The sequence below is a fragment of the Variovorax ginsengisoli genome (genome assembly GCF_030486595.1).
Lineage (GTDB): Bacteria > Pseudomonadota > Gammaproteobacteria > Burkholderiales > Burkholderiaceae_C > Variovorax > Variovorax ginsengisoli_B.
On sequence record NZ_JAUJZH010000014.1, the window covers coordinates 110,902 to 165,735 of the forward strand.

Here is a 54,834-nt window from a genome sequence, read left to right on the forward strand (position 1 = left end):
GGTCAAGGACCTGTTCGACGTTGCCGGGCAGCCCACGCCGGCCGGGTCGGTGGTGCTGGCCCATTCGCCGGCCGCCCGCGCCGACGCGGTCGCCGTGGCGCGCCTGCGGGCCGCCGGCGGCGCCCTGCTGGGCCGCACCAACATGACCGAGTTCGCCTTCTCGGGCGTCGGCATCAACCCGCACCACGGCACGCCAGCCAACGTCTGCGATCCCGCCACCCCGCGGATCCCTGGCGGCTCCTCGTCCGGCGCCGCGATCTCGGTGGCCAGCGGCGCGGCCTTCGTCGGGCTCGGTTCCGATACCGGGGGCTCGATCCGGATCCCGGCGGCGCTCAACGGCATCGTCGGCTTCAAGAGCACCGCCCGGCTGGTGCCGACGCAGGGCGCCCTGCCCCTGTCGACCACGCTCGACACCGTCTGCGCCATGACGCGCTCGGTGCGGGATGCGGTCACGGCGCACGAAATCCTCGCAGCACGCCGCGTGACGCCGGGCGCCGCGCCGCTGGCCGCCTACCGCCTGGCCGTGTCACGTTCCCTGTTCCAGGACGGCCTCGACCCCGTGGTCGCCAAGGCCTTCGAACGAAGCCTGGGCCGCCTCGCCACGGCCGGCGCTCGAATCGAGGAGATCGACCTTCCGGCGCTGGCCGACCTGCCGGCGATCAATGCCACCGGCGGCTTCTCGCCCGCCGAGGGCTACGCCTGGCACCGCCTGCTGCTGGAGCGCAGCGGCGCCGGCTACGACCCGCGCGTGGCGCGGCGGATCCTGCAGGGCGCGACGATGAAGGCCTACGAGTACCTCGACCTGGTCCGGGCCCGGCACGAATGGATCGGCCGCATGGAGCGCGCTCTCTCGCCTTTTGACGCCGTGCTGTCGCCCACCGTGCCGGTCACGGCGCCGCCGATCGCCGAGGTCGCGCCCGGCGAGGCGCGCGATGACGCGTTCTTCCGCCTGAACGCCTTGCTGCTGCGCAACCCCTCGGTGGTCAACATGCTCGACGGCTGCGCCATTTCGCTGCCTTGCCAGGCCGCGGACGAGTTGCCGGTGGGCCTGATGCTGTGGCATGCGGCCCTGCACGACGACGCCGTGCTCGCCGTCGCCCGGCAGGTCGAGCGGGCGCTATAAAGTCGGCAGGGTCGGCGTGGCTTCTGGAGGAAGCGCCGACCCACAATTTCACCGCCAAAGAAACGAATGAAAATCGCGATCGTGGGAGCCGGGATCATCGGCGTCACCACAGCATGGGAGCTGGCCTCGGACGGCCACGAGGTGGCCGTCTTCGAGCGCCGCGGCGCCGCCGCCGAGGAATCGAGCTTCGCCAACGCGGGCGTGGTGGCGCCCGGCTATGTCACCCCCTGGGCCGGCCCGGGCATGCGCGGCAAGGTGCTGCGCTCGCTGCTGTCCACGCATGGCGCGATCAAACTGCGCTGGCCCCTGTCGTCCCGGGACCTCGGCTTCATGGCGCGCTGGCAGCGCGCCTGCAAGCTCGAGACCTACCTGGCCAACCGCTCGCGGATGCAGCGCCTGGCCTTCTACAGCCGCAACCGCCTGCACGCGATCACCGAGGCCTGCGAACTCGAGTACGAGCGCAGCGACGGCTACATGGTGCTGCTGCGTTCCAAGCGCGAGAAAAAACTGGTGCAGGCCGGACTCGACGTGCTGCGGGCCGCGGGCACCAGCTTCCGCGAGCTCGACGCCGACGAGGCCCGCAAGATCGAGCCGGCGCTCAGCACGGACACGGCGCTGGCCGGCGCGATCCACCTGCCGGACGACGAAGTCGCCAACTGCCGGCAGTTCGCCCTGCTGCTCAAGTGGGAGGCCGAGGCGCTCGGCGCCCAGTTCCATTTCAATTGCGACCTGGCGCCGATGAACCGGTCGGCCCCGACCTCGCTGTCGCTGGCGGCGGGTTCCGAGGCGCATCGCTTCGACGCCGTGGTGGTCTGCGCCGGGGTCGACTCGGCCGCGCTGCTGAAGCCGCTGGGCTTGCGCATCCCGCTGGCGCCGGTGTACGGCCATTCGGTCAGTGCCCAGATCCGCGAGCCGCTCAACGCGCCGCGCAGCGCCGTGATGGACGAGCGCTACAAGGTGGCGATCTCGCGGCTCGGACTGCGCGTGCGGGTGGCCGGGAGCGCCGAGCTCGGCGGTTCCGGGACCAAGCTGAATCCGGCCTCGCTCCAGACGCTCTACAAGGTACTGCAGGACTGGTTCCCGGGCGCGGTGACGCTGCGCTCCGGCGTCCAGCAGTGGAAAGGCGCACGCCCGATGCTGCCGGACGGCCCGCCGATCCTCGGCGCCAGCGGCGTGCCCGGCGTCTGGCTCAACCTCGGCCATGGCTCGAGCGGCTGGGCGCTGTCCTGCGGCAGTGCGCGGGTGCTGGCCGACCTCATCGCCGGCCAGGATCCCGGCATCGACCTCGAAGGGCTCGGCATCGAGCGCCTGCTGCAACACTGAGGCGCCCCATGCACCGCATCACCTCCGCCAGCGCCGGCTACCTGTTCGACATCGCGGCCACGCGGCGGATCGAGCAGGCGGCCGCGGCCGCCCTGCCGCCCCACACGCTGATGCAGCGCGCCGGCCTGGCGGTGGCGCGCCTCGCCATGGCCATCGCGCCGCAGGCACGCACGATCTGGATCGCCTGCGGCCCCGGCAACAACGGCGGCGATGGCTTCGAGGCCGCGGCGCAACTGCGCGCGCGCGGCTTCGCGCCGGTCGTCAGCTGCATCGGCGACGACGCGCGGCGGCCGGCCGATGCCCGCGCGTCGCTGCAGCGCGCGCGCGACGCCGGTGTTGTCTTTGCCGACACGCCCCCGGCGCACTGCGAGCTGGTGATCGACGCCCTGCTGGGCATCGGCGCTGCCCGGGCGCCCGATGGCCGGATGCTCGAATGGCTGCAGCGCATGCACGCCGGCCCCGTGCCGGTGCTGTGCGTGGACACGCCCTCGGGCCTGGACACCGACTCCGGCGTCCTGTCGTTCGAATTTCCGCCCCCGGCGCCAGCGTCGATGTCACCTCGTCGACTCTGCCTGAGCCTGTTGACCTTGAAGCCCGGCCTCTTCACCGCGCAAGGGCGCGATGCCGCTGGCGAGGTCTGGTTCGACGACCTGGGGCTGCCCCCGGGTGCCGAAGCGCCGGTGGCGCGGCTGCCCGGGGCGACGCAGGCCACCGTCCGGCGGCAGTCCTCTCACAAGGGCAGCTACGGCGATGTCGCGATCGTCGGCGGTGCGCCCGGCATGGCCGGGGCCGCCCTGCTGGCGGCCACGGCCGCGCTCTCGGCCGGCGCCGGGCGGGTCTTCGTCGCCCCCCTGGACGGCAGCATCGCGCAGATCGACCTGCTGCGGCCCGAGCTGATGTTCCGCCGCCCCGAAGCGCTGGACCTGGGTCCGATGACGGTGGTCTGCGGCTGCGGCGGCGGCAGCCCGGTCGCCGCCGTGCTGCCGCGCGTGCTCGCCGAGGCGGGCACGCTGGTGCTCGATGCGGACGCCCTCAACGCCGTGGCCGGCGACGCCGGCCTGCAGGCGCAGCTGCTGGCCCGGCAACAGGCCGGCCGGGCGACGGTCATGACCCCGCATCCGCTCGAGGCGGCGCGCCTGCTCGGCACGAGCACCGCGAAGGTCCAGGCCGACCGCCTCGGCGCGGCCTCGCAGCTGGCGGCGCGCTTCGGCGCGGTGGTGGTACTGAAAGGCTCCGGCACGGTCGTCGCCGCAGCCGGCGAACTGCCGGTGATCAATCACAGCGGCAACGCGCGGCTCGCCACGGCCGGCACCGGCGACGTGCTGGCGGGCATGGTCGGCGCCCGGCTGGCGGCCGGCCGGCCGGCGCAGGCCGCGGCCTGCGAAGCCGTCTGGACGCACGGCGATCTGGCCGACCGCTGGCCCGCCGGCATCCCGCTCACCGCCGGGGCGCTGGCGGCCGGTGGCCTGCCCTCGCGCTAGCCTCGCCCGACGAAGGGCATCTTGGTCGCCATGATGGTGTGAAACAACACGTTGGCTTCCAGCGGCAGGTTGGCCATGTAGAGCACCGATTGCCCGACGATGGCGACATCGATCACGGGCTCGATCGCGATCTCGCCGCTGGCTTGCGGCACGCCCTTGGTCATCCGGGCGGCCAGTTCGGTCATCGCGTTGCCGACGTCGACCTGTCCGACCGCGATGTCGTACTTGCGACCGTCCAGCGAAGCGGTCTTGGTCAGCCCCTTCACGGCGTGCTTGGTCGCCGTGTAGGCGATCGAGTTGGGCCGCGGCGTGGTGGCCGAGATCGAGCCGTTGTTGATGATGCGGCCGCCGCGCGGCGTCTGCGTCTTCATGGTGCGGAAGGCCTGCTGGATGCAGAAGAACATGCCTGTCAGGTTGATGTCGACCACGCCCTGCCACTGCTCGGGCGTCCAGTCCTCGAACGGCCCCGGCGGGTTGCCGACGCCGGCGTTGTTGAACAGCAGGTCGACGCGCCCGAAGCGTTCGACGGCCGCGTCGAACAGTGCCTTGACCGACGCCGCATCGGCGACGTCGGTGGGCACCGCCAGGGCCCTGTCACCGGCGCCCGATTCCTTGGCGACCTGCTCCAGCGGCTCCGGCCGGCGGCCGGCCAGCACCACGCTCCAGCCATCGGCCAGCAAGGCCAGCGCAGCCGCCCGGCCGATGCCGCTGCCGGCGCCCGTGACGACCGCGATGCGGCTTGTCTTGTCTCCACTCATTCCTGTGCTCCTTGCTTCAGCGGCGCGGCTTGCGCCCCTTCATCTTGTTGGCCGCCTTCTTGACGGCGGTTCTGAATGCCTGCATCGCGGATTGTGGCGCCGCCGCAGCGACGTGTTCCACCCGCTCGGACCGATCGCCGCGCTCCGCGCGTTCAATGCGCTCGGAGGGTGCCTCGGCCTTGCTGCGCGAGCGCTTGGTCGAGGCCTTGGCCGGCACGCCGCCGGTGGACGCGCCCTTGTCCTTCATGGCGCGCGCGGTCAGCTCCTCGCCTTCGCGCACCAGGCGGAAATCGATCTTGCGGCCGTCGAGGTCGACCCGGCTCACCTGCACCCGGACCCGGGTGCCGATCGCATAGCGGATTCCGGTGCGCTCGCCGCGCAGTTCCTGGCGGTGCTCGTCGAACTTGAAGTACTCGCCGCCGAGTTCGGTGATGTGGACCAGGCCCTCGACGTACATGGCATCGAGCGTGACGAAGATGCCGAAGGTGGTCGCGGCCGTGACGACGCCGCCGTACTCCTCGCCCAGGTGCTCGCGCATGTACTTGCACTTGAGCCAGGCCTCGACGTCGCGGCTGGCCTCGTCGGCGCGCCGTTCGTTGGCGCTGCAGTGCAGGCCCGCGGCCTCCCAGGCCAGCGTCTCCTTGGTCGGTGCGACGATCGCCTTCTGCGGCTTGCTGGTCGGCGCCTTGACGCGCGAGGCCAGCCGCTTCGCCAGCTTGGCATGCGCCTCGCCCGGCGTCGGCAGCATCGGCAGCTGGTACTTGGTCTTGCCGAGGATCGCCTTGATCACGCGATGCACCAGCAGGTCGGGATAGCGGCGGATCGGGCTCGTGAAGTGCGTGTAGGCCTCGTAGGCCAGGCCGAAGTGGCCGCTGTTAATCGGCGTGTAGATGGCCTGCTGCATCGAGCGCAGCAGCATCGTGTGGATCTGCTGCGAATCGGGCCGGTCCTTGGTCGCCTCGGCGATCGCCTGGAACTCGCCCGGCTTCGGGTCGTCGGTGATCGACAGGCCCACGCCCATGGCCTTCAGGTAGCCGCGCAGGATTTCCTTCTTCTCGGGCGTCGGGCCCTCGTGCACACGGTAGAGGCCCGGATGCTTGCCCTCGGCGATGAAGTCGGCGCTGCAGACGTTGGCCGCCAGCATCGCTTCCTCGATCAGGCGGTGTGCCTCGTTGCGGGTGCGCGGCACGATCTTCTCGATGCGGCCGGCGTCGTCGCAGATGATCTGCGTCTCGGTGGTCTCGAAGTCGACCGCTCCGCGCTTGGAGCGCTGGTTCAGCAGGGCCCGGTAGACGTCGTGCAGGTTCAGCAGGTCCTTGACGCGGTCCTTGCGCTTAAGCGCCTCGGGACCTCGGGTGTTGCCGAGGATCGCCGCCACCTCGGTGTAGGTGAAGCGCGCATGGCTCCACATCACGGCCGGGTAGAACTGGTAGGCATAGATCTCGCCGTCGGCCGCCACGAGCATGTCGCACACCATGCAAAGACGCTCGACTTCGGGGTTGAGCGAGCACAGGCCGTTGGACAGCTTCTCGGGCAGCATCGGAATCACGCGGCGCGGGAAGTAGACGCTGGTCGCGCGGTCGTAGGCATCGATGTCGATCGCCGATCCGGTCTGCACATAGGCGCTGACGTCGGCGATCGCGACCAGCAGGCGCCAGCCCTTGCCGCGGCCGACCTTGGCCGGCTCGCAATACACGGCATCGTCGAAGTCGCGCGCGTCCTCGCCGTCGATGGTGACCAGCGGCACGTCGGTGAGATCGATGCGGCCGCTCTTGTCGGCCGGGCGCACCTTGTCGGGAATCGCCTTCGCTTCGGCCAGGCAGGCCTCGGAGAACTCATGCGGCACGCCGTACTTGCGCACCGCGATCTCGATTTCCATGCCCGGGTCGTCGATCTCGCCGAGCACTTCCTTGACTCTGCCGACCGGCTGGCCGAACAGCGCGGGCGGCTCGGTGAGCTGCACCACGACCACTTGACCGACCTTCGCGGTGCCGGTCGCGCCCTTCGGAATCAGGACGTCCTGACCGTAGCGCTTGTCTTCTGGCGCGACCAGCCAGACGCCGCCTTCGTGCAACAGGCGCCCGATGATCGGCTGCTCGGGCCGTTCGATGATTTCGACCACGCGCCCCTCGGGACGGCCGCGCCGGTCCTGACGCACGATCCGCGCCTTGACGCGGTCCTTGTGCAGCACCGCGCGCATTTCGTTGGGGGGCAGATAGATGTCGGCATCGCCGTCATCGCGTTGAACGAAACCGTGCCCGTCGCGATGTCCTTGGACGGTTCCTTCAATTTCATCCAGCAAGGCGCCGGAATGGCCAATATTTTTGATATGATCTCCTTCGTTCCTGAAATTCAAAACCTGCTGCAAGGATTCATTCCAAGCAGCATGTGGGCCCAGATGGCGGAATTGGTAGACGCACTAGTTTCAGGTACTAGCGAGTAACATCGTGGAGGTTCGAGTCCTCTTCTGGGCACCATAGCGATAGCACAAGAACCCCGGCCAGTCTTCGACTTGCCGGGGTTTTTTGTTTCCAGCGCGCGCACGGCCGACAAACAGCCAGCCACGCTCGCACCACCACGTCCGACGCCGCCCTTCGACGCCCGCAAGCCTTCGCTCCACGCCATGGTGCGCGCGCCGCACGACATGGCGGTGGCCAAGGACACGGATTCAAGCAAGTGGAACGGGCTTCGTCTCATGAAGTGATGCAAGGCGCCTCTCGCGCGCAAGAGGCATTCCGACATTCTGACGCACGATATCAATGAATGGATCGCGCGCAGCCTGAACATCCGGGTTCGCGCAACGGTGAACCTGGTGCTCGACCTGATGCGCAGCGTTCAACCATGCGGTCAAGGATCGGAAGTGGATGGAAGTGGGCTCCGGCCGTGAGGCCCGGAGCGCGGGCGGGCTCGCAAGAGGCCGCTGCGTACGACACAGTAGACGCGCGGTTTTCGCATCTCCATCGGCCGTGACGCCGACCTGCACCTTAACACGTCGACTGCCCGCGTAGGCGCGCGCCCATGCCCGACTCAAAACAGCGACGACTGCGGCGGCGGCTCCGGAGCCGCTCGCGCCGCCCTTGGCTTCGCCTGCGCCGGCGGCAGAGCTTCGGCGACCATCGCCAGTCGCTCGGCCGGGAACTGGTTCATGAAATCCATCGAGCGCTGCGCCGGTGCGTCGAGCCAGGCCTCGTACTGGGCCTCCGGCAGGATCACCACCATGCGCTTGTCCTGGGCGTGCAGCAGCCGCGCCGGATCGGGCCGGTGCATCTTGTTGAACATCGGGTGCGTGTCGGCATTGATCGTCAGCATCGTGAAGCTGTCGGCCCACTTTCCCGTGGCCGGGTCTTTCCATGGCGCCCAGAGGCCGGCGACGCCCAGGGTTTCGTCGTTGGCGGCCGTGAAGCGGGTCGGGACATGGGTCCCGCTGCGCCAGTCGGGCTCGTAGATCGCCTCGCAGGGCACGATGCAATGCCTCGCCTGGGCCCAGGCGTGCTTGAAGCTGGCGAGCTGGTCGACGGTCTCGACGCGGGCGTTGTAGGTGCGCACGCCGTATTTCACGTCTTTCGCGAAGCCCGGGAGCAAGCCGAAATGGCCTTCGACGATCTCCATGGCCGGCACCGCGTCGTCGCCCGAATCGCGCTCGCGCGGCCGGCGGATGAAGGGCGCCAGCTGGGTCGGGTAGATGTGCAGGCCGCCGGGCGGCGGCTCCCAACCCGGCGGCAGTCGGATGCCGAAGTGCTTCTCGATCTGCTTGCGGCGCTTCTCTGCTTGGTAGTGGCTGCACATGTCCGAAATGTACCGCCCGACGCCCGCGGTCCGGCGCTACCAGAGTCGCCACCAGGGCCGCACCCGCGAGCACGGCACGGCGTCCAGCCCGGCCGCCACGGTGGACGGCGCGCCGAAGCGCCGCTGGAGTTCCTTTTCCATCCGGTGCGCGACCGCGCCGGCGCGCGGCTCGCCCTGCAGCGACCGCCGCCGCCACGCGAAGGCCAACGCAGCCAGTTGATCGTCACTGAGCTTGTCCATGAGGAATTCTCCCATCGGGCTCAGCGCTCGCCCATACGCCGTTCGGCGATCTCGGGCCGGCGCGGCGGGTGCGCGACAGGCGCGAGCCACGCCACGGCGGCCTCCGCTGGCGCCATGGCGCGCAGGCGCGGGTCGCGCCACAGATCGGCCGCCACCTCGTCGAGCTGATCGGGGTCCACGGTGCGCCATTGGCGCTGCAGCTGGTGGGCACAGACTGCAATCCAGTCATCTCGTTCCATGCGCCCAGAATAACAAAGTACTGTTTTTTTATCCAGTCTTTGACGCCGCATCGCCTCGGGCAGAATTCCCGGGATGCCCCAACTCAAGATCACCGTCGTCAACCTCACAGGCCAACCCCAGCTGGTGCATGTCTTCGACACGCTCAACGGCGGCACGCGTCCGGTCGAGGGCAACCCGTTCGAACTGGCGAACGGCGAGCGTTCGACGGTCTTCGGCGTCAACTCGGACTCGCGCGGCCGCGGAATCCTGGCCTATCGCAGCCGCAGCGGCATCGTGCGCAGCGGCATCGATGTGACGGACGGCGCCGGCGTCGAGATCCGCTGAGCCATGGCCGCCGCCCCGGGTCGGGTGCAGAATCGGCAGGCTCTTCGTTCAACCCTTTTCTGTCAGGCAGTCCCGCCATGCGCTTGAAAACCGGCCTCCTGGCCATCACGCTCCTCCTTGCGGCCAATGCTTCGTTCGCCCAGGCGGCAGAACCCGCCGACGCCGCCAGTTGCAAGGCCGAGGAAGCCAGCCTCGACCAGGACATCGCGCAGGCGCGCGCCCGCGGACAGATGCTTCGGCGCCGCCAGCTCAGCGACGCCCTGGTCGCCTTGCAGGCTCACTGCGAAGCGATGATGGCGGCCAAGGATCCGGCGACGCAGATCAAGCGCCAGGAGCAGGAAGTCCAGCAGCTGCGCCTCGAGCTCGAACGCGCCGAAGCGCAGCTACGCAAGCTCAAGGCGGCTCAGAAGTCCTGAGCGCCCTCGGCGCACATTCGGTCAGATGGGCAGCGCGATCAGGTCGTGGCCCTCGGCGCCGACGATCCGCGCCCGGGTGAATTCGCCCACCTTGAGCGTCTTGCTGATCTTCTCGGGCGGCAGCAGCCGGACGATGCCGTCGATCTCTGGCGCATCGGCGTAGCTGCGGCCGACGCCGCCCTTGCGCCCCAGGGCCGGCGCCGAGTCGACCAGCACCTGCATGGTGGCGCCGATTCGCTGCAGCAGCTTGGCGATCGAGGCCGCTTCGGCGACCTCCATGAAGCGCGCCCGGCGCGCCTCGCGCTCGGCTTCGGGCAGCATGCCCGGGATCTCGTTGGCGGCCGCACCCTGGACCGGGCTGTAGGCGAAGCAGCCTGCACGGTCGATGCCGGCCTCGCGAATGAAGTCGAGCAGGTGCTCGAATTCGGCCTCGGTCTCGCCTGGGAAGCCGGCGATGAAGGTGCTGCGGATGACCAGCTCGGGGCAGACCTCGCGCCAGCGCGCGATGCGTTCGAGGTTCTTCTCGCCGCTGGCCGGCCGCTTCATGCGCTTGAGCACGTCCGGATGGCTGTGCTGCAGCGGCACGTCGAGGTAGGGCAGCACCTGGCCGCTGGCCATCAGCGGGATGACCTCGTCGACGCTCGGGTAGGGGTAGACGTAGTGCAGGCGCACCCAGGCGCCATAGGGCTCGGCGATCTCGCCCAGCGTGCGCACCAGTTCGAGCATCCGCGTCTTGACCGGCTTGCCGTCCCAGAACCCGGTGCGGTACTTGACGTCGACCCCGTAGGCCGAGGTGTCCTGGCTGATCACCAGCAGTTCGCGCACGCCGCCCTCGAACAGAGCCTTGGCCTCGGACAGGACGTCGCCGACGGGCCGCGACACCAGGTCGCCGCGCATCGACGGGATGATGCAGAAGGTGCAGCGGTGGTTGCAGCCTTCACTGATCTTCAGGTAGGCATAGTGGCGCGGCGTGAGCTTGAGGCCGGCGATGCCGAAAGCCTGCGGCACCAGGTCGATGAAGGGGTCGTGCGGCTTGGGCAGGTTGGCGTGCACCGCGTCCATCACCTCCTGGGTGGCATGGGGGCCGGTCACGGCCAGCACGCTGGGGTGCATCTGGCGCACCAGGTTGCCGCCCTGCTCCCCGGTCTTGGCGCCCAGGCAGCCGGTGACGATGACGCGGCCGTTCTCGGCCAGCGCCTCGCCGATGGTGTCGAGGCTTTCCTTGACCGCGTCGTCGATGAAGCCGCAGGTGTTGACGATGACGAGGTCGGCGCCCTCGAAGGTCTTGGAGGTCTGGTAGCCCTCGGCACTCAGTTGGGTCAGGATCAGTTCGGAATCGGTCAGGGCCTTGGGGCAACCCAGGCTCACGAAGCCGACTTTGGGGGCCGCTGGCGCGGCTGTACGTTCAGGGGAGGCAACTTCGCTCATATCCCCCTATTGTCCCAGCTATCGGGCGCCGCAGCGCGATCAAGGGCGTTTCAGGCCGAAAGCGCCCAGCACCTGCTCGGTGTTCTTCTGCATCTGCTCCTGCATCTGGAGGAAGACGTTCTTGGACTGCTCGACGTAATTCCCCATCAGGCCCTGGAGCATCGGGGACTGAACCGCCATGAACTTGGTCCACATCTCGGGGCTCAGGCTTTCCGCCTTCTCGCTCAGCTGCGCCTGGACCTCGGACATCGCCTGGATGTTCTTCTCGAGGTAGGGACCCATGTAGCTCTGCATCGCCTGACCGTAGAAGCGGATGATGCTGGCCAGCACCTGCTCGGTGAACATCGGCGCCCCGCCGGCCTCTTCCTCGAGGATGACCTGCAACAGGATGCTGCGCGTGAGGTCGTCGCCGCTCTTGGCGTCGCGGACCACGAACGAGGCGTTGTTCATGACCAACTGCTTGACCTCTGCGAGCGTGATGTAGCTGGAGGTTTCTGTGTCGTAGAGCCTTCGGTTCGGATACTTCTTGATCACCCGCTGGGCCGGCTTGGCGCCGGACTTCTTGCTCTGCACTAGGAACTCCTTCTGGTTGGGCGCCACGGCGCGCGAGCCATTCTAGGGAGCGGCTTTGCCGCCTCGCGCCTAGGTTTACCCTGACCGGAAAATCCCGGAGGCCGCCCGGGGGCGCCCGGTTCGGCTAGTCCAGCGTGGTGGCGTATTCCGCGCCGCAGACCTTGCAGCCGCCGGACTCCGGGCGGTCGTCGGTGGCCTCGCGGTAGTGCAGCGGGCTCTTGATGCCGTGGAACACCCAGCAGCGCGGGCAGTGCTCCTGCCCGGCCAGCGGAAGAAAGGCTCGCGCCCGCTGCTCGGCACGTTCGCGCGTGACGGGCACGCCCTGGCGGACGGTGCGCGCCACGTCTTCGGCGGCCATGGTGCCCGCCCGCCCGTTGGCCCGGTCGTTCAGTCCATACACCACCCGCGCGAATTCGAGCGGCGCCTGGCGCACCAGTGCCGCGATGCGGAGTTCTTCGAGTGTGGAGTCAGTCTCGGCCGCGGGGGTGTTCATCGGTGCCCTGGATCAGATGCTGTAGGAGGTGACGGGAGTCCAAGGTACCACAACTGAAGTCGGCGTTGCCAGTTGCCGAATGCCATAGGCCCCTTCTCCAAACGGTGTCCGGGCCATGACATTTCCCTCTCCGGACAATTCCCTTCGGTGTTGAGGGCATATCGCACATACGCCTGTGCGCTTTCTCTCCAGAATCGCCGCTCCCCGACCAAGGCCGAATGGCGCACGAGAATGAAATACAAGACGCTGGAAGAATTCCTGCACTGCGCCCAGGCGCGCAATCCCGACCAGCCTGAATACCTGCAGGCCATCGCCGAAGTGATGAAGAGCCTGTGGCCCTACATCGAGAAGCACCCCGGCTACGCCGAGCACGGCCTGCTCGACCGGCTGGTCGAGCCGGAGCGGATCATCATCTTCCGGGTGTCCTGGGTCGACGACCGCGGCGACGTCCAGGTACAGCGCGGCTATCGCGTGCAGCACAGCTCGGCGATCGGCCCCTACAAGGGCGGGCTGCGCTTCCATCCCTCGGTCAATCTTTCGATCCTGAAATTCCTGGCCTTCGAGCAGACCCTGAAGAATGCGCTCACCACCTTGCCGATGGGCGGTGGCAAGGGCGGCTCCGACTTCGATCCCAAAGGCAAGAGCCCCGGCGAGATCATGCGTTTCTGCCAGGCCTTCGTGACCGAGTTGTTCCGCCACATCGGGTCCGACCGGGACGTTCCGGCCGGCGACATCGGCGTTGGCGCACGTGAGATCGGATTCATGGCCGGCATGATGAAGAAGCTCAGCAACGGCGCCGACTGCGTCTTCACCGGCAAGGGCCTGAGCTTCGGCGGATCGCTCATGCGTCCCGAAGCCACGGGCTACGGCACGGTCTACTTCGCCGAGGAAATGCTGCGCCAGAAGGGCCTCGGTCTGGAAGGCCTGCGCGTGGGCGTGTCCGGTTCGGGCAACGTGGCGCAGTTCGCGGTCGAGAAGGCGATGGCGCTGGGCGCCAAGGTGGTCACGGTGTCCGATTCGAGCGGCACCGTCTTCGACGAAGCCGGCTTCACGCCGGCCAAGCTGGCCCAGTTGATGGAGGTGAAGAACCGGCACTACGGACGCGTCGGCGACTATGCCGAGCAGGTCGGCGCGCAGTTCCTGCCCGGTCGCAGCCCGTGGCATGTGCCGGTCGATGTCGCGCTGCCCTGCGCGACGCAGAACGAGCTCGATGCCGAAGACGCCGCCACGCTGGTGAAGAACGGCGTGGCTTGCGTCGCCGAGGGCGCGAACATGCCCTCGACGATGGAGGCGATCGCGCTGTTCGAGCACCATGGCGTGCTGTTCGCGCCCGGCAAGGCGAGCAACGCCGGCGGCGTGGCGACCTCGGGCCTGGAGATGAGCCAGAACGCCATGCGCATGTCGTGGCCGCGCGAGGAGGTCGATGGCCGGCTGCGCTCGATCATGCGCAGCATCCACGAGGACTGCCTGCGCCACGGCCGCAGGGAAGACGGCACGGTGAGCTATGTCGATGGCGCCAACGTGGCGGGTTTCGTCAAGGTGGCGGATGCCATGCTGGCGCAAGGCGTGATCTAGAGGCCAAGGGCTCGCCCTTCGGTCGCCCCCATGCGCCCGGGCCATCGATGGCCCGGGCGAAGAGTCTCTTCGCGGCCGATGCAAGAAACGGATCGATGGAACCCGACCGGGCTCGGAAGGAGGCATCGCGGGAGGCGACGCTCGGAGGGAAAAAATTTCCCCGGAGGCCTGAGAGCTGGTCACTCTCAGAGGGGAAACTTGGTAGGCGCGATTGGACTCGAACCAACGACCCCCACCATGTCAAGGTGGTGCTCTAACCAGCTGAGCTACGCGCCTGAGGTTGTATTCGAGAGGCCGAAGTATAGCAGGCTTCTGAAGGCACTTTTTCAGCGGCGTCGCGCAGAACGCACACCAGGCACTGCGGCGACCACCGCGAGCACCTGCTTGAGCCGCGTGACGTCGGCGATCTCGACCGTGAAGGTCATCCACGCCGTGCCCTTCACCGACTGCGTCTGCACGCCGATGACGTTCATCTTCTCGCGCGCCAGCACGTCCGAGATGTCGCGCAGCAGCCCCTGCCGGTCGGCCGCCTCGACCGCCACGTCGACCGCGTAGACCGAGCCCGCATCGCCGCCCTTCTGCGCGCCCCACTCCACATCGATCACACGCTCGCCGTTCTGCGCCGCCATCGTGCGGAAGTTGCTGCAATCGGCACGGTGCACGCTGACGCCGTGGCCCTTGGTCACGAAGCCGCGGATCGCATCGGGCGGCGCCGGCTTGCAACACTTGGCGAGCTGCGTCATCAGCGACGAGACGCCCACCACCAGCACGCCGCCGCGCCCCGATTGCTCGCTGCCGCGCGCCTTCTTGATGACGACGCCGTCGTCCGGCCCCGGCGGCGGCTCGGGCGGACGCAGCAGCATCTCGATGTTGCGCAGCGAGAACTCGTCCTTGCCGACGACTTCGAACAGGTTGTCGGCCGACTTGAAGCCCAGCTGAGACGCGAGGTCGTCGAGCTTCAACGCGGTCTTGCCCTCGCGCTGCAGCAGCTTCTCGACCGCCTCGCGGCCGCGCGCGACGGTCTCGTGCGTGATCTGTGCGTTGAACCAGGCGCGCACCTTGGCGCGCGCCCGATGGCTGACGAGGTAGCCGAGGTCGGCATTGAGCCAGTCGCGCGACGGTCCGCCTTCCTTGGCGGCGATGATCTCGACCGTCTGGCCGTTCTGCAGCGGCGTGTTGAGCGGCACCATCGCGCCGTCGACGCGCGCGCCGCGGCAGCGATGGCCAAGGCTGGTGTGCACGGTGTAGGCGAAATCGACCGCGGTCGCGCCCTGCGGCAGCTCGACGATCGCGGCGTCGGGCGTGAGCACGTAGATGCGGTCGTCGAACAGGCCCTGGCCGCGCTGGCCGCCCGAGAGATCGCGCTCCCAGGCCAGCAGCTGCCGCAGCACCGCGATCTTGGCGTCGTACTCGCCGCTGGCCCAGACGCCCGCGTAGCCCTTGTGGCCAGCCTCCTTGTAGGCCCAGTGCGCGGCCACGCCATGCTCGGCATGGTCGTGCATCTGCTCGGTGCGGATCTGGATCTCGATCGGCTTGCCGGCATGGCCGCCGACGACCTCGCGCACCACCGTGTGCAGCGACTGGTAGCCGTTGGGCTTGGGCCGCGCGATGTAGTCGTCGAACTCCTCGTCGATCGGCTGGAAGTGGGAGTGCACCCAGGCCAGCGCCGCATAGCAGTCCTTGACGTCGGCCACCACCACGCGCAACGCCATGATGTCGAACACCTGCGCGAAGTCGAGCGACTTGCCGCGCATCTTCTTGACGATGCTGTAGATGTTCTTGGGCCGTCCCTGCACCGTGGCCTTGACGCCCTCGGCCGCCAGGTCGCGCTCGAGGCGCGCGCGCAGTTGCTCGACATAGCCTTCGCGCTCGATGCGCTTCTCGTCGAGCAGGCGCGCGATCAGCTTGTAGGTCTCGGGTTCGAGGAAGCGGAACGACAGGTCCTCGATCTCCCACTTGACCTGCCAGATGCCGAGCCGGTTGGCCAGCGGCGCGAACACCTGCAGCGATTCGCGCGCCACGTTCTCGGGCAGCGGCTGCTTGCTGGCCGCAGCATGGCGCAAGGTCTGCAGGCGCGAGGCCAGCCGCAGCATGACGACGCGCAGGTCGCGCGAGAACGCCAGCAGCATCTTGCGCACGTTCTCGGTCTGGGTGCCGGCGGCCTCCGGCTGCGCGTTCGCCGTCGCCGAGCGGGCCTGTTTCTGCACATGCACGAGCTTGGTGGTCTCGACCGCCAGCGCAGCGAAGTTCTCGCCGAAGACCTTGGCGATGACCTCCTGCGGCCGGTTCAGGTGCTGGCACGAGTACACCAGGTAGCTGGCCGCCTGCATGGCCTCGGACCCGCCCATGGCGCGCACGATCGCAGCCACGGCATCCGCATGCGCCAGCGTGTTCTCGCCGGTGTCCAGCGTCTCGTCGGCGATCAGGGGCTCGGCGAAGGCACGTGCGCGCGCCAGCATGTTGGCCATCACGGGCGTGCGTTCGGCGGTGGCGGCCGACAGCGGGTAGTCGACCACCAGCGATTCCGACGGCGCCGGCACGTGCAGGTTGGATTGCTCGCGCTTCACCGGGCGCCCCGCCTGGAAAGCAAGGGCCGCACGAGGGGCCCGCGAGCTTCACGAGGCACGTGAGAAAGGGCGGGCGCGGTCATGTAGGAAAAGGAGAAATCGCGATGAAGATAATGGGCTCGTTGCATCCTAATTCATTCGGAGATTGTCATCATGCTCAAAGGCAAAACCGCGCTTGTCACGGGGTCCACCAGTGGCATCGGGCTCGGCATCGCGAAAGCCCTGGCCGGCCAGGGCGCGAACATCGTTCTCAACGGATTCGGCGACTCGGAAGGCCCGAAGGCCGAGATCGCCGCGCTGGGCGTGAAGGTCGAACATCACGGCGCCGACATGAGCCGCGCGGGCGACATCGAGGACATGATGAAGTTCGCCGCCAGCCGTTTCGGCCGCGTCGACGTGCTCGTCAACAATGCCGGCATCCAGCATGTCGCGAAGGTCGAGGACTTCCCGGTGGAGCGCTGGGACGCGGTGATCGCGATCAACCTCAGCAGCGCCTTCCACACCACCCGGCTCGCGGTGCCGGCGATGCGCGAGGCCAACTGGGGCCGCATCATCAACATCGCCTCGGCGCACGGGCTGGTGGCGTCGGCGCAGAAGTCGGCCTACGTGGCGGCCAAGCACGGCATCGTCGGCTTCACCAAGTCGGTGGCGCTCGAGACCGCCACCACCGGCGTCACCTGCAACGCGATCTGCCCCGGCTGGGTGCTGACCGCGCTGGTCCAGAAACAGATCGACGACCGCTCGGCCCGCGAAGGCATTTCGCTGGCCCAGGCGCAGAACGAACTGCTGGGCGAGAAGCAGCCCTCGCTGCAATTCACCACGGTCGAACAACTGGCCGGGCTGGCGGTGTTCATGTGCTCGCCGGCCGCCGACCAGGTGCGCGGCGTCGCCTGGCAGGTGGACGGCGGCTGGACCGCGCAGTAGCGCGGCCTGCCCGCGGCCTACTTGAGCTGCACCGAGCCCGAGACGTTGACCACCACGTTGGCCTTGCCCGCCTCGATCGGGACCGGCGCATCGGAGGCGGCCTTGGCCATCGCCTCCATCGCCATCATGCGCGGTTGCACCGGTCCGCCCAGGTGGGCGTTGACCGACACTTCGCGCAGCGTGTAGCCGCTGAAGCCGAAGCCCTTGGCGAGTTCGTCGGCGCGCTGCTTGAAGTTGTCGATCGCCACGGACTGGGCCTCGGCCTCGGTCTTGGCCTGCTGTTCGCGGCTCAGGCCGAAGCCGACGTTGGCGATCGACAGCGTGCTGATGCGGCCGGCGGTCTGGGTGATGCGCGGGAAGTCGCGCCCTTCGAGCACCAGCGACGCGGTGCCCCGCCAGCCGGTCATCTTGCCTTCGCGGCTGTAGCGCGGCGCCAGGTTGAAGTTGCCGGTCCGGACGTCGAGCTGGCCGGGCTGGGCGCTCTTGCGCGCCTCGACCAGCGCGGCATCGAGCGCGGTGCGCAACTGCGTCTGGACGGTCGCCGCGTCAGCGGCTTCGCGGGTGGTGCTGAGCGTCATCGAGAGCAGGTCCTGCTGGACCTCGACCGTCGAGTTGGCGGACAGCTGGAGCACGTTCTGCGGCGGTGCGATCGACACGGTCTGGGCCGCGGCAACGCCGGCAGCCATCCAGACGGCACAGGCCGCCATCCATTTGAGATTGTTCAAGTCGGCAATTCCTTGGAAAACGAAAAAGGCCCGCGCGGGCCGCGGCTCAAGGCTGCTGGCTGCGCGGAGCGGTCAACGGGCCGGGGGACGGCGCGTCCGGCATCATGCGCCCGCCCGAAGGCGCTCCAGCCGACTGCGCGAGATTCTGCTTCGGGGCCCATTGCTGGCGCACCTGCTGCCTCAATTGGGCGAGCTCGGCGGGCGTGAGGCGTCGACCGGCGCCGGCGCCGCGCCCTTCCCCACTGGTTGCGCCGCCCACCGCCAGAAAGCCGGGTGGACCGGCCCAGGCCGGCAAGCCCGACGTGGCAACCATCAACGACAACAGGAGAAGCTTGAATTTCATGGCGGCAAATTGTGACGACAGGGTCACTGTGCCATCGCCTTGCAAGGCGCAGACGTCTCACGCGCTAGCGGCCGCAAGTTTTGTAACTTAGTGTCAACACCTACCCTAAAGCGGGCCAATGAGCCCGCAACGGCTTCAGAATTGGCGTTGTTACAAATTCGGCGTTGTGAAAATGAATCAAGCTCCCGCCCGCACAGACAAGATCGTGATCGTCGACGACGACGCACGCATCCGCGACCTGCTCCGCCGCTACCTGACCCAGGAAGGATTCGAGGTCATCGTTGCCGAAGACGGCAAGGCACTCAACCGCATCCTGCTGCGCGACACGGTCGACCTGATCGTGCTCGACCTCATGATGCCGGGTGAAGACGGCCTTTCGGTGTGCCGCCGCCTGCGCGCGGCCAACGACCGCACCCCGATCATCATGTTGACGGCCAAGGGCGAGGACGTCGACCGCATCGTCGGCCTCGAGGTCGGCGCCGACGATTACCTCGGCAAGCCCTTCAACCCGCGCGAACTGCTGGCCCGGGTCCACGCGGTGCTGCGCCGGCGGCCGCCGCTGGAGGCGCCCGGCGCGCCGTCGACCGACAACGAGACCGTCAACTTCGGGCCTTTCAGCTTCGACCTCGGCTCGCGCACCCTCAAGAAGGACGGCGAGGAGCTGTCGCTGACCACCGGCGAGTTCGCGATGCTGAAGGCGCTGGTGCGTCATCCGCGGCAGCCGCTGTCGCGCGAAAAGCTGGCCCAGCTGGCACGTGGCCGCGAGTTCGAGCCCTTCGACCGCAGCCTGGACGTGCAGATCTCGCGGCTGCGCAAGCTGGTCGAGTCCGACGCCGCGGCGCCGCGCTACATCCAGACCGTCTGGGGCGTCGGCTACGTGTTCGTGCCGGACGGCACGACCTGAAGCGCTGACGGACGTGGCCATCGGGCCCCAGACCACCCAGCCCAGCCCGCTCGAGGACAGCACCCAGGGCACGCTGCCGAGCCCGCTGGGAAGCATCGGCTCGCGCCGCCGCCGGAAACGGCTGCACCTGGGCCTCAGCCTCTTCTGGCGCACTTTCTTCCTGCTGGTGCTGCTGCTGGTCGGCTGCACGGTGGCCTGGCTGCAGACCTTCCGGGCGCTCGAATACGAGCCGCGCGCGATCCAGACGGCGCACCAGATCGCGTCGCTGGTCAATCTGACGCGGGCGGCGCTGGTCTATTCCGATGCCATCACCCGGGTCTCGCTGATCAAGACGCTGGCCGACCAGGAGGGCGTGCGCATCCTGCCGCGCGAGCCGGGCGACCGCTTCCTGCCCTACACCAGCGGCGCGCTCGACCAGCGCGTGACCGAAGAACTGATCGCGCGGCTGGGCGAGGGCACCACGGTCGCGAGCCGGGTCAACGACGAGCCGGGCCTCTGGGTCGGCTTCACGATCGAGAGCGACACCTACTGGCTGCTGGTCGACCCGACCCGCTTCAGCCGTCTCGACCGACGCACCTGGATGATCTGGCTGGCCACCACGATGGCGCTGTCGCTGGCCGGCGCGGCGCTGATCACGCGGCTGATCAATCGGCCGCTGAAGCAGCTGTCGCAGGCCACGCTGCAGGTGCGCGAGGGCGAGTACGAGGCCCACCGGCTGGACGAGCGAGCCCGCACCAACGAGATCCGGGCGGTCAACGTGGGTTTCAACCGGATGGCCGACCAGCTGGCCAAGATCGAGCAGGACCGCGCCGTGATGCTGGCCGGCATCTCGCACGACCTGCGCACGCCGCTGGCGCGCCTTCGGCTCGAGACCGAGATGAGCGTGGCCGACGAGGACGCACGCGACCACATGGCGGCGGACATCGCCCAGCTGGACGCCATCATCGACAAGTTCCTCGATTACGCCCGGCCCGACCACGTCGATTTCCGCCCGGTGCTGCTGCGCGACGTGATCGACGCCTGCACCTACGCGGTCCAGGACCACGAGGACATCAAGATCACGGTCGACGTGCCGGCCGACCTGCGGGTGATGGCCGACGAGGTCGAACTGCAGCGGGTGATCTCCAACCTGGTGGAGAACGCGCGCCGCTATGGCAAGACGCCCTCCACCGGCGTGGCCGACATCACGATCCAGGCCCAGGCCCACAACGACGCGGTCCTGATCAAGGTGCGCGATCACGGGGCCGGGGTCGCGGCCTCGATGCTGTCGCAGCTCAGCAAGCCCTTCTTCCGCGGCGACGTCGCCCGCACCTCGGCGGCCGGGGCCGGGCTGGGGCTGTCGATCGTGACCAAGAACATCGAGCGCATGGGTGGCACCTTCGCACTGACCAGCACACCGGGGCGCGGGCTGGCGGCCCACATCCGGATGCCGCGCGCGGCATCGATCAAGATCGATCCCCTGGCAGCCAAGGACAAGCCGGCGCCCGCGGCGGGACCGTCGAACAAGGCCTAGCGAGGGCGCCAGGCTCGCTCAGCCCCCGTGCGGGCGATGTTCTTCGGAAAACTTCGGCTGCGCGGTGCCGGCGAAAGCTTCGAGCGCCGAACCGATGCCGCCCGATTTTTCCAGCGCGCCGACGATCCTCCTGAAGAGCGGCCGGTAGGCCTCGTCGGCCTCGTAGCCGGTCATCGGGTCGCGGTTCGCGCCGAACGCCGCGTCGAGTTCGGCCCAGTCTGCCGCGCCGAGTACGGCCTCCGCCAGCGGCAGGACCTCCGTCTCCTCGACATGCATGTGCTCCAGGTAGGCGAGGGCGTACTGGCGCATGGCAGCTTCGAACGCCTCCCAGCCGGCGTTGCGCCCCGCGGGATCGCCCAGGACCTGGATGCCGAGCAGCGCGTGCTCGATCTCGCGCAACGCATGTCCGCCGCTCGCATGGTCTCGATCGAGGCGATCGAGGACGGCGTCCAGCTTGTCGTCGCGCCCGCGCAGCCTGGGGAACAGCAGCCGGCTTTCCTTGGGGTGGTGGAGCTTCTCGGGAAATTCGCCGATGTAGAAGACCATGGCCTCCAAGGCGGCGAGGTCGGGGACCGTGTTCCGGCGCCGATGCTCCCCGAGCAGCAGGAGAATCGCCCGCAGCATCGCCGAGAGCGCTCGGTGTTCACGCAGGATGATGTCGACGGTGACATGCGTCATGAGGGGCTCCTCCACACGCTGCGGTGCAGCCAGGGCCTTGGCCCCGATGACATGTTCGCTGCAAAGCCCGCCGCCTGCCTTGCGCCATGTCAAGGCGCTGCGCTGCCGACCCCTCGGTGCAGCAGCGCCACGGCGCGCGCTTCCATCGCCCTGCCCTCGCCCACCGGACCGAGCTTCTCGGCCGTCTTGGCCTTGACGTTGACCTGCTCGACCGCCAGGCCGAGCGTCGCCGCAATGCGCTGGCACATCGCCGGGATGTGCGGCGCCAGCTTCGGCGCCTGGGCGATCACGGTGCTGTCGACGTTGCCGATCTCCCAGCCGGCGGCCCGGACGCGGCGCGCCGCCTCGGCCAGCAGCACCGACGAGTCGGCGCCCCTGAACTGCGGATCGGTGTCGGGGAAATGGCGCCCGATGTCGCCGAGGCCGGCCGCACCGAGCAGCGCATCGGTGATCGCATGCAGCAGCACATCGGCGTCGGAATGGCCCAGCAGCCCCGTGGCATGAGGCACCTCGACCCCGCCGAGGATCAGCTTGCGGCCGGCCACCAGCTGGTGCACGTCCCAGCCTTCGCCGACCCGGATGTCGCACCCGCTCATGGGCGGCTCCTGCGGCTCTGCAGGATCGCCTCGGCCAGCGCGAAGTCCTCGGCATAGGTGAGCTTGAAGTTCTGCGCGCTCCCCGGCACCAGCAATGGCGCCAGGCCCACGGCCTCGATCGCGCTGGCCTCGTCGGTGACCGCGTCGCCGCTGCGCTCCAGCGCGTCGAGCAGCATCCCGATGCGGAACATCTGCGGCGTCTGGGCCAGCCACTTGTCGGCCCGGGTCGGCGTGCTCGCGACCCGGCCCTCGGGGGTGGCGACCTTGAGCGTGTCCGCCAGCCGATGGGCCAGCAGGCCGCCGACCGCGTCATGCTCGCAGGCCGCGATCAGGGCCTCGATCTGGCTGGGCGTGACCAGGCAGCGCGCGGCGTCGTGCACCAGCGCCCAGTCGTGCGGGCCTGCGCCCAGCTGCCGAAGCGCGCGCAGGCCGTTGCGCACGGTGGCGGCGCGGCTGGCGCCGCCGACCCGCAGCAGGTGCTCGCCGGCGGCCGGGAAGCGCGGCAGCGCGCTGCCGACATCGGCATCGTCGGGCGCCACCACCAGCGCCAGGCCGGCGAATGTCCCGGCCAGCGCGCGAAACGCCTCCAGCGTGTGCTCGACCATCGGCCGGCCGGCGATCCGCCGGTACTGCTTGGGGCCGGCGCTGCCGGCACGGCTGCCGGAACCGGCGCAGGGAATCAGGACGAAAAAGCGGGAGGCGGACATGGAGGAGCGAGGGCGGCCAGCGGCAAAAGGACAGCCATTCTAGAATCGACCCCCTGCACACCCCTCGCCGGCCGGCGCGGGGTGTTGTGCATTTCCCGGGCACTTCATGGACCTACCCCACCTCACCGCGGGCAAGCGTTTCACGCTGCCGCGCCCTCCGCTGTCGGCCGATGCGCTGATGCTGGCGCAACTGGCCGAGCGCGAAAAAGCGGCCGGCCGGGCCACCGCCGTTTTCACCGCCGATGCCAATGACGCCCAGCGGCTGATCGACGAGATCGCCTTCTTCGCGCCCGAACTGCGCTGCGCCCTGTTCCCCGACTGGGAGACCCTGCCGTACGACAGCTTCTCGCCGCACCAGGACCTGATCAGCGAACGGCTCGCGACGCTCTGGCGCATCAGCCAGAAAGAAGCCGACGTCGTGCTGGTGCCCGCGACCACCGCGCTCTACCGGCTGGCGCCGCCGGCCTTTCTCGCGGGCTATACCTTCCAGTTCAAGAGCGGGCAGAAGCTGCAGGACTCGAAGCTCAAGGCCCAGCTCACCCTGGCCGGCTACACCCACGTGACGCAGGTCGTGAGCCCGGGCGAATACGCGGTGCGCGGCGGACTGATCGACCTGTTCCCGATGGGCTCGCCGGTGCCATTCCGGGTCGACCTGTTCGACGACGAGATCGACTCGATCCGCACCTTCGACCCCGACACCCAGCGAAGCCTCTACCCGGTGCCCGAAGTGCGGCTGCTGCCCGGGCGCGAATTCCCGATGGACGACGACGCCCGGGCGCGCTTTCGCAACCGCTGGCGCGAACTGCTCGAAGGCGATCCGACCCGCAGCCGGATCTACAAGGACATGGGCAACGGCGTCGCCACGGCCGGCATCGAGTACTACCTGCCGCTCTTCTTCGAAGAGACCGCGACCGTCTTCGACTACCTGGGGCCCGACGCCACGGTGGTGCTGCACGGCGACCTGGAACCGGCCTTCCAGCATTTCTGGCAGGACACGGCCGAGCGCTACCGGCTGGTGCGCGGCGATCCCGAACGGCCTGCGCTGCCGCCCGAGGCGCTGTTCCTGAACGCCGAACAGTTCTACCAGCGGGCCAAGCCGCACGCGCAGCTGGCGATCCGCGGCGAAGCCCACGCCGATGCGCCGCCCTACGCCGAGTTCGATGTCCTGCCGCCCTTCGCCGTGGTGCGTGGCGCGGACGACCCGCTGGTCAAGCTCAAGGAACACATCCGCAGCACGCCGCACCGCGTGCTGGTGATCGCCGAAAGCGACGGGCGGCGCGAGAGCCTGCTCGACTTCCTGCGTGCCAGCGGCGTCGGGCCGCCGGCCTTCGATTCGCTGGCCGAATTCGAGGCCCAGCCCGACGAGAAGATCGGCATCGCGACCGCGGCCCTGGTGGCCGGCTTCGCCTGGCGCGAACACGGCATCGACTTCGTCACCGAGACCGAGCTCTTCGCCACCGCGCCGGCCACGCGCCGGCGCAACAAGAAGCAGGAGCAGGTCAGCGACGTCGAGGCGCTGATCAAGGACCTGAGCGAGCTGGCGATCGGCGACCCGGTGGTGCATTCGGCCCACGGCATCGGCCGCTATCGCGGACTGGTCAACATGGACCTGGGCCAGGGCAGGGACGCCGAGGGCAAGCCGCTGCTGCAGGAGATGCTGCACCTGGAGTACGCCGACAAGGCCACGCTGTACGTGCCGGTGTCGCAGCTGCACCTGGTGAGCCGCTACACCGGCGTCAGCGCCGACGAGGCGCCGCTGCACAAGCTGGGCTCGGGCCAGTGGGAGAAGGCCAAGCGCCGTGCCGCCGAGCAGGTGCGCGACTCGGCCGCCGAACTGCTCAACATCTATGCCCGGCGCGCGGCGCGCGAGGGCTACGCCTTCCGCTTCTCGGCGGCCGACTACGAGGTCTTCGCCAACGACTTCGGCTTCGACGAGACCGCCGACCAGAAGGCCGCGATCCATGCCGTGATCCAGGACATGATCTCGCCCCAGCCAATGGACCGGCTGGTCTGCGGCGACGTCGGTTTCGGCAAGACCGAGGTCGCCCTGCGCGCCGCCTTCGTGGCCGTGACCGGCGGCAAGCAGGTGGCCTTCCTGGCGCCGACCACCCTGCTGGCCGAGCAGCACTACCAGACACTGGTCGACCGCTTCGCCAAGTGGCCGGTCAAGGTCGCCGAGATGAGCCGCTTCCGCTCCGCCAAGGAGATCACTGCGGCCGCCAAGGGACTCGCCGACGGCAGCGTGGACATCGTGGTGGGCACGCACAAGCTGCTGTCGCAGTCGGTCAAGTTCAAGAACCTGGGCCTCCTGATCATCGACGAGGAGCACCGCTTCGGCGTCCGCCACAAGGAGGCGATGAAGGCGATGCGGGCCGAGGTCGACGTGCTGACGCTGACCGCGACGCCGATCCCGCGCACCCTGGGCATGGCGCTGGAAGGCCTGCGCGACCTGAGCGTGATCGCCACCGCGCCGCAGCGGCGGCTGGCGATCAAGACCTTCGTCCGCAACGAGGGCACAGGCGTGATCCGCGAGGCGGTGCTGCGCGAGCTGAAGCGCGGCGGCCAGGTCTACTTCCTGCACAACGAGGTCGAGACGATCGAGAACCGGCGCCAGAAGCTCGAGCAGATCCTGCCCGAGGCGCGCATCGCGGTGGCCCACGGCCAGATGCCCGAGCGCGAGCTCGAGCGCGTCATGCGCGACTTCGTGGCCCAGCGCTACAACCTGCTCCTGTGCTCGACCATCATCGAGACCGGCATCGACGTGCCGACCGCCAACACCATCGTGATGAGCCGCGCCGACAAGTTCGGCCTGGCACAGCTGCACCAGCTGCGCGGCCGGGTCGGCCGCAGCCACCACCAGGCCTATGCGTACCTGATGGTGCCGGACATCGAAGGCCTGACCAAGCAGGCGGCGCAGCGCCTGGACGCGATCCAGCAGATGGAAGAGCTGGGCTCGGGCTTCTACCTCGCGATGCACGACCTGGAGATCCGCGGCGCCGGCGAAGTGCTGGGCGAGAACCAGAGCGGCAACATGATGGAGATCGGCTTCCAGCTCTACAACGAGATGCTGGCCGAGGCGGTGCGCTCGCTCAAGGCCGGGCAGGAGCCCGACCTGCTGGCGCCGCTGTCGGTCACGACCGAGATCAACCTGCATGCGCCGGCCCTGCTGCCCGACGACTATTGCGGCGACGTCCACCTGCGGCTGTCCTTCTACAAGAAGCTGGCGACCGCCAAGACGCCGGACCAGATCGACACCTTGCTCGAGGAGATCGTCGACCGCTTCGGCAAGCTGCCGTCGCAGGCGCAGACGCTGATCGACGTGCACCGCCTGCGGGTGCTGGCGCGGCCCTACGGCGTGATCAAGGTCGATGCGGCGCCGGGGGTGATCCATATCACCTTCAAGAAAGATCCGCCGATCGACTCGATGAACATCATCCACCTGATCCAGAAGAACAAGCACATCAAGCTCGCGGGCAACGAGAAGCTGCGCATCGAGCGCGAGCTGAAGGAGCCCAAGGAGCGGGCGCAGATGGTGCGCGACGTGCTGCGCAGCCTGGGCCAGCCCAAAGTACAGGAGCCGACACCCGCATGAAAGAACTCTCCCCCGGCCTCGTCGTGCAGCGCTTCACGCCGCCGCTCGCGCTCGCCGACTTCAAGCTGATCGCGTTCGACATGGACTCGACCCTGATCAACATCGAATGCATCGACGAAATCGCCGATGCGGTCGGCAAGAAGGCCGAGGTCGCGGCCATCACCGAGGCCACGATGCGCGGCGAGATCAAGGACTTCAAGGAAAGCCTGCGGCGGCGCGTGGCGCTGCTGAAGGGCGTTCCGGTGGCGGCCCTGCAGCAGGTCTACGACCAGCGCCTGCAGCTCAATCCGGGTGCGGCGCAACTCGTTCTGGCCTGCAAGGCTGCGGGTCTCAAGGTGCTGCTGGTGTCGGGCGGCTTCACCTTTTTCGCCAACCGCGTGAAGGATCGGCTGGGCATCGATTTCGCGCGCTCCAACCTGCTCGACGAAGCCGACGGCCTGCTCACGGGCGAGGTCGTGCAGCAGTCCTGGGGCGACATCTGCGATGGCGCCGAGAAGCGCCGCACGCTGCTCGAGGTGGCCTCGCTGCTGGGCATCTCGGCGGCCGAGACGATCGCCGTCGGCGACGGCGCCAACGACCTGCCGATGATGGGCGAAGCCGGCCTCTCGGTGGCCTTCCACGCGAAGCCGTTGGTGCGCGAACAGGCGATGGTGGCGATCAACGAAGGCGGCCTCGACCGCCTGCTCGAAGTGCTCCGGTGAGCCTCATGGCCGACGACAAGCGCCCGCCGCCCGTCTCCGCGACCCTGCACAGCGATCGCCGCGGCGGCGTCGAGCACGGCGCGATCCACAAGCCGATCCACACCTCTGTGCAGTATGGCTACGAGCGCACCGAGGACCTGATCGGCGTCTTCCAGGGCACGCTCAAGAACAGCTTCAGCTATGCCCGCCAGGGCACGCCGACCACGGCCGCGCTCGAAGCCAAGCTGACGCAGCTCGAACAGGGCCTCGGCAGCATCTGCTTCTCCAGCGGCATGGCTGCGCTGAGCGCGGTCTTCCTCACCTTGCTGCGCGCCGGCGACCACGTCGTCTCGAGCCATTTCGTGTTCGGCAACACCAACAGCCTGTTCGGCACCCTGGCCGGACTGGGCGTGGCGGTCGACAAGGTCGACGCGGGCTCGGTCGATCGCGTGCGCGACGCCCTGCGGCCGAAGACGCGCATGGTGTTCGTCGAGACCATCGCCAACCCCGGCACCCAGGTCCCCGACCTCGAGGCGATCGGCGCCTTGTGCCGCGAGCGCGGACTGCTCTACGTGGTGGACAACACGATCACCTCCCCTGCCCTGTTCCGGCCGCGCAGCGTCGGCGCCGGGCTGGTCGTGAACTCGCTGACCAAGACCATCGCCGGCCACGGGGCGGCGCTGGGCGGCGCGGTCACGGACACCGGCGCGTTCGACTGGGGCGCGTATCCCAACATCGCCGCCAGCTACCGCGGGCTCGACCCCCGGCAATGGGGACTGCAGCAGATCCGCAAGAAGGGGCTGCGCGACATGGGCGGCACCCTGGCACCCGAGCAGGCCCACCGCATCAGCCTGGGTGCCGAGACGCTGGCGCTGCGGGTGGCGCAGACCAGCGCGACCGCGCTGGCGCTGGCGCGCTTTCTCGAAGCCCATGCGGCGGTCGCCAGGGTGCACTACCCGATGCTCGCAAGCCATCCGCAGCATGCGCTGGCGACGAAGCACTTCCAGGCCGGGTCCTGGCTGCTGGCTTTCGAACTGCGCGACAGCAGCCGCATGCCGGCCGCGCTCGACCGCCTGCAGCTGGCCATCAAGGCCACCGGCCTCGGCGACAACCGGACGCTGGTGATCCCGGTGGCGCCAACGATCTACTGGGAAGCAGGCCCGGTGGTGCGCGCCGAGATGGGGATCGCCGACGGGCTGGTCCGGGTCTCGGTCGGGCTCGAAGGCGCCGACGAACTCATCGCGGACTTCGGGCAGGCCATCGCCTGAACCCGGGGCCGCTTCGCGTCAGAGCCCGATCAGGCCGCCATCGTCTCTGGTGATCACCACCGTCGCCGAGCGCGGACGCGAGGTGCCGCCCCCGGGCCAGTGACTGCCGAACTTGGTGGGGTCGCCGATGTTGGCGGCCGGCGTGGTCTCGCCCGGGTGCTGGATGTTCACGAACAGCGCGCGGCCGTCGCCGGACTCCGCAATGCCGGTGATCTCGCAATCCTTCGGCCCGACGAGGAAGCGGCGCAGGCCATCCGTGCCCGGCGCCTTGCCGATCAGGGTCGCCTGCGTGGCACTGGTCGCGCCGTCGACGTTGGTGATCGTCTTCGCGCCACCATCGCCGACCTGGCCCGGCAGGGCGGCCAGCATCATGCAGTTGGTCACGTCGGTGTACTTGCTGTCGTCCGTCTCGAGCCAGAGCAGCCCGGCGGTCGCCGAGCTGAACCACATACCGTCCGGACTAGAGAAGTCGTTGTCTGCGACCAGGCTCGACAGGTTGACGTCGGCCGATGCCGTGGAGCGCGCGCCAAACAGATAGACGTCCCACTTGAAGGTCGTCGCGGCCGGGTTGCCGCCGGCATCCGCGAAGCGCACGACGTGGCCGTTCGGATTGCCCTTCTGCGCGGTCTGGGTCGGGCCCTTGGGATCGTTGTACGAGCGCGGGTTGGCAGCATCGGTGCCGCCGACGGGTCGCGCCGTGTTGTTGGTGAGGGTCACGTACACCTCGCCGTTCTTCGGATTGACGGCGGTCCACTCCGGCCGGTCCATCTTGGTCGCGCCGGCCGCGTCTGCTGCGAGACGAACGTTGATCAGCACGTCCGCGGCATCGGCGAAGGCATATGCGGGGTTGCCGGCCGTGATGCCGTTGACGCCCAACGCGAGTTCGAGCCAGTTGCCGGTGCCGTCGGCGTTGAAGCGCGCGACGTAGAGTTTGCCGTCGTCCATGTACTTGTCGCCGGCGGCGATGCCGCCATTGATGTCGGCCGCGTTCCACGCCTTGGTCGAGACGAATTTGTAGATGTACTCGTTCTGCGCGTCGTCGCCCATGTACCAGACCAGCGGCTTGCCGACCACGACCGGGCCGAGGCAGGCGCCCTCATGGCCGAAGCGGCCCAGCGCGGTGCGCTTCTTCGGCGTGCTGGCGGGCGTGAAGGGGTCGATCTCCACCACCCAGCCGTAAGCGTTGGCGCCGTTGCGGTAATCGTCCACGGCGCTCGCGGCGCCGCTGATCACCTCCGCGTTCCAGCGGCCATAGAGGTTGTCGCTGGTGTCGGGCGTGACGGTGGCCCAGAGTTCGCGGCCGGTGCCGGCGACGCCGTAGCGTCCGAAGGCCGCGATCTCCTTCGCGCTGCGGTTGGGGTTGTCGGTGGCCGCGATGCGACGGAAGTAGCCCGCCCAGTTTTCTTCGCAGGTGAGGTAAGTGCCCCACGGCGTGGTGCCGTTGGCGCAGTTGTTGACCGTGCCGCGGGTCCTGCTGCCGTCGCTCGAGAACTTGGTCTTCAGGTAGTCGGTCCTTGCCGCCGGGCCTGAGAACTGCATCTCGGTCAGCGTGTGGACGCGGCGGTTGAAGCTTGAGTCCTGCTTGTAGTTCCAGGCGGTCCCGCTCTTGGCGACTTCGATCACGCTCACGCCGTGGACGAAGAATTCGCGTTGCACCTCTGCAGCGACGCTGCGCACGGCAGCGTTGCCGGTGCCGACGATGGTTTGGCCGGTGGGATGCAGGAACAGCGCCGTGATGGCTTCGTGGTTCATCGCGAGCAGGCCGCGGGCCGCGGCGGCCGGATCCCACTTATTCGAGGCGTCGATGCCGAAGAAGGTCATGCCGTCGTGGTGGTCGCCCGCCCGACGGTCATAGCTGGCGGGCGCATCGGTGCCGTCGTTGAGGTAGGCCGGCACGCCGGTCGCGATCGGGTCGCCGAGTCGGTACAGCACGCTGGCCGTGTAGCCGGCGGGCACCGAGACCACATCGTCCAGGCTCTTCGGCACGGCGGTGAAACCGAGCTTGGCGGCAGCTGGCGCCGGCGGCGGCGCGGGTGCGGGTGCGGGTGCGGGCGCCGGGGCAGGCGCCGGTGCCGCGGCGGCGACAGGAATGAAGCCATTGCTGCCGCCGCCACCACAGGCCTGCAACAGCGCGACGCTGGCACTGCCGACGCCGAGTCCGAACAGGTTGCGGCGGCTCAGGCGGGCCTCGACCAGATCGCTGAAGGAAGGATTCGAGGTCTTGTTGTAGCCGATGTCGTCCAGGTCGATCGACGGGACTTCGGACGGGTGTTTCGCGGTCATTCGGTGTGTGCTTCTTTCATCGGTTTGACGTTCGGGATATCAACCCATGAAGGTAGCCACGACAGATGACGCGGAGACGAAGGCGATGTGTCAGCGACGTGACGGCGCTGACCTACCTTGTCGAAGGCTTCAGAGCGCCGTGCCGAGCCGCGCGATTCCCTCGCGGATCTTCTCCACATTGGCGGTCGCGAAACTCAGGCGCAGCGTGGCGACATCCGGCTTCTCGGCGAAGAAGGGTGCGCCGGGCACGAAGGCCACGAGTTTCTCGATCGCCCGCTTGGCGAGCACGTTGGCGTCCGCGACCTTGCCGCCGGCACCGGTCAGGCGGGCCCAGAAGAACAGCCCGCCGCCCGGCTGCGTGAAAGTGATGGCGTCGCCCAGCTCGCGCCGCAGCGCCTCGCCCATCGCGCGCGCACGTTCGGCGTAGACCTCGCGCACATGGGCCAGCGTGGCCGGCATCCGGCCGCTCTTGAGGTACTGCGCGGCGGTCGCCTGGGCGAAGGTGCTGGTGTGGGCGTCGCTGAACTGCTTGCACATGGTCGCCTTGGCGAGCAGCTCGGCCGGGCCGATCATCCAGCCGATGCGCAGGCCGGGGCTCAGCACCTTGCTGAGGCTGCCGCAATGCGCCACCAGCGCGCGGCTGCCCGGGACGTCCTGGGTCAGCGACATGATCGAGGGCGGCGGCGCCTGGTCGAAGTAGAGGTCGCCATAGGGGTCGTCCTCGACGATCAGCGCCTGGTAGCGCACTGCCATCTCGAGCACCTTGCGGCGGCGCTCCAGGCTCAGCATCGCGCCGCTGGGATTGCCGAATGTGGGGATCAGGTAGACGAACTTCGGCTTGTGTTCGGCGATGAGTTTCTCGAGCTCGTCGGTGCGCACGCCGTCGGCGTCGACCGGCGCGCTGATGAGCTGCGCGCCGTAGAGGCGGAAGCACTGGATCGTCGCGAGGAAGGTCGGGCCTTCGACGATCACCTTGTCGCCGGGCGAGATCAGCGTCTTGCCGAGCAGGTCGAGCGCCTGCTGGCTGCCGGTGGTCACGATCAGGCCGCTCGGGTCGACCTCGACGCCCTTGGTCTTCATGAAGGCCGACAGCTGCGTGCGCAGCGGCTCGTAGCCCTCGGTGGCGCCATACTGCAGCGCCCCGCCGGGCTCTTCGGCGAGCGCCTTGGCGCTGGCCTCCTTCAGCCCCTCGACGTCGAACATCGCGCTGTCCGGAAAGCCGCCCGCAAAGCTGATGATGCCGGGCGTGCCCAGCAGCTTGAAGAGTTCGCGGATGGCGGAGGTTTCGACGTTGTCGAGTCGGGAAGCGAATTGCATGAGAGCCTTCTTGGGAGGAGTTGCAGGAAGCGATTGTCGCAGCCCCCTAAACTCCCCGCCACGATGAAGAAATCAGACATAGAGCCGTTCTTCGCCACCCTGCAGGCGGCCAATCCGAGCCCCGAGACCGAACTCGAATACAAGACGCCCTTCGAACTGCTCGCGGCCGTGCTGCTGTCCGCCCAGGCCACCGACGTCGGGGTCAACAGGGCCACCCGTCAGCTGTTTCCGGTCGCCAACACGCCGCAGGCGATCCTGGACCTGGGCGTCGAGGGGCTCGAGCGCTACATCAAGACCATCGGCCTGTACCGGAGCAAGGCGAAGCACCTGATCGAGGCCTGCCGGATGCTGGTCGAACAGCACGGCGGCGAAGTGCCGCGCACGCGGGCCGAACTGGAAGCCCTGCCCGGCGTCGGCCGCAAGACCGCCAACGTGGTGCTCAACGTCGCCTTCGGCGAGCCGACCATCGCGGTCGACACCCACATCTTCCGGGTCGGCAACCGCACCGGGCTGGCGCCCGGCAAGACGCCGCTCGAGGTCGAGCTCAAGCTAGAGAAGCGGGTGCCCGAGGCCTACCGGCTGCACGCCCACCACTGGCTGATCCTGCACGGGCGCTACACCTGCGTGGCCCGCAAGCCCCTGTGCTGGAAGTGCGCGGTGTCACCTTACTGCGACTACAAGCCCAAGACGCCGGCGCCCTGAAGCGGGCAGCGCGACACGCCGGGCGCGTCGTTCACGATCTCGATCGTGATGCACTCGCCGAAAGCGATCGGCCGGCCCGGCCACTGATCGGACCGTTCGATGGCGCGGATGCCGTCGCGCAGCAGCCAGGCGCAACGAATCACGCCGGCATGCGTGATCCAGACCGCATCGCGGCCGCCGGCACGCCAGGCATCGAAGGCCTCGCCCACCCGCCGCATGAACTGCCGCGTGCATTCGCCGCTGCGCCCCGCCCGCACATCCGCGAAATCCCGCGTCCAGGCGTCGATCTCGGCGCGGTCGATGGCCGACCAGAGCTGCTCTTCCCAGTCGCCCAGATCCATCTCGGCGATGCGCGGGTCGGCGCCGGCCACGGCCAGATCGGGACGCAGCGCGACGATGGCTTGCGCGAGTTCCGAACAGCGCGACAAGGGCGAACAGGTCAGCGAAACCCCTTCAGGCAACGCCGGCGCCACCCGCTCGGCCACGGCACGGGTCAGTTCGGGCAGCACGGGAACATCCGTTCGCCCGTAGCAGAAGCCATCGACGGCAGTGGTCCGCGCATGGCGCACGAGCAGCAGCTTCATGCCCGCCACGCCAGCGCGAGGTAGATCGCCAGTTCGCACACTTGCTGCGTCGCACCCAGGCCATCTCCCGTGAACCCGCGCAGCCGGCGCCGCAGCAGCCGCGCGACCAGCCACGCGGCCAGCGCGCACAGCAGCACCGGCGCCAATCCCCGCATCGCGCCCTGCGTCATCACCAGCCAGCCCATCGCCGGCAGCGACCACGCAACGCCGACCAGCAAGGCGCCATTGCCGATCGCGTCGGCCAGCGGCTTCGATTTGCTCGCCGCGTTCTCGTCCCCGACGTAGGGCAGCCAGCGGATCAGGAACAGCGGCGCGAGGCGCGACAGCACATGGGCGCTCACGAGCGCGAGAACCACGGTCGGCACGCCCTGCCCCGCCAGCGCACCCAGCAGCAGCACCTTCAGGCCCAGCGCCAGCACCAGCGCGATCGCGCCGAAGGCGCCGATCCGCGAATCTTTCATGATCTCGAGCGCGCGCGCGCGATCGGCCGATCCGCCGAGGCCATCCGCGACGTCGGCCAGGCCATCCTCGTGAAACGCGCCGGTCATGAGAACGGTGGCGATCGTCGACAGCGCCGCCGCCGCCAGCGCACCGGCGAAGCCCGGAAGCCCGGCCTGCGCGATGCAGAACACGCCGGCGGCGACCGCACCCACCAGCCAGCCGACGCCCGGGAAATGCGCCGCGCTCGCGCGCAGCATCGCCGGGCTGAAGCCGACCCAGCCCGCGAGCGGCCCCGTGACCGGAACCCGCGTGAAGAACTGCAGCGCCAGCAGAAAGTGGCGCACGCCGTTCATGCCGGCTCCTGCCTCGAAACGCCGGCTGACTCGAAGCTCGCCATGTCGCGCAGGATGCAGCAGGCGGATTCGAGCAGCGGCCATGCCAGCGCCGCACCGGACCCTTCGCCAAGACGCAGGTCCAGCTGCAGCAGCGGCTGCAGCTCCAGGTAGTTCAACAGCAGCCGGTGACCCGGTTCGGCCGACTCGTGCGCGGCGATGCAGCGTTGCACGACATGCGGGCGCAGCGCGTTCGCCACCAGCACCGCGGCACTGGCGATGAAGCCGTCGAGCACGATCACCCGCCGCTCTTGCGCCGCCTGCAGCACCGCGCCCACCAGCGTCGCGATCTCGAAGCCGCCGAAGGCGGCCAGCGCGGCCAGCGGGTCGGTGGCCGCCGCGTGCAGCTCGAGCACGCCGCGCAGCACCTTGCGCTTGTGGGCCCGCCCGGCGGCATCGAGGCCGGTCCCGGCGCCGGTGCAGGCATCGATGTCCTGCCCGGAGATCCGGGCCAGCAGCATCGCCGCCGCGGACGAGTTGCCGATGCCCATCTCGCCCAGCAGCACGGCATTGCCGGGCAGATCGCGCATCAGCGCCATGCCGTTCGCGATGGCCTGCTCGCACTGCGCCATGCTCATCGCCGGCCCCAGGGAGGCATCGGCGGTGCCCGGCGCGACCTTGCGCAGCAGCAGGCCTTTTCGCGGCGCGAAGTCGTGTCGCACGCCGCAATCGACGACGGTCAGGTTCAGGCGGTGCTGCCGGGCCAGCACGCTCACGGCTGCACCGCCGGCCAGGAAGTTCTCGACCATCTGCCAGGTCACGTCGCTGGGGTACGCCGACACGCCGCGCGCCGCGAGTCCGTGGTCCCCGGCGCAGACCAGCATCTGCGGCGCGTCGAGCACCGGCGCCGTGCTGCCCAGGATGCACGCGATGCGCAGCGCCAGCGCCTCCAGCCGGCCGAGCGCGCCGACGGGTTTGGTCTTGTTGTCGAGCAGCTGTTGCAGCCGTGCCGCGAAGGCGGCGTCGTCGATGCTGTCGATCGAGGGAAGTTGTAGCGGGGTCATTCGATGAGGGAGCGCAGCACGCCCGGTTCAAAGTGGGAATCGATGTGGTCGGCCAGGCCGTCGAACACGGCATCGAGCGTACGCGCCTCGACGCCGAACAGCGCCTGGAGCGCGCCGGGGTCCTCGAAGAGGCCGTGCAGGTAGAGGCCGAGCACATGGCCGGTGCTGTTCTGCCACGCGAGATCGTCCGCCATGACCGCCGTGGCGCGGTCGCCGGCGGCCGCCATGGCGGTGTGTTCGGCCGTCTGGCCATGATGGATTTCGTAGCCCCGCACGCTGAGCCCGGACAAAGCGGACCACGGGCCCGCCAGCTTCGAGAATTTCGCCTCGCGCTGGCGAACGGTCTTGTCGGCGGCGAAGACGGTGACCACCGGCAGCAGCCCGAGCCCCGGCCCGTTGCCGTCGACCCCATGCGGATCGATCAGCGCCTCGCCGAGCATCTGCAGCCCGCCGCAGATGCCGAGCACGGCGCCGCCGCGTTTCGCATGCGCGGCCACCGCGCGGTCGAGGCCCTGGGCGCGCAGCCAGGCGAGATCGCCGCTCGTGTTCTTCGAGCCGGGCAGGATGATCCAGTCGGCGCCGGCCACGTCGGCCGGACTGCGGGCCCAGCGCAGGCGCACCCCGGCGATGTTCTTGAGCGGCTGGAATTCGTCCAGGTTGCTGATGCGCGGATAGGCGACCACGGCGATGGTGCGCGTGACTTCGCCGCCCGCCGCCACGCTGCGGTCGTCGAAGACGCCGTCCTCCTCCGGCAAGCCGTGCTGCCACCACATGGGCAGCGTCGCCACCGTCGGCACGCCGGTCAAGGCCTGCAACTGCTGCGGCGCGGGCTCGAGCAGCGACGCATCGCCCCGGAACTTGTTGAGCACGAAGCCGGCGATCAGCGCGCGGTCGGCTGCGGGCATCAGCGCCCAGGTGCCGTAGAGATGCGCGAAGGCCCCGCCCCGATCGATGTCGGTGACCAGCAGGCAACGGGCATCGGCGTGCCGCGCCACCCGCAGGTTGACGATGTCGCTGGCCATCAGGTTGATCTCGGCGGGCGAGCCGGCACCCTCGATGACCACTACGTCGTTCTCGGCGCGCAGGGCGTCGAGCGCCTGCGCGATCTGCGGCCAGACGCGCTCGCTGCGCCCGCGCCAGGGCAAGGCCGTGAGCTCCGGGCTCACCTGCCCCATCAGCACCACCTGGCTGTGGGTGTCGCGCTCGGGCTTGAGCAGCAGCGGGTTCATGCGGACATCGGGCTCGGCGCGCGCCGCCAGCGCCTGGAAGTACTGCGCGCTGCCGATCTCCCCGCCCGCCACCACGCGGGCGTTGTTGCTCATGTTCTGCGCCTTGAACGGCGCCACCCGGAGGCCCTGGCGCGCGAACCAGCGGCACAGCGCCGTCGCCAGCCAGCTCTTGCCGGCGCCGCTGGTGGTGCCGAGGACCATGACGCAGCGGGCCCGGCCGCCTGGCACATTGGAATTCATGAGCGCGATTGTCCTTTACGTGATCTTCCTCACGATCCCCGCAACCGGCTTGAAATGAATCCTAAAGCATTCATGCATTTCACCCTTACCTTCGACGCCATGAAGAAAAAAGGGAACCACGGCGAATGCCAGGCTTACGCGACATAGCGCTCACGGTCGAGGAGCGCGACAAGAATCAGTTCTTCTGGGTGATCCTGGAAGCCCTCCCCAGCGACGCCGCCGAGGCGATCCACTACAGCGGCATCTACTGCGCCGCCAACCCGCAGGCCACCTACGCCAACGCGCTCGTCATGGGCGCCCACCAGCTGCGCAAGCTGGCCGATCCCGACGGCTGGGCGCACAGCGCGTTCCACGGTCTGCCCATGGGGCGCTGAACGGCCGAGCAACCGGGGCCGCTCAGCGAGCCGCCACTTGCGCCTGCTGGGCGTCGGTCGGCGCGAGCGACACCGCCTGCGCATCCCAACTGCCCCCCAGCGCCCGGATCAGCCCCACGGTCGCCTGGTACTGCGACGCCTTCACCTGCAGCGCCTGCCGCCGGTTCTGCAGTTCGCTGCGGCGCGCGTCGAGCAGGTCGAGCTGGCTGATCATGCCGTTGCGGTAGCGCGAGTTCGAAAGCAGGGTGGCACGCTCGGCCGACGCGACGGCCTTGGCCTGCACGCCCGATTGCTGGGCCAGGATGCGCAGCGACGACAGCTGATCCTCCACTTCCTTGAAGGCGACCAGCACCTGCGTCCGGTAGTTGGCCAGTGCGCCGTCGAGCAGCGCCGACGCGCCCTGCACGCCGGCCTCGCGCCGGCCGCCGTCGAACACCGGAAGCGCGAGCAAGGCCCCGATGCCCCAGGAGCGCGCCGACCACTTCAGCAGGTCGCCGACGTCGTTGGAGGCATAGCCGCCGGCGCCCGTCAGCGTGATGTCGGGAAACCAGGCCGCCTGCGCGACGCCGACCCGCGCCTGCGCCGCCAGCACCGACTTCTGGGCCGCCGAGATGTCGGGCCGGCGCGACAGCACGGTGGCGGGCACGCCCGGCGGGATCGTCGGCAAGGCGGTGGACCACTCGCCCGCGCCGACGTCGAAGTCGGACGCCAGGTCGCCGACCAGCACCGCCAGGGCGTGCTCCAGTTCGGCACGGCGGCGGTCCAGCGTCATCGCATCGGACTCGTTGGAAGCGACCTCGGTCTCGACCCGCGCCACATCGAGCTCGGCCACGTCCCCTGCCCGCTCGCGGCTCTGCGTCAGGCGCAGCGTGTCGCGATAGGCCTCGACCGTGTCGCGCACCAGCACCCGCTCGGCATCGACCGCGCGCAGCGCAAGGTAGGTCTGGGCCACTTCGGCCTGGACCAGCAGGCGCGTGCTCTGCAGCAGGCCGGCGCGCGAATCGGCGTCGAGGCGCGCGGCATCGCTGGCGCCGGAGAGCTTGCCGAACAGATCGAGCTCATAGGAAAAATCGAAACCGGCCCGCGCCAGGGTCGAAGGCCGCGGGCTCTGGTTGCGGTCGAGTCCGGCACTTCGCGCGGCACCGGCGCCCAGGCCGATCTGCGGCGCGAGGTCGGCATCGGTGCTGCGGGCCAGGGCCCGCGCCTCGGCCAGCCGCGCCGCCGCCGCCTGGACGCTGGTGTTGCGGGCGTCCGCGCGTTCGATCAGCTGGTCGAGCACCGGGTCGTTGAAGCTGCGCCACCAATCGCCGCGCGGCTGCGCCTCGGCAGGTTGGGCCCGGGTCCAGCTGCCCTGCGTGTCGGCGGCCTGCTCCTTGAACTGGGCCGGCAGGTTGAAGGTCGGCAGTTCGGCCGGTGCGGTCGCGCAGCCGGCCAGCACCAGCGCGGCGAACAGCGGCAGCAGCGCGGCGCCCCAGCGCCCGCCTCGGGTTTCAAGTCTTGAATTCATGATCAGCTTTCTTTGGGAAGGCGGAGTGGCCTAGGCGTCGTGATGCAGCGGTGCGGCAGGCGCGGGCTGCAGTCCGCCGCCCGCGCCGCCGCCGCCGGCCGGATGGTCGGCCGACACGAAGGCATCGACGTGCGGCACTTCGCCATGCAGCTTGAGCGGGCGATTGCCGGCCATCCTGCGCACCGCGACATAGAACACCGGCGTCAGGAACAGGCCGAAGGCAGTCACGCCGATCATCCCGGCGAACACCGCCACGCCCATCGCCGAGCGCATCTCGGCGCCGGCGCCGGTGGCGAGCACCAGCGGCAGCACGCCCATCACGAAGGCCAGCGAGGTCATCAGGATCGGACGCAGCCGCAGGCGGCTGGCCTCGATCGCGGCCTGGATCGGCGTGCGCCCGGCGAACTCGAGCTCGCGCGCGAACTCCACGATCAGGATCGCGTTCTTGGCACTCAGCCCGACCAGCACGATCAGCCCGATCTGCGTGAACACGTTGTTGTCGCCATGGGACAGCCAGACGCCGGTCATCGCCGCCAGGATGCCCATCGGCACGATCAGGATGATCGCCAGCGGCAGGGTCAGGCTCTCGTACTGCGCCGCCAGCACCAGGAACACCAGCAGGATCGCCAGCGGGAACACCAGCAGCGCCGAGTTGCCGGCCAGGATCTCCTGGTAGGTGAGCTCGGTCCATTCGTAGCTCACGCCCTTGGGCAGCGTCTCGGCCGCGATGCGCTCGATCGCGTCCTGCGCCTGGCCCGAGGAATAACCCGGTGCCGGCCCGCCGTTGACGTCGGCGGCCAGGTAACCGTTGTAGCGCATGGCGCGCTCCGGCCCGAAGCTCGAATTGACCTTCATGAGCGCCGACAGCGGCACCATCTCGCCCGAGGTCGAGCGCACCTTCAGCAGGCCCACGTCCTCGGCGCGGGCGCGGTACGGCGCATCGGCCTGCACCCGCACGCTGTAGGTGCGGCCGAACTTGTTGAAGTCGTTCGCATAGAGGCTGCCGAGGTAGATCTGCATGGTGTCGAAGATGTCGGTCACCGGCACGCCGAGCTGCCGCGCCTTGGTGCGGTCGATGTCGGCATAGAGCTGCGGCACATTGACCTGCCAGCTGGTGAACAGGCCCGCGAGCTCCGGCGCCTGCGAGGCCTTGGCCATGAAGGCCTTGACCGCGCCGTCCATTGCCTCATAGCCGACCGACCCGCGATCCTCCAGCTGCAGCTTGAAGCCGCCCGTGGTGCCGAGCCCCGCCACCGGCGGCGGCGGGAACATCACGATGAAGGCCTCCTGGATGCCGGCGAACTGCTGGTTCAGCTGGCCCGCGATGGCGCCGCCGCTCTGGTCGCCCCGCTTGCGCTCGGCGAAGGGCTTGAGCGTCGCGAACACGATGCCGGAGTTCGAGCTGTTGGTGAAGCCGTTGATCGACAGGCCCGGGAAGGCGATCGCGTCCTCGACGTTCGGGTTCTTCTTCATGATCTCGCCCATTCGCTGGATGACGTCCTCGGTGCGGTCCAGCGTGGCGCCGTCGGGCAGCTGCGCGAAGCCGATCAGGTACTGCTTGTCCTGCGCCGGCACGAAGCCGCTGGGCACCGCCTTGAAGAGGCCGAAGGTGACGCCGACCAGCGCCAGGTAGATCACCAGCATCAGCGTCTTGCGCGATATCACCCGCCGGACGCCGCCGCTGTAGGCCTCGGCGCCGCGATGGAAGAGCTTGTTGAAACCCCGGAAGACACCGCCGAACACCCGGTCCATGCCGCGCGTCAGCGCGTCCCTGGGCGCATCGTGGCTGCGCAGCAGCAGCGCCGCGAGCGCCGGCGACAAGGTCAGCGAATTGATCGCCGAGATCACCGTCGAGATCGCGATCGTGACCGCGAACTGGCGATAGAACTGGCCGGTGAGCCCGCTGATGAAGGCCAGCGGCACGAACACCGCGACCAGCACCAGCGCGATCGCGATGATCGGCCCCGACACCTCGCGCATCGCCCGGTAGGTGGCTTCGCGCGGCGTCAGGCCGGCCTCGATGTTGCGCTCGACGTTCTCCACCACCACGATCGCGTCGTCGACCACGATGCCGATCGCCAGCACCAGCCCGAACAGGCTCAGCGCATTGATCGAGAAGCCCAGCACGTGCAGCACGGCGAAGGTGCCGATCACCGACACCGGCACCGCCAGCAGCGGGATGATCGAGGCGCGCCAGGTCTGCAGGAACAGGATCACCACCAGCACCACCAGCGCGATCGCTTCCAGCAAGGTGTGGATCACCGATTCGATCGAGGCCCGCACGAACTGGGTCGGGTCGTAGGCGATGCGGAACTCCACGCCCTCGGGCATGTTCTTCGCGATCTCGTCCATGGTCTTGCGGACGTCGCGCGAGATGTCCAGCGCGTTCGAGCCCGGTGCCTGGAACACGCCGATGCCGACCGCGGCGTCGTTGTTCAGCAGCGAGCGCAGCGAGTAGTCGGCCGCGCCCATCTCGAGGCGGCCGATGTCGCGCAGCCGCGTCACGGCGCCGTCGCCGCCGGTCTTGACGATGATGTCGCCGAACTCTTCCTCGCTCTGCAGGCGGCCCTGGGCGTTGATCGACAACTGCATGTCGACGCCCGACAGGCCCGGCGAGGCGCCGACCACGCCGGCCGCGGCCTGCACGTTCTGGCCGCGGATCGCGGCCACCACGTCGCTGGCCGAGAGGCCGCGCTGCGCCACCTTCTGCGGATCGAGCCAGACCCGCATCGAGTACTCGCCGCCGCCAAAGATCTGCACCTGGCCGACACCGGGGATGCGCGCCAGCCGGTCCTTGACATTCAGCACCGCGTAGTTGCGCAGGTAGTTGATGTCGTAGCGGTCGTTGGGCGACACCAGGTGCACCACCATCGTCAGGTCGGGGGCGCTCTTCACGGTCGTGATGCCGAGCCGGCGCACTTCCTCGGGCAGGCGCGGCTCGGCCTGCGAGACGCGGTTCTGCACCAGCTGCTGCGCCTTGTCGGGGTCGGTGCCGAGCTTGAAGGTGACGGTCAGCGTCATCACGCCGTCGGTGGTCGCCTGGCTGCCCATGTAGAGCATGCCCTCGACGCCGTTGATCGACTCCTCCAGCGGCGTCGCCACGGTCTCGGCGATCACCTTCGGATTGGCGCCCGGGTACTGGGCCCGCACCACCACCGACGGCGGTGCCACTTCGGGGTACTCGGAGATCGGCAGCCCGCGCAGCGCGATCAGGCCGGCGATCAGCATCAGCAGCGACAGCACGCCGGCAAAGATCGGCCGGTCGATGAAGAACTTGGATAGATTCATGATGTTTCCCCCGCCAGCGGGATCAGGATTTCGCGTCCGCCACGCGCTGGGCCGGCGGCGCCAATTCGGCCTTGGCATCCATGCCGACGGCCTGCGGCGCCACCAGTGCGCCCGGGCGCACGTGCTGCAGGCCGTTGACGACCACCCGCTCGCCCGCCTTCAGGCCCTTGGTGACCACGCGCAGTCCGTCCACCGGCGCGCCCAGCGCGACCTCGCGGTATTCGGCCTTGTTGTCGGCGCCGACCACCAGCACGAACTTCTTGTTCTGGTCGGTGCCGACCGCGCGTTCGTTGACCAGCAGGGCGGTGTCGTTGCGCGCCTGGCCCATGCGGATGCGCGCGAATTGGCCGGGAATCAAGGCGCCGTCGGCGTTGTCGAAGGCGGCGCGCACCCGCACCGTGCCGCTCTTGGCGTCGACCTGGTTGTCGATCAGCTGGAGCCGGCCCTGGAACGGCGTGCCTTCGCTGGCCGCGGTGCCCATCTGCACCGGGATGCCTTCGATCCGCCCACGGGCGCTGGCGCCGCCGGGCATGTCCTTCAGGGCCCGCACCACGACCTGCTCGTCGGCATCGAAGCTTGCATAGATCGGACTGACCGACACCAGCGTGGTCAGAACCGGCGCGCCGGGACCGGCCGCGACCAGGTTGCCGACCGTGACCTCCAGCCTGCCGGTGCGCCCGGCGACCGGGGCCCGGACCTGGGTGTAGCCCAGGTTCAGCCGTGCGCTCTGCAGCGAGGCCTGGGCGGCGCGCAGATTGGCCTCGGCCTCGCGGCCGGCATTGGTGCGCTCGTCGAGTTCGCGCTGGGCGATCGCCTTCTCGTCCCACAGGCGGCGGGCCCGCTCCTGCTCGCTGCGGGTGAACGAGACGCGGGCCTGGGCCGAGGCGACCTGGGCTTCGGCACGGTCCACCTCGGCCGCGTAGGGCGCCGGGTCGATGGTGATCAGCAGTTCGCCCTGCTTGACCAGCGTCCCTTCGCGGAAGTGCACCGCCTGCACGGCGCCGGCCACCCGCGATCGCACGTCGACCCGTTCGACCGCTTCGAGCCGGCCCGAGAACTCGTCCCAGGTGTTGATTTCGGTCGCCGCCACGGTCGCCACCGACACCGGCGTGGCGCGCGGCGCCGCCACCGCCGTGACGTCGTTGGCCTGGGCGTGCAGGCTGTGGAAGCCGAGCGCGGCGCAGGCGATCGCCACCAGCGCCGTGACGCCCGTCACGGCGGGCCAGAGGCGGCGCCGGGCCGGGGAGGAAGGTTGAGGGTTCGACATGATGAAGGTCCTTTTGGTGACGCTTGGAAAACACGCCGCCCTCCCGCGCGGGTGGCGCAGGACAGCGGTAGAAAGAAAATCTGCGGGGCGAACGCCGCCCCACGGCGGGTTGGCGCCGTTTGCTTCGAGGTGCCTTCACCTCGGTCTGGTCTGGGAGTTCCGGGTCACCGGAACCAGCGGCGCACGGCCTGCCGTGCGCCGTCGCTCAGTGCGGCGGTGGCGTCGCGCTGAAGAAGTCGCGGAAGTGCTTCTGCACCGCCGCCTCGCAGGCCGCGCAGCCCGAACCCTCGGGTTCGTAGAGCGCCTCGGGCCAGTTCGCCGCGCCCGGCAGCACGCTGCTCGTGACCTCGATGCCGGCATCGGCGAGCCGGCGCGCGAAGTTCAGCGCCTCGTCGCGCATCGGATCGTCCTTGCCGACCAGCACCAGGGTCCGCGCCACCTGCGCCAGCCGCAGCGAGCCGCCAGGCACCGCATAGGGATGGGTCGCGTTGACCGGCCGCTTGAGGTATTCCTGCCAGCCCGACGCCCACTTGCACTGGGTTGCGTCGCCGGTGGCCTTGCGCAGCGATGCGGTCCCAGCGCAGGGGTCCAGCATCGGCGACAGCAGGATCTGGCCGGCCAGCGGCGGGTGGGCCCGGTCGCGCGCCATCAGCGCCACCGCGGCTGCGAGGTTGCCGCCGGCCTCCTCGCCCGCCAGGAATACCTCGGCGCCCTTGCCGGCCAGCTTGACGCGTTGCTTGTAGAGCCATTCGAGCGCGGCGAAGCCGACCTCGATCGGCTCCGGGAACGGGGCCTTGGGCGCCAGCGGGTAGTCCAGCGAAACCACCACGGCGCCGGCGCCGGCCAGCAGCCGGGCCACGCTGCGGCCGTTGTCGAGGTCGCCGCAGACGAAGGTGCCGCCATGGAAATGCAGCACCAGCGGCACTGTCGCTCCACGCGGCCGAACACCGTACAGGCGGGCCTGCACCGGTTCCCGATCCGGCAATTCGATGCGGATATCGGTCTCGGCGTCCCGTGCAGCGGCCGTGGAGGCGGCGGCAACGGGTTGCTCAATGGAACGGCTGGACATGGACGGCCTCGGTGGATGGACGATGAACGAAATATAAGGCGGGGCGGGGTGGGTTCAAACAGACACCGGGCCCCACTCTGTTTCCATCCGACTAACAATCGCATCCGATGCCCGTGTGAGAATCCGCTCCCCCGAGGCATTCCGCCACCCCCAGGAGCAGCATAGATGGACCAGATCCAGGGCATGCGGATTTTCGTCCGCGTCGTCGAAGCCGGCACGTTCACCCGCGCCGCGGACTCGCTCGGCCTGCCCAAGGGCACGGTCACCAAGCAGATCCAGGCGCTGGAATCGCGGCTGCACGTCAAGCTGCTCAACCGCACCACCCGGCGCGTCACCGTCACGCCCGACGGCGCGGCCTACTACGAACGAACCGCCCGGCTGCTGAACGACTTCGACGACATCGAGGCCAGCATGACCAACGCCCAGGCCAACCCGACCGGCCGGCTGCGGATCGACGTCGGCTCGTCGATGGCCCGCTTGGTGATCCTGCCGGCCCTGTCGACCTTCTGCGACCGCTATCCCGACATCCAGGTCGACGTCGGGGTCAGCGACCGGGCGGTGGACCTGATCTCCGACAACGTCGATTGCGTGATCCGCGGCGGCGACCTGACCGACCAGTCGCTGGTGGCGCGGCGGATCGGCAACCTGCCCTGGATGACGGTCGCCTCGCCGGCCTACCTGAAGCGCTACGGCGTCCCCCAGCACCCCACGGACATCGAGAAGCGCCACCTGGTGGTGGGCTTCTTCTCGGGCAGCACGCGGCGCATGTTTCCGGAGGAGTTCCACAAGGGCGACGAGAAGTTCGAGATCACGGGGCCCTACCGGGTCTCGGTCAACGACAGCAATGCCCACATGACGGCGGTGCTCGGCGGCTTCGGGCTGTCGCAGGTCATCACCTACATGGCCGAGCCCTTCATCGCGAGCGGCGAGCTGGTGCAGATCCTGCCGGACTGGACGCGGCCGCCGCTGCCGGTGCACGTGGTGTATCCGCCCAACCGCCACCTGAGCGCGAAGGTGCGCGCCTTCGTCGACTGGGCGGCGGAGCTGTTCGCCAAGCACCCGCAGCTGCAGCGGCTCTGATTCAACGCCGCGCCGCGCGCCAGGCCTGCCGCAGCGCCTCCTGGCTGGCGGGCGGCAGGACGCCGAGCCGCACCAGCCCCGGAAGCCCGAACGAAGCCGTGTCGCGCATCTTGATGCCGGCCTGCCGGAGCGCCGCGCTGCGGGCCGGCGTGAGCGCGACGTCCGGCTCGGCGCAGAAGAAGTTGGCGTCGCCCGGCAGCAGGCGCCACCCCAGCGATTCGCAAGCGCCGCGCTGCGCCGCCTTCCAGGCCCGGAGGGTGGCCAGGCTGTCGTCGAGCCACTGCCGCGCCGCCCCGCCGGTCCAGGCCTCGAGCAGGGCCACGCCATGGATGCCGAGCGGCCAGGACGGCGCCAGCCGGGCCAGCCGCGCGCCCAGGTCCTGCGCCGCCACCGGCGCGATCGCGTAGGCGGCCCGCACGCCGGTCAGCCCGAGCGCCTTGTTGGGCGTCCAGAGCTGCCAGACGCGGTCGCGCTGCGTCGCGTCCAGCGCCAGCGCCCCTTCGAGACGAAGCGGTTCGTAGGCCAAGTCGAGAACGCAGGTCGCATGGGGACCCAGTTGATCCACCCGGCGCGCCAGGTCCTCCTGCGGCAGGCCCAGCGGGCTGCCCGGGTCGCAGCACCAGACCAGGTCGGCCGCGCCATCGGCCGTCGCCGGCTGGAAATGCCAGGCCTTGGCGGCCCGCGCGTAGTCGCCGTAGCCGTGCTGCGGCAGCCGGACCCGCCCGCCGCCGCCCTGGGACACGGCGGCCGTGACACGGCCGATGAACTCGCTGGCGCTGGCGGCGATCACGACCCGATGGGCCTCGACGCCATGGAAGCCGGCCAGCCGATCGCGCAGTTCGAGGTAGTGCGGATCGGGGTAGCGGCTCGCGTCCGCTGCCTGCAGTGCCTGCAGCGCGGCGGGACAGGGCCCGCAGGCATTGCCGTTGGTCGAGAAATCGTGCGGGACCGCGCCCTGGGCGTCGGGTCCGCCGTGCATCAGTTCGAACATCTCGGAGGCCGTCATGCCGCACCCCGCAGCGCGATGCAGCCGATCGCGGCCGAGGCGCAGGCGCCGGCCAGCGCGACCCCGCGGGCGGCGAGCCGCGCTGCCTGCGGGGTGTCGGCGGCAGCGGCGCTCCGGCCGGCTTCGTTGAGCACATAGACCCCGGGCTTTCCCAACCGGATTCCCAGCTGCAGCGCCATCGCGGCCATCGGCCAGCCGCTGTTGGGCGACGGCGTCCGGCGCGCTTCACGGCGCAGGGTCCCGAGTCCTGCGCCCGCCGCCGCCGAAGCGCCCCACAGGAACAGGGCCGTCAGGCGGGCGGGCAGCCACGACAGCAGGTCGTCGGCGCGGGCGGCCCATTTGCCGGCCCAGGTCCACTGCCGGCCTTCGCGCTCGCCGCGGTAGCCCCACATCGCATCCGCGGTGTTGGCGAAGCGGTAGAGCGCCGCACCCGGCAGGCCGAACAGCGCAAACCAGAACAGCGGCGCCACCAGCGAATCGTTGAGGTTCTCGGCCAGCGATTCGATCGCGCTTTCGCGCACCCCGACCGCGTCCAGCGCGCCCACGTCGCGGCTCACCAGCCGCGCCAGCCGGCCGCGGCCTTCATCGAGCGAGCGGCTGAGCGCGGCCTCGACCGCCAGCACCTCGTCGCGCAGCATGCGCCAGGCGAGCAGCGGCTTGAGGGCGATGCCGGTCAGCAGCGGCCCGGCCCAGGCCGGCAGGCGGCTCGCAACTTCGGCGACCGCGCAGGCGGCGGCGGCGACCAGCGCGGCGCCGGCGCACCAGGCGAGCGCGCCACCGGCGAAGGCCGCCCGCGCGCGCGCCGGCGCACCGGCCGGCGGTGCGATGCGCCGACCGGCCCAGCCCAGACAGCGGCCGATCCACACCACAGGATGCCAGCGCGCCGGCGGCTCACCGAACCATCGGTCGATGGCCAGCGCCAGCCAGAGGGCCGCGATCGCGCTCAATCCTCGATGCCGCGCTGGGCGGGGATGCCGGCCTTGAACGCGTGCTTGACCATCTGCATCTCGGTCACGGTGTCGGCCAGTTCGACGATCTCGGGCGGGCAGCGGCGACCGGTCAGCACCACGTGCACCTCCTTCGGCCGCGTGCGCAGCGTCTCCAGCACGCTGTCGAGCGGCAGCCAGCCGTAGATCAGCGGGTAGGTGATCTCGTCGAGCACGACCAGGAAGTGCGCGCCCGACAGGATCGCGGCGCGGGCCCGCTCCCAGCCATCGCGCGCCAGCTGCGCCGAGTGCTCGAGATCCTGGCTCTTCCAGCTGAAGCCGTCGCCGAGGCCTTCGATCGGGATGCCGAGCTGCTCGAACATCCGGTGCTCGCCGAAGCGCGCGCTCGGCACCTTCATGAACTGGTAGATCTTCACCGCCTTGCCGCGGCCGTGGGCGCGCAGGGCGAGCCCGAAGGCGGCGGTGCTCTTGCCCTTGCCGTCGCCGGTGTTGACGATCACCAGCCCGCGGCGCTCGCCTTCGGGCTTCTCATAGGGTTTTTCGCTGGGAGGAGTTTCGATCTGCATGTGCTTAGGTTGTCAGTGCGGCAGGGCCAGCCATTGGCCCGCCACGTGGTGAAAGGCGACCCGGTGGTCGAACACCGCTTCGAGCGCCCGATGGGTCGCGGCATCGCCGCAGCCGCCGTGATGGGTCACGCGGCCTGCCGCCATCACGACCATCGCGTCGGCGGCGAGCGCGGCATTGAGTTCGTGCAGCACGCTGACCACGGTCTTGCCTTCGGCCACCAGCGCCTGCACGGTCCGCATCCAGTCGGCCTGGTGCGGCGGGTCGAGGTTGGCGAGCGGCTCGTCCATCAGCAGCAGCTCGGCCTCGACCGCCAACGCCCGCGCCAGCAGCACCCGCTGGCGTTCGCCGCCCGACAGCTGGCCCAGCGGCCGCTCGCGCCAGTCCCAGGCCTGGGTGCTGCGCAGTGCGCGCTCGACCGCCGCCCGGTCGGCCGCGCTCGGGGCAGCCAGCCAGCGCTGGTGCGGCAGGCGCCCGAGCATCGCGACGTCGTAGACCGTCAGGTCGTCGGCGCTGCCCTCGCCGGCCACGCCCTGGCCCAGCCACGACAGGCGCCGGGCTCGAGCCCGGCCCGGGAGCGTGCTCAACGCTTGCCCATGGAGGCGCACCTCTCCGCCATGGGCCAGCAGGCCGGCGAGCACCTTGAGCAAGGTCGACTTGCCCGCGCCGTTGGGACCGACGATGCTGGTCCAGCGCCCCGACGCCAGCGACAGGTCGATGCCGTGCAGCACCTCGGCCAGGCCGAGCCTGGCCGACACGCCGCGGGCTTCGAGCGCGGCCGGCGTGCTCACAGGCCACCCCGCGCGCTGCGCCGGTGCATCAGCCACAGCAGGTAGCTGCCGCCGAGCACCGCGGTCAGCACGCCGACCGGCAGTTCCTGCGGCGCGACCATCCAGCGCGCCAGCAGGTCGGCCGCCATCAGCAGCAGTCCGCCCATCGCGGTGGACAGCACGATCAGCCGCCCATGCGTGGTCTTGACCACCGAGCGCACCAGGTGCGGCGCCGCCAGGCCGACGAAGGCGATCAGCCCGGTCTGCGCCACCGCGGTGCCGGTCGCCAGCGCCAGCACCGCCACCAGCGCGGCGCGCATGGCGCCGAGCGGCAGCCCGAGGCTGGCCGCCGTGGCCTCGCCGAGCGCCAGGCCGTCGAGCACCGGCGCCAACGCCCAGCCCAGCAGCAGGCATGCGACGCCGAGCCCGCCCATCACGGCGCAAGCGCTCCAGCCCACCAGCCCGGTGCTGCCGAGCATGAAGCCTTGGATGGCCTGCAGGATGTCGGCCGAGGCGATGGTCAGCAGGTCCTTGGCCGCCCCCAGCACCACGCCGACGATCACGCCCGCCAGCAGCAGCCGCAAGGTCTGCTGGACGCCGCGCGCCAGCAACAGCGTCAGCAGCACCGCCAGCACCGCACCCAGGAAGGCCGCGCCGGTCAGGCCCAGGCGCACCACCCATTGCGTGCTGGTCGGCGACAAGCCGAACAGCCAGAGCGCCAGCGCGACGCCGAGCGAGGCGCCCGAGGCGCTGCCCAACAGGTACGGATCGGCCAGCGGATTGCGGAACAGCCCTTGCGCGACCGCGCCAGCCAGTCCCAGCAGCGCGCCCGCGAGCCAGGCGCCGAGCGTGCGCGGCAGCCGGATGTCGCGCACGATCTGCAGCGCCACCGGGTCGTCGCCGGCCGCCAGCAGGTTCTCGAAACCGGTGCTGCCGATGCCCGCGCCCAGCACCAGCAGCGCGCCGGCCAGCGCCACCAGCAGGATGCCCAGCCCCCAGGCGCGGCGCTGCTGCCCCTTCACCCGTGCTCCTGCAGGCACTCGGCCATCAGGCGCGCCGCCTCGCCCATGCGCGGCCCGGGCCGGACCAGCACGTCTGATTGCTCGGCCGTGAAGCGGCAGATGCGACCTTCGCGCACGGCCTTGATGCGGCCCCAGCCCGGCCGCTGCTCCAGCCCCTGGGCGCTGCGCTCGCCGACCATGATCAGGTCGGGATCGGCGCGGACCACGAACTCGGGGTTGAGCTTCGGAAATGGCCCCAGCGCAGCCGGCACGATGTTCCTGGCGCCGAGCCGCGCCAGGGTCTCGCCGATGAAGGAGGCTTCGCCGGCCGCATACGGGGCGCTGTTGACTTCGAAGTACACGCGCGTGCGCTTCACGCGCTCGGGCAGCGACTGGGCCGCCGCCGACACGCTGGCATCGATGGCGCGCCAGACCGCTGTCGCATCGCCGGTGCCGAGCACCCGGGCGAGCGCGTCGAGCACCCGCCGAACGTCAGCATGGTTCTTCGGCTCGAGCACCACCACCTTGAGTCCCAGGGCCTCGAGCCGGTCGGTGACCCGCGAGGACTTCGCCAGCAGCACCACGTCGGGCTTGAGCGCGACGATCGCCTCGACGTTCGGATCGATGCCGCCGCCGACCTGCGGCAGCGCCCGCACCGACGCGGGCCAGTTCGAATAGCGGTCGACACCCACCAGCCGGTCGCAGGCGCCCAGCGCGCAGACCGATTCGGTGAGCGACGGCAGCACGGTCACGATGCGCTGCGGCGGCTTCGGCAGCTCGACGCCCACGCCGCGCTCGTCGACCACCACGGTCGCCTGGGCCGCCAGCGCCAGCGCACACAGCCAGCCGGCGCACCACAGCCGGGCGATCCGCTTCATGGCGCATCCTTCAGGGTCAGCGGCAGCCCGGCGGCCATCAGCGTGACGCGCTCGCAGGCGGCGGCGACCTGCTGGTTCAGCAGGCCCAGGGCGTCGACGAAGGCGCGCACCTCGCGGCCGAGCGGAATCACGCCAAGGCCAATCTCGTTGCCGACCAGGACCAGCGGACCAGGCGACTCGCCGATCGCCTGCAGCAACTCGGCGACCGCGCGATCGGCCGCCATCGACGTGCGCGGCGCCCCGAAAGGCACCATCAGGTTGGTCAGCCAGAGCGTCAGGCAATCGACCAGCACCAGCGTGCGGGGGCCGGCGTTCTCGCGGATCGCCTGCGCCAGCGCCAGCGGCTCCTCGACCGTTTCCATGGCCGGCAGGCGGGCCGCGCGATCCTCGCGATGCCGCGTCACGCGCGCCAGCATCTCCTCGTCGAGCGCCCGCGCGGTCGCCACCAGCACCGCGCGGTGCGAGGGCGAGCGCGCCAGCCACGCCGCGGCGATCTGCTCGCCGCGGCGCGACTTGCCGCTCTTCTGACCCCCGAGGATCAGTTCGCGGCGGACGATGCTCACTGCTTCGGCTGCCACCGCACGGTCAGGTAGGCGCCGATTCCGGCCTGGTTGTAGCCATAGGCGGTCTCGTAGTGTTCATCGGTCAGGTTGGTGATGCGGCCCTGCACCGACCAGTCCTTGGCGAAGCGGTAATCCACATAGAGGTCGATCGTGGTGTAGGCGCCGAGTTTGCGCGTGTTGGCCGTGTCGTCAAAGCGGCTGCCGACGCTCAGGGCCGAAGCGCCCAGCTTCCAGGGGCCGGTGGTGTAGTCGATCGCCAGCGTCGCCTGGTTCTGGGCCCGGCGCGGCAGCTGCTTGCCGCTGATCTCGTTGCGCGGATCGAGCGAGTCGTAGCTGGCATGCAGGCCCACGGCGTCGAACTGGCCGTCGTAGCTCAGCGTGCCGCCGGTGATGCGCGCCTCGGGAATGTTCTGCGGCAGCGTCGTGTTGGTGATGAAGCCCTGGATCTTGTTGTCGTAGCCGACCAGCTTCACCGTGTGGGCGCCCTCGGTCCAGGTGATGCCGATATCGGTGTTCTTGCCCTCCTCCGGCTTGAGCGCCGGATTGCCGAAGCCCGGGTAGTAGAGCTGGTTGAACGACGGCGCCACGAAGCTGGTGCCCTGCGAGATGCTGACGCGCCAGTTCGGCGTGATGCGGTAGGCGTAGCCGGCATACCAGGTGTCGTCGTCGCCGAACTGCGAGTTGCTGTCGTGACGCGCGTTGAGCTGCCAGCTGTGGGGACCGGAATTGCCGTTCAGGCCGACGAAGCCGGCATCGATCGTGCGCTCGGTCACCGTGTACGCGGTGTCGCTCTTGACCTTCTGCTCCAGGCGCTCGAGACCGGCCACCACGGTGCCGATCGGGGTCGCGATGTCGTTTTGCCAGAGGTACTGGTCCTGCGTCGTGTTGAAAAGGCCCGGCAGGTTGAACGGCGCGGCCACGATCGCGCGCGTGTCGTCGTCGCTGCGCGAATAGCGCAGCTGGGTGGTCCAGTTGGACAGCACCCGGCCATTGACGCCGGCATAGCCGGTCTGGGTCCGCAAGGTGCCGCGGGTGTCGCGGCCGGGGCCGTCGTCGTAGTGGTTCAGGCCATCGGCGTACAGCATGCCGGCGTCGAACTTCCAGTCCGGCGTGAACTGGTAGCCGAAGGAAGCGTTGGCGCCGGTCTGCGAGAACGGATCGCGGTCGGGGTTGAAGTTGCCGAACTGCACGTTGCGATTGGTGGCCGAGACGCTGTTGACCAGCGTGCGCGTGACGTCGAGCGAGTAGGTCGCCGCGCCCGCGCCGCCACTGAAGCCGCCGGTGATCTGCTTGTAGCTGTCGCTGCCGATGGTGGTGGAGGCGCGCGGATTGAACACCGTCTCGCCCGGCGCCGCCTTGCGCGTGAAGATCTGCACCACGCCGCCGACGCCGTCGCTGCCGTAGAGCGCCGAGCCGGGCCCCTTGACCACTTCGATGCGGTCGATCAGCTCGACCGGGATGTTGTCCCAGACCGGCGTGCCGAGCGTCGCCGAGCCGTAGCGCACGCCGTCGATCAGGAGGATGGTGTGGCGCGCCTCGGCGCCGCGGATGTACACGCTGCTGCCCTTGCCCAGGCCGCCGTTGGCCGAGATCTGCACCCCCGCCATGCGGGCCAGGATTTCGGGCAAGGTACGGCTGGCCTGCTGCTCGATCTGGGCCCGTTCGATCACCACGGTGTCCGACACCAGTTCGTCGATGCGGGCTGGCGCGCGCGTTGCCGTCACGACGGTTTCGGCCAGGGTCGCCGCGGCGGCCTCCTGGGCCGAGGCCAGGTTCGGCAGCGAGGTCAGGGAAACGATGGCCAGCGCGATGGCATGGGCGCGCGGAAGCGGGCACGGCGAAGCGCTGCGGATGGCGCAGGCGGACGAGACGACAGATTTCATGGAAGCGACAAAGATCAATGCCCGTCGCCGGCTTCCCCGCCGGCGTTTGGACGTCATGGCCGCCGACATGCTTCTCTCCATGCGGCAGCCGCCTCGTTGGCCGGTATCCGGGCTGGCAGCGCTGCCCTCGCCGCCTTCCCAGGCGCCTGTTTCAGAGCGCCCAGTGGCTGATTGACGAGGGTGGCATCCGAAGATGCCGTCTGCTTGACCGTTGCGGGGGCAGCGCAGGTTGGCTCGGCCCGATGGGCTCCGCCTCCTGCTTCCCGTTGAACTGCGCCGCGTGAACCGCGGCGCGAGCACCAACGCGTGGAATTGTAGGGTTTCTTGGCATCCGCCTTGCGTGCGACGATGCAAACACGCCGGCGCCGGTAACTACAATCGTCCTCCATGCCTGCACCGAGCCGTATTGACCAGATCGCCGAGCGCGTCGAACGCCTGCTCGTGCGCCATGAGGAAGTACAGCGCACCAATGCGCTGCTCCAGGACCAGGTCGACGCGCTCACGCGCGAACGCGACACCCTCAAATCGCGGCTCGCCGCGGCGCGCACGCGGCTCGATGCCCTGCTCGACCACCTGCCCGCCGATCCCGGCCAAGACGCTCCCTGATGAAACAAATCGAAGTCCAGATCATGGGCCAGAGCTACCTGCTCGGCTGCCCCGAAGGCGGCGAGCCGCAACTGCGCGAAGCGGTCGAGCGAGTCGACGCCGCCATGTGCAAGATCCGCGACGCCGGCAAGGTCAAGGCGCGCGACCGGATCGCGGTGCTGGCCTCGCTGAACCTCGCTTTCGACCTCGTGCAGCGCGAGGCCGCGCCCGCGCCAGCGCCGCCCCCCGCGCCGGCCGCTGCGGCCGCCGGCAGTGCCGAAGACGACGCACGCGCCGCGCAATTGGTCCAGCGCCTCGACCAGGCCCTCGCCGGCGACGGACATTTACTCTGAAGCGTGGGCGCGCAGGCGACAGCGGGCGTAAAATACGCTTCGTCTGCGGTGCGAAGCTGGGCTCTATATTTCCTTGTACCAATGCTCTCCGGAGCAGGGCTTGGAACATCGCTTGGCGGGTGTGATCATCTCGCGTCAGATGAACCCGAAGCCTTGCTGACCTCGCCCACCTGAACCCTGGTTCAGGATGCGGGTTCGGCTCACACTCGCAGACACCTTTCATCGAAAGCCACGGCCCCGCAACAGGCGCCGTGGCTTTTTTTTTGCACCGGCGCTTTCCCCCGTCGGCATGACGTGAATCAAGTCCGTCCCGGCGACCCTTGTATTAAGCTCTTGGCGGTCCAACCACAGGAGCATTCATGTTCAAGCGAATCCTGGTCGCCACCGACGGCTCCCCACTCGCCAAGAAGGCCGTGGCAAGCGCCATCGCGCTGGCCTCGCAGAACGGCGCCGAGCTGGTCGCCGTGACCGTGGTGCCACGCTACCCGACCAACTACTTCGACGGCGCCGCCGTGTTCACGCCCGAGGACATCGGCCGCATCGAGAAGCAATGGTCCGAGGCGGCTCAAGCGTCGCTCGACGAGATCGCCAAGCAGGCCGAGGCCAGCGGCGTCAAGGTCAAGACCTCGACGGTCAGCGCCGACCTTGTCGGCGACGCCATCATCGCCGCCGCGAAGAAGCACGACAGCGACACGATCGTCATGGCCTCGCATGGCCGCAAGGGCATCAAGCGACTGCTGCTGGGCAGCGAGACCCAGCATGTGCTCACCCATTCCGACCTGCCGGTGCTGGTCCTGCGCTGAGTCCGGCCCGTCATCCCATCCAGAACAACGAGAGGCCTTGCATGAAGATCCTGATCGCCGTCGACGGCAGCGCGCACACCCAGAAAGCCATCGACTACCTGGCGAAGAACCGCGCCATGTTCATCGACGGCAATGAACTCGTCGTGGTGCACGTGTGCATCGGCGTGCCCGGCCATGTGACCCGCCACCTCAGCAAGGAGATCGTGCGCGACTACTACGCCGAAGAGACCGCCAAGGTGCTCGATCCGCTCAAGGCCACGTTGGCCCGCGCCGGCATCACCAGCTACAAGGTCGACCAGCGCCACGGCCATGCCGCCGAGGAAATCCTCAAGGCCGCCGCCGACTGCGGCGCCGAACTGATCGTGATGGGCACGCACGGCCACGGCCTGTTCGGCCGGGCGCTGATGGGCTCGGTCGCGACCAAGGTGGTGGCCGAGACCGACATCT

51 protein-coding genes, 2 tRNA genes and 1 riboswitch (2 of these 54 cut by a window edge) are annotated in these 54,834 nt (G+C 69.4%); of the genes, 20 read left to right on the forward strand and 33 right to left on the reverse strand.

Features of this window, described 5'->3' with window-relative positions; translation table 11 throughout:
* The 3 genes from QZH52_RS19730 to QZH52_RS19740 form a co-directional block, all read left to right on the forward strand.
* Positions 1-1,123, forward strand: the 3' portion of a protein-coding gene (locus tag QZH52_RS19730) for an amidase (RefSeq protein ID WP_301812244.1). It extends 197 nt beyond the left edge of the window; the window shows 1,123 of its 1,320 coding nt (coding positions 198-1,320); its start codon lies beyond the left edge, outside the window; its stop codon occupies positions 1,121-1,123.
* 66 nt (positions 1,124-1,189) lie between these two features.
* Complete coding sequence (locus QZH52_RS19735; protein ID WP_301812246.1) at positions 1,190-2,446, forward strand: D-amino acid dehydrogenase; 1,257 nt, start codon at positions 1,190-1,192, stop codon at positions 2,444-2,446.
* 8 nt (positions 2,447-2,454) lie between these two features.
* Positions 2,455-3,927 carry an NAD(P)H-hydrate dehydratase gene (locus tag QZH52_RS19740; RefSeq protein ID WP_301812248.1) on the forward strand — a complete coding sequence of 491 codons (1,473 nt, stop codon included), beginning with the start codon at positions 2,455-2,457 and terminating at the stop codon, positions 3,925-3,927.
* Here the strand turns inward: QZH52_RS19740 and QZH52_RS19745 are convergent.
* The gene (locus QZH52_RS19745; RefSeq protein ID WP_301812250.1) at positions 3,924-4,685 is read right to left on the reverse strand and encodes an SDR family oxidoreductase; all 762 of its coding nucleotides are present in this window, start codon (positions 4,683-4,685) and stop codon (positions 3,924-3,926) included. The genes QZH52_RS19740 and QZH52_RS19745 overlap by 4 nt on opposite strands.
* Before the next feature lie 16 nt (positions 4,686-4,701).
* On the reverse strand, positions 4,702-6,987 hold the full coding sequence (gene rnr, locus QZH52_RS19750) for a ribonuclease R (RefSeq protein ID WP_301812251.1): 2,286 nt from the start codon (positions 6,985-6,987) through the stop codon (positions 4,702-4,704).
* A 90-nt stretch (positions 6,988-7,077) separates the two neighbouring features.
* On the opposite strand from rnr, the gene QZH52_RS19755 reads away from it, so the two are divergent.
* Positions 7,078-7,162 (forward strand) — tRNA-Leu (locus QZH52_RS19755).
* Between the two features lie 550 nt (positions 7,163-7,712).
* Here QZH52_RS19755 and QZH52_RS19760 read toward each other — a convergent pair.
* Genes QZH52_RS19760 through QZH52_RS19770 form a run of 3 tightly spaced genes read right to left on the reverse strand, consistent with a single transcriptional unit; the run spans position 7,713 to position 8,950 of the window.
* Complete coding sequence (locus QZH52_RS19760) at positions 7,713-8,471, reverse strand: SOS response-associated peptidase (protein WP_301812253.1); 759 nt, start codon at positions 8,469-8,471, stop codon at positions 7,713-7,715.
* 36 nt (positions 8,472-8,507) lie between these two features.
* The gene (locus QZH52_RS19765; RefSeq protein ID WP_301812255.1) at positions 8,508-8,711 is read right to left on the reverse strand and encodes a hypothetical protein; all 204 of its coding nucleotides are present in this window, start codon (positions 8,709-8,711) and stop codon (positions 8,508-8,510) included.
* Positions 8,712-8,731: 20 nt separating this feature from the next.
* Positions 8,732-8,950, reverse strand: a complete 219-nt coding sequence (locus QZH52_RS19770) for a hypothetical protein (protein ID WP_301812257.1) — start codon at positions 8,948-8,950, stop codon at positions 8,732-8,734.
* Between the two features lie 73 nt (positions 8,951-9,023).
* Between QZH52_RS19770 and QZH52_RS19775 the strand changes: the two genes are divergently transcribed.
* Together QZH52_RS19775 and QZH52_RS19780 are read left to right on the forward strand one after the other, a co-directional pair.
* Positions 9,024-9,275: a hypothetical protein gene (locus QZH52_RS19775; RefSeq protein WP_301812259.1), complete on the forward strand. Its 252-nt coding sequence runs from the start codon at positions 9,024-9,026 to the stop codon at positions 9,273-9,275.
* A gap of 77 nt (positions 9,276-9,352) precedes the next feature.
* Complete coding sequence (locus QZH52_RS19780; RefSeq protein ID WP_301812261.1) at positions 9,353-9,691, forward strand: DUF1090 family protein; 339 nt, start codon at positions 9,353-9,355, stop codon at positions 9,689-9,691.
* A 21-nt stretch (positions 9,692-9,712) separates the two neighbouring features.
* Here the strand turns inward: QZH52_RS19780 and rimO are convergent, their stop codons facing one another.
* The 3 genes from rimO to QZH52_RS19795 all read right to left on the reverse strand — a co-directional run bounded on the left by rimO (position 9,713) and on the right by QZH52_RS19795 (position 12,185).
* Positions 9,713-11,119 carry a 30S ribosomal protein S12 methylthiotransferase RimO gene (gene rimO, locus QZH52_RS19785; protein WP_301812263.1) on the reverse strand — a complete coding sequence of 469 codons (1,407 nt, stop codon included), beginning with the start codon at positions 11,117-11,119 and terminating at the stop codon, positions 9,713-9,715.
* A 39-nt stretch (positions 11,120-11,158) separates the two neighbouring features.
* The gene (gene phaR / locus QZH52_RS19790; protein WP_301812265.1) at positions 11,159-11,692 is read right to left on the reverse strand and encodes a polyhydroxyalkanoate synthesis repressor PhaR; all 534 of its coding nucleotides are present in this window, start codon (positions 11,690-11,692) and stop codon (positions 11,159-11,161) included.
* 124 nt (positions 11,693-11,816) lie between these two features.
* The gene (locus tag QZH52_RS19795; protein WP_286522379.1) at positions 11,817-12,185 is read right to left on the reverse strand and encodes a hypothetical protein; all 369 of its coding nucleotides are present in this window, start codon (positions 12,183-12,185) and stop codon (positions 11,817-11,819) included.
* A 231-nt stretch (positions 12,186-12,416) separates the two neighbouring features.
* On the opposite strand from QZH52_RS19795, the gene gdhA reads away from it, so the two are divergent.
* Positions 12,417-13,760, forward strand: coding sequence for an NADP-specific glutamate dehydrogenase (gene gdhA / locus QZH52_RS19800; RefSeq protein WP_301812267.1), 1,344 nt, complete (start codon positions 12,417-12,419; stop codon positions 13,758-13,760).
* Positions 13,761-13,959: 199 nt separating this feature from the next.
* Here gdhA and QZH52_RS19805 read toward each other — a convergent pair.
* Positions 13,960-14,036: transfer RNA gene (locus tag QZH52_RS19805), tRNA-Val, on the reverse strand.
* 50 nt (positions 14,037-14,086) lie between these two features.
* Complete coding sequence (locus QZH52_RS19810) at positions 14,087-16,228, reverse strand: RelA/SpoT family protein (protein WP_301812356.1); 2,142 nt, start codon at positions 16,226-16,228, stop codon at positions 14,087-14,089.
* Between the two features lie 252 nt (positions 16,229-16,480).
* Between QZH52_RS19810 and QZH52_RS19815 the strand changes: the two genes are divergently transcribed.
* A complete protein-coding gene (locus QZH52_RS19815) occupies positions 16,481-17,251 on the forward strand; it encodes a 3-hydroxybutyrate dehydrogenase (protein ID WP_301812269.1) in 771 nt (256 codons plus the stop codon).
* Positions 17,252-17,268: 17 nt separating this feature from the next.
* Here QZH52_RS19815 and QZH52_RS19820 read toward each other — a convergent pair whose 3' ends face one another.
* The gene (locus QZH52_RS19820) at positions 17,269-17,958 is read right to left on the reverse strand and encodes an SIMPL domain-containing protein (protein WP_436411610.1); all 690 of its coding nucleotides are present in this window, start codon (positions 17,956-17,958) and stop codon (positions 17,269-17,271) included.
* A 64-nt stretch (positions 17,959-18,022) separates the two neighbouring features.
* On the reverse strand, positions 18,023-18,319 hold the full coding sequence (locus QZH52_RS19825; RefSeq protein WP_301812271.1) for a hypothetical protein: 297 nt from the start codon (positions 18,317-18,319) through the stop codon (positions 18,023-18,025).
* 172 nt (positions 18,320-18,491) lie between these two features.
* Here QZH52_RS19825 and ompR point away from each other — a divergent pair, with 172 nt between their 5' ends.
* Positions 18,492-19,223, forward strand: coding sequence for an osmolarity response regulator transcription factor OmpR (ompR, locus tag QZH52_RS19830; RefSeq protein WP_028250078.1), 732 nt, complete (start codon positions 18,492-18,494; stop codon positions 19,221-19,223).
* 13 nt (positions 19,224-19,236) lie between these two features.
* The gene (locus tag QZH52_RS19835) at positions 19,237-20,736 is read left to right on the forward strand and encodes a sensor histidine kinase family protein (protein WP_436411608.1); all 1,500 of its coding nucleotides are present in this window, start codon (positions 19,237-19,239) and stop codon (positions 20,734-20,736) included.
* 18 nt (positions 20,737-20,754) lie between these two features.
* Here QZH52_RS19835 and QZH52_RS19840 read toward each other — a convergent pair whose 3' ends face one another.
* The 3 genes from QZH52_RS19840 to ispD form a co-directional block, all read right to left on the reverse strand.
* Positions 20,755-21,414 (reverse strand): hemerythrin domain-containing protein, encoded by a 660-nt coding sequence (locus tag QZH52_RS19840; protein ID WP_286531695.1) that lies wholly within the window; start codon positions 21,412-21,414, stop codon positions 20,755-20,757.
* Between the two features lie 89 nt (positions 21,415-21,503).
* Positions 21,504-22,010, reverse strand: a complete 507-nt coding sequence (gene ispF, locus QZH52_RS19845) for a 2-C-methyl-D-erythritol 2,4-cyclodiphosphate synthase (protein ID WP_286522389.1) — start codon at positions 22,008-22,010, stop codon at positions 21,504-21,506.
* Positions 22,007-22,717 carry a 2-C-methyl-D-erythritol 4-phosphate cytidylyltransferase gene (gene ispD / locus QZH52_RS19850; RefSeq protein ID WP_286531693.1) on the reverse strand — a complete coding sequence of 237 codons (711 nt, stop codon included), beginning with the start codon at positions 22,715-22,717 and terminating at the stop codon, positions 22,007-22,009. The genes ispF and ispD overlap by 4 nt, the downstream gene beginning before the upstream one ends.
* Positions 22,718-22,823: 106 nt before the next feature.
* On the opposite strand from ispD, the gene mfd reads away from it, so the two are divergent.
* Genes mfd through QZH52_RS19865 form a run of 3 tightly spaced genes read left to right on the forward strand, consistent with a single transcriptional unit; the run spans position 22,824 to position 28,257 of the window.
* Complete coding sequence (gene mfd / locus QZH52_RS19855) at positions 22,824-26,309, forward strand: transcription-repair coupling factor (RefSeq protein ID WP_301812282.1); 3,486 nt, start codon at positions 22,824-22,826, stop codon at positions 26,307-26,309.
* On the forward strand, positions 26,306-27,010 hold the full coding sequence (serB, locus tag QZH52_RS19860) for a phosphoserine phosphatase SerB (protein ID WP_301812284.1): 705 nt from the start codon (positions 26,306-26,308) through the stop codon (positions 27,008-27,010). Before mfd ends, serB begins: the two co-directional genes overlap by 4 nt.
* A gap of 5 nt (positions 27,011-27,015) precedes the next feature.
* Positions 27,016-28,257, forward strand: coding sequence for a cystathionine gamma-synthase family protein (locus QZH52_RS19865; protein WP_301812286.1), 1,242 nt, complete (start codon positions 27,016-27,018; stop codon positions 28,255-28,257).
* Between the two features lie 18 nt (positions 28,258-28,275).
* Here QZH52_RS19865 and QZH52_RS19870 read toward each other — a convergent pair whose 3' ends face one another.
* Together QZH52_RS19870 and QZH52_RS19875 are read right to left on the reverse strand one after the other, a co-directional pair.
* A complete protein-coding gene (locus QZH52_RS19870; RefSeq protein ID WP_301812288.1) occupies positions 28,276-30,540 on the reverse strand; it encodes a PhoX family protein in 2,265 nt (754 codons plus the stop codon).
* A gap of 129 nt (positions 30,541-30,669) precedes the next feature.
* Positions 30,670-31,857: an aminotransferase-like domain-containing protein gene (locus tag QZH52_RS19875; RefSeq protein ID WP_301812290.1), complete on the reverse strand. Its 1,188-nt coding sequence runs from the start codon at positions 31,855-31,857 to the stop codon at positions 30,670-30,672.
* A gap of 63 nt (positions 31,858-31,920) precedes the next feature.
* Between QZH52_RS19875 and nth the strand changes: the two genes are divergently transcribed.
* Positions 31,921-32,559, forward strand: a complete 639-nt coding sequence (gene nth / locus QZH52_RS19880) for an endonuclease III (RefSeq protein WP_301812292.1) — start codon at positions 31,921-31,923, stop codon at positions 32,557-32,559.
* Here nth and QZH52_RS19885 read toward each other — a convergent pair.
* From QZH52_RS19885 to QZH52_RS19900, 4 genes are read right to left on the reverse strand one after another with little or no spacing between them, the layout of a single operon-like run.
* Positions 32,532-33,143 carry a histidine phosphatase family protein gene (locus tag QZH52_RS19885; protein WP_301812294.1) on the reverse strand — a complete coding sequence of 204 codons (612 nt, stop codon included), beginning with the start codon at positions 33,141-33,143 and terminating at the stop codon, positions 32,532-32,534. The two genes, nth and QZH52_RS19885, sit on opposite strands and share 28 nt — an antisense overlap.
* Entirely contained in the window at positions 33,140-33,937 is a 798-nt protein-coding gene (locus tag QZH52_RS19890) for an adenosylcobinamide-GDP ribazoletransferase (RefSeq protein ID WP_301812296.1), read from the reverse strand. Before QZH52_RS19890 ends, QZH52_RS19885 begins: the two co-directional genes overlap by 4 nt.
* On the reverse strand, positions 33,934-34,980 hold the full coding sequence (gene cobT / locus QZH52_RS19895; protein ID WP_301812298.1) for a nicotinate-nucleotide--dimethylbenzimidazole phosphoribosyltransferase: 1,047 nt from the start codon (positions 34,978-34,980) through the stop codon (positions 33,934-33,936). The genes QZH52_RS19890 and cobT overlap by 4 nt, the downstream gene beginning before the upstream one ends.
* Positions 34,977-36,449, reverse strand: a complete 1,473-nt coding sequence (locus tag QZH52_RS19900) for a cobyric acid synthase (protein ID WP_301812301.1) — start codon at positions 36,447-36,449, stop codon at positions 34,977-34,979. Before QZH52_RS19900 ends, cobT begins: the two co-directional genes overlap by 4 nt.
* Before the next feature lie 125 nt (positions 36,450-36,574).
* Between QZH52_RS19900 and QZH52_RS19905 the strand changes: the two genes are divergently transcribed.
* Positions 36,575-36,823, forward strand: coding sequence for a hypothetical protein (locus tag QZH52_RS19905; RefSeq protein WP_301812302.1), 249 nt, complete (start codon positions 36,575-36,577; stop codon positions 36,821-36,823).
* 22 nt (positions 36,824-36,845) lie between these two features.
* Here QZH52_RS19905 and QZH52_RS19910 read toward each other — a convergent pair whose 3' ends face one another.
* From QZH52_RS19910 to QZH52_RS19925, 4 genes are all read right to left on the reverse strand, one after another.
* Positions 36,846-38,330 (reverse strand): efflux transporter outer membrane subunit, encoded by a 1,485-nt coding sequence (locus QZH52_RS19910; protein WP_301812305.1) that lies wholly within the window; start codon positions 38,328-38,330, stop codon positions 36,846-36,848.
* 30 nt (positions 38,331-38,360) lie between these two features.
* A complete protein-coding gene (locus QZH52_RS19915; RefSeq protein WP_301812308.1) occupies positions 38,361-41,618 on the reverse strand; it encodes an efflux RND transporter permease subunit in 3,258 nt (1,085 codons plus the stop codon).
* A gap of 22 nt (positions 41,619-41,640) precedes the next feature.
* Positions 41,641-42,885 carry an efflux RND transporter periplasmic adaptor subunit gene (locus tag QZH52_RS19920; protein WP_286531665.1) on the reverse strand — a complete coding sequence of 415 codons (1,245 nt, stop codon included), beginning with the start codon at positions 42,883-42,885 and terminating at the stop codon, positions 41,641-41,643.
* Between the two features lie 205 nt (positions 42,886-43,090).
* On the reverse strand, positions 43,091-43,954 hold the full coding sequence (locus QZH52_RS19925; protein WP_286531663.1) for an alpha/beta hydrolase: 864 nt from the start codon (positions 43,952-43,954) through the stop codon (positions 43,091-43,093).
* A gap of 165 nt (positions 43,955-44,119) precedes the next feature.
* Here QZH52_RS19925 and QZH52_RS19930 point away from each other — a divergent pair, with 165 nt between their 5' ends.
* On the forward strand, positions 44,120-45,034 hold the full coding sequence (locus QZH52_RS19930; RefSeq protein WP_301812312.1) for a LysR family transcriptional regulator: 915 nt from the start codon (positions 44,120-44,122) through the stop codon (positions 45,032-45,034).
* Between the two features lies 1 nt (position 45,035).
* On the opposite strand, the gene QZH52_RS19935 is transcribed toward QZH52_RS19930, so the two are convergent.
* The 8 genes from QZH52_RS19935 to QZH52_RS19970 are packed head-to-tail and all read right to left on the reverse strand — an operon-like array spanning position 45,036 to position 52,646.
* Positions 45,036-46,040: an aminotransferase class I/II-fold pyridoxal phosphate-dependent enzyme gene (locus QZH52_RS19935; protein WP_301812313.1), complete on the reverse strand. Its 1,005-nt coding sequence runs from the start codon at positions 46,038-46,040 to the stop codon at positions 45,036-45,038.
* Entirely contained in the window at positions 46,037-46,987 is a 951-nt protein-coding gene (gene cbiB, locus QZH52_RS19940) for an adenosylcobinamide-phosphate synthase CbiB (RefSeq protein WP_301812315.1), read from the reverse strand. The genes QZH52_RS19935 and cbiB overlap by 4 nt, the downstream gene beginning before the upstream one ends.
* Positions 46,984-47,553, reverse strand: a complete 570-nt coding sequence (cobO, locus tag QZH52_RS19945; RefSeq protein WP_301812316.1) for a cob(I)yrinic acid a,c-diamide adenosyltransferase — start codon at positions 47,551-47,553, stop codon at positions 46,984-46,986. The genes cbiB and cobO overlap by 4 nt, the downstream gene beginning before the upstream one ends.
* A gap of 12 nt (positions 47,554-47,565) precedes the next feature.
* Complete coding sequence (locus tag QZH52_RS19950) at positions 47,566-48,342, reverse strand: ABC transporter ATP-binding protein (RefSeq protein ID WP_301812317.1); 777 nt, start codon at positions 48,340-48,342, stop codon at positions 47,566-47,568.
* Positions 48,339-49,343: a FecCD family ABC transporter permease gene (locus tag QZH52_RS19955; protein ID WP_301812318.1), complete on the reverse strand. Its 1,005-nt coding sequence runs from the start codon at positions 49,341-49,343 to the stop codon at positions 48,339-48,341. Before QZH52_RS19955 ends, QZH52_RS19950 begins: the two co-directional genes overlap by 4 nt.
* A complete protein-coding gene (locus tag QZH52_RS19960; protein WP_301812320.1) occupies positions 49,340-50,200 on the reverse strand; it encodes an ABC transporter substrate-binding protein in 861 nt (286 codons plus the stop codon). The genes QZH52_RS19955 and QZH52_RS19960 overlap by 4 nt, the downstream gene beginning before the upstream one ends.
* Entirely contained in the window at positions 50,197-50,778 is a 582-nt protein-coding gene (locus QZH52_RS19965) for a bifunctional adenosylcobinamide kinase/adenosylcobinamide-phosphate guanylyltransferase (protein WP_301812322.1), read from the reverse strand. Before QZH52_RS19965 ends, QZH52_RS19960 begins: the two co-directional genes overlap by 4 nt.
* Entirely contained in the window at positions 50,760-52,646 is a 1,887-nt protein-coding gene (locus QZH52_RS19970) for a TonB-dependent receptor domain-containing protein (protein WP_286531651.1), read from the reverse strand. The genes QZH52_RS19965 and QZH52_RS19970 overlap by 19 nt, the downstream gene beginning before the upstream one ends.
* An 81-nt stretch (positions 52,647-52,727) precedes the next feature.
* Positions 52,728-52,965, reverse strand: a riboswitch (cobalamin riboswitch).
* Between the two features lie 68 nt (positions 52,966-53,033).
* On the opposite strand from QZH52_RS19970, the gene QZH52_RS19975 reads away from it, so the two are divergent.
* The 4 genes from QZH52_RS19975 to QZH52_RS19990 all read left to right on the forward strand — a co-directional run.
* Positions 53,034-53,252 (forward strand): DUF904 domain-containing protein, encoded by a 219-nt coding sequence (locus QZH52_RS19975; protein ID WP_286531650.1) that lies wholly within the window; start codon positions 53,034-53,036, stop codon positions 53,250-53,252.
* A complete protein-coding gene (locus QZH52_RS19980; RefSeq protein ID WP_286531649.1) occupies positions 53,252-53,584 on the forward strand; it encodes a cell division protein ZapA in 333 nt (110 codons plus the stop codon). Before QZH52_RS19975 ends, QZH52_RS19980 begins: the two co-directional genes overlap by 1 nt.
* 359 nt (positions 53,585-53,943) lie before the next feature.
* Positions 53,944-54,387, forward strand: coding sequence for a universal stress protein (locus tag QZH52_RS19985; RefSeq protein WP_286531648.1), 444 nt, complete (start codon positions 53,944-53,946; stop codon positions 54,385-54,387).
* A gap of 41 nt (positions 54,388-54,428) precedes the next feature.
* A protein-coding gene (locus tag QZH52_RS19990) for a universal stress protein (protein WP_286531646.1) crosses the window boundary here: on the forward strand, positions 54,429-54,834 show its 5' portion. 20 nt of this gene lie beyond the right edge of the window; the window shows 406 of its 426 coding nt (coding positions 1-406); its start codon is at positions 54,429-54,431; the stop codon falls past the right edge of the window.

What these genes read in the sequence shown, in the direction of transcription:
- QZH52_RS19735 (WP_301812246.1), top strand. Translation starts at nt 1,190, where the DNA reads ATGAAAATCGCGATCGTGGGAGCCGGGATCATCGGCGTCACCACAGCA.
- QZH52_RS19740 (WP_301812248.1), top strand. Translation starts at nt 2,455, where the DNA reads ATGCACCGCATCACCTCCGCCAGCGCCGGCTACCTGTTCGACATCGCG.
- QZH52_RS19745 (WP_301812250.1), bottom strand. Translation starts at nt 4,685, where the DNA reads ATGAGTGGAGACAAGACAAGCCGCATCGCGGTCGTCACGGGCGCCGGC.
- QZH52_RS19760 (WP_301812253.1), bottom strand. Translation starts at nt 8,471, where the DNA reads ATGTGCAGCCACTACCAAGCAGAGAAGCGCCGCAAGCAGATCGAGAAG.
- QZH52_RS19765 (WP_301812255.1), bottom strand. Translation starts at nt 8,711, where the DNA reads ATGGACAAGCTCAGTGACGATCAACTGGCTGCGTTGGCCTTCGCGTGG.
- QZH52_RS19770 (WP_301812257.1), bottom strand. Translation starts at nt 8,950, where the DNA reads ATGGAACGAGATGACTGGATTGCAGTCTGTGCCCACCAGCTGCAGCGC.
- QZH52_RS19775 (WP_301812259.1), top strand. Translation starts at nt 9,024, where the DNA reads ATGCCCCAACTCAAGATCACCGTCGTCAACCTCACAGGCCAACCCCAG.
- QZH52_RS19780 (WP_301812261.1), top strand. Translation starts at nt 9,353, where the DNA reads ATGCGCTTGAAAACCGGCCTCCTGGCCATCACGCTCCTCCTTGCGGCC.
- rimO (WP_301812263.1), bottom strand. Translation starts at nt 11,119, where the DNA reads ATGAGCGAAGTTGCCTCCCCTGAACGTACAGCCGCGCCAGCGGCCCCC.
- QZH52_RS19795 (WP_286522379.1), bottom strand. Translation starts at nt 12,185, where the DNA reads ATGAACACCCCCGCGGCCGAGACTGACTCCACACTCGAAGAACTCCGC.
- gdhA (WP_301812267.1), top strand. Translation starts at nt 12,417, where the DNA reads ATGAAATACAAGACGCTGGAAGAATTCCTGCACTGCGCCCAGGCGCGC.
- QZH52_RS19810 (WP_301812356.1), bottom strand. Translation starts at nt 16,228, where the DNA reads ATGGCCAACATGCTGGCGCGCGCACGTGCCTTCGCCGAGCCCCTGATC.
- QZH52_RS19815 (WP_301812269.1), top strand. Translation starts at nt 16,481, where the DNA reads ATGCTCAAAGGCAAAACCGCGCTTGTCACGGGGTCCACCAGTGGCATC.
- QZH52_RS19820 (WP_436411610.1), bottom strand. Translation starts at nt 17,958, where the DNA reads ATGGCGGCCTGTGCCGTCTGGATGGCTGCCGGCGTTGCCGCGGCCCAG.
- QZH52_RS19825 (WP_301812271.1), bottom strand. Translation starts at nt 18,319, where the DNA reads ATGAAATTCAAGCTTCTCCTGTTGTCGTTGATGGTTGCCACGTCGGGC.
- ompR (WP_028250078.1), top strand. Translation starts at nt 18,492, where the DNA reads ATGAATCAAGCTCCCGCCCGCACAGACAAGATCGTGATCGTCGACGAC.
- QZH52_RS19840 (WP_286531695.1), bottom strand. Translation starts at nt 21,414, where the DNA reads ATGACGCATGTCACCGTCGACATCATCCTGCGTGAACACCGAGCGCTC.
- ispF (WP_286522389.1), bottom strand. Translation starts at nt 22,010, where the DNA reads ATGAGCGGGTGCGACATCCGGGTCGGCGAAGGCTGGGACGTGCACCAG.
- ispD (WP_286531693.1), bottom strand. Translation starts at nt 22,717, where the DNA reads ATGTCCGCCTCCCGCTTTTTCGTCCTGATTCCCTGCGCCGGTTCCGGC.
- mfd (WP_301812282.1), top strand. Translation starts at nt 22,824, where the DNA reads ATGGACCTACCCCACCTCACCGCGGGCAAGCGTTTCACGCTGCCGCGC.
- serB (WP_301812284.1), top strand. Translation starts at nt 26,306, where the DNA reads ATGAAAGAACTCTCCCCCGGCCTCGTCGTGCAGCGCTTCACGCCGCCG.
- QZH52_RS19865 (WP_301812286.1), top strand. Translation starts at nt 27,016, where the DNA reads ATGGCCGACGACAAGCGCCCGCCGCCCGTCTCCGCGACCCTGCACAGC.
- QZH52_RS19870 (WP_301812288.1), bottom strand. Translation starts at nt 30,540, where the DNA reads ATGACCGCGAAACACCCGTCCGAAGTCCCGTCGATCGACCTGGACGAC.
- QZH52_RS19875 (WP_301812290.1), bottom strand. Translation starts at nt 31,857, where the DNA reads ATGCAATTCGCTTCCCGACTCGACAACGTCGAAACCTCCGCCATCCGC.
- nth (WP_301812292.1), top strand. Translation starts at nt 31,921, where the DNA reads ATGAAGAAATCAGACATAGAGCCGTTCTTCGCCACCCTGCAGGCGGCC.
- QZH52_RS19885 (WP_301812294.1), bottom strand. Translation starts at nt 33,143, where the DNA reads ATGAAGCTGCTGCTCGTGCGCCATGCGCGGACCACTGCCGTCGATGGC.
- QZH52_RS19890 (WP_301812296.1), bottom strand. Translation starts at nt 33,937, where the DNA reads ATGAACGGCGTGCGCCACTTTCTGCTGGCGCTGCAGTTCTTCACGCGG.
- cobT (WP_301812298.1), bottom strand. Translation starts at nt 34,980, where the DNA reads ATGACCCCGCTACAACTTCCCTCGATCGACAGCATCGACGACGCCGCC.
- QZH52_RS19900 (WP_301812301.1), bottom strand. Translation starts at nt 36,449, where the DNA reads ATGAATTCCAATGTGCCAGGCGGCCGGGCCCGCTGCGTCATGGTCCTC.
- QZH52_RS19905 (WP_301812302.1), top strand. Translation starts at nt 36,575, where the DNA reads ATGCCAGGCTTACGCGACATAGCGCTCACGGTCGAGGAGCGCGACAAG.
- QZH52_RS19910 (WP_301812305.1), bottom strand. Translation starts at nt 38,330, where the DNA reads ATGAATTCAAGACTTGAAACCCGAGGCGGGCGCTGGGGCGCCGCGCTG.
- QZH52_RS19915 (WP_301812308.1), bottom strand. Translation starts at nt 41,618, where the DNA reads ATGAATCTATCCAAGTTCTTCATCGACCGGCCGATCTTTGCCGGCGTG.
- QZH52_RS19920 (WP_286531665.1), bottom strand. Translation starts at nt 42,885, where the DNA reads ATGTCGAACCCTCAACCTTCCTCCCCGGCCCGGCGCCGCCTCTGGCCC.
- QZH52_RS19925 (WP_286531663.1), bottom strand. Translation starts at nt 43,954, where the DNA reads ATGTCCAGCCGTTCCATTGAGCAACCCGTTGCCGCCGCCTCCACGGCC.
- QZH52_RS19930 (WP_301812312.1), top strand. Translation starts at nt 44,120, where the DNA reads ATGGACCAGATCCAGGGCATGCGGATTTTCGTCCGCGTCGTCGAAGCC.
- QZH52_RS19935 (WP_301812313.1), bottom strand. Translation starts at nt 46,040, where the DNA reads ATGACGGCCTCCGAGATGTTCGAACTGATGCACGGCGGACCCGACGCC.
- cobO (WP_301812316.1), bottom strand. Translation starts at nt 47,553, where the DNA reads ATGCAGATCGAAACTCCTCCCAGCGAAAAACCCTATGAGAAGCCCGAA.
- QZH52_RS19960 (WP_301812320.1), bottom strand. Translation starts at nt 50,200, where the DNA reads ATGAAGCGGATCGCCCGGCTGTGGTGCGCCGGCTGGCTGTGTGCGCTG.
- QZH52_RS19970 (WP_286531651.1), bottom strand. Translation starts at nt 52,646, where the DNA reads ATGAAATCTGTCGTCTCGTCCGCCTGCGCCATCCGCAGCGCTTCGCCG.
- QZH52_RS19975 (WP_286531650.1), top strand. Translation starts at nt 53,034, where the DNA reads ATGCCTGCACCGAGCCGTATTGACCAGATCGCCGAGCGCGTCGAACGC.
- QZH52_RS19980 (WP_286531649.1), top strand. Translation starts at nt 53,252, where the DNA reads ATGAAACAAATCGAAGTCCAGATCATGGGCCAGAGCTACCTGCTCGGC.
- QZH52_RS19985 (WP_286531648.1), top strand. Translation starts at nt 53,944, where the DNA reads ATGTTCAAGCGAATCCTGGTCGCCACCGACGGCTCCCCACTCGCCAAG.